This is a genomic window from Halomicroarcula saliterrae (assembly GCF_031624395.1).
Classification (GTDB): domain Archaea; phylum Halobacteriota; class Halobacteria; order Halobacteriales; family Haloarculaceae; genus Haloarcula; species Haloarcula saliterrae.
Genome location: NZ_JAMQON010000004.1, coordinates 290,839 through 345,079, shown reverse-complemented (window position 1 = coordinate 345,079; position 54,241 = coordinate 290,839). Strand labels below are relative to the sequence as shown.

At 66.7% G+C, this 54,241-nt stretch carries 59 protein-coding genes and 1 tRNA gene (2 of these 60 running past the window's edge); 33 read left to right on the top strand and 27 right to left on the bottom strand.

What is annotated here, in order from left to right; translation table 11 throughout:
• Window positions 1-336 carry the 5' portion of a DUF5781 family protein gene (locus NDI56_RS15520; protein ID WP_310920563.1) on the bottom strand. 414 nt of this gene lie to the left of the window's left edge, so 336 of the gene's 750 nt are visible here — the first part of the coding sequence; its start codon is at window positions 334-336; its stop codon lies off the left edge, out of view.
• Window positions 337-410: 74 nt separating this feature from the next.
• Entirely contained in the window at window positions 411-1,358 is a 948-nt protein-coding gene (locus NDI56_RS15515) for a GIDE domain-containing protein (protein ID WP_310920561.1), read from the bottom strand.
• Window positions 1,359-1,598: 240 nt separating this feature from the next.
• Here NDI56_RS15515 and NDI56_RS15510 point away from each other — a divergent pair, with 240 nt between their 5' ends.
• The 9 genes from NDI56_RS15510 (at window position 1,599) to NDI56_RS15470 (ending at window position 8,680) form a co-directional block, all read left to right on the top strand.
• Window positions 1,599-3,785 carry an elongation factor EF-2 gene (locus tag NDI56_RS15510; protein WP_310920559.1) on the top strand — a complete coding sequence of 729 codons (2,187 nt, stop codon included), beginning with the start codon at window positions 1,599-1,601 and terminating at the stop codon, window positions 3,783-3,785.
• Window positions 3,786-4,052: 267 nt separating this feature from the next.
• Window positions 4,053-4,274, top strand: a complete 222-nt coding sequence (locus NDI56_RS15505; RefSeq protein ID WP_310920558.1) for a hypothetical protein — start codon at window positions 4,053-4,055, stop codon at window positions 4,272-4,274.
• A gap of 113 nt (window positions 4,275-4,387) precedes the next feature.
• A complete protein-coding gene (locus tag NDI56_RS15500) occupies window positions 4,388-4,921 on the top strand; it encodes an amino acid-binding protein (protein WP_310920556.1) in 534 nt (177 codons plus the stop codon).
• Complete coding sequence (locus tag NDI56_RS15495) at window positions 4,918-5,865, top strand: homoserine dehydrogenase (RefSeq protein WP_310920555.1); 948 nt, start codon at window positions 4,918-4,920, stop codon at window positions 5,863-5,865. Before NDI56_RS15500 ends, NDI56_RS15495 begins: the two co-directional genes overlap by 4 nt.
• Window positions 5,866-6,011: 146 nt before the next feature.
• Window positions 6,012-7,277 (top strand): translation elongation factor EF-1 subunit alpha, encoded by a 1,266-nt coding sequence (tuf, locus tag NDI56_RS15490; protein WP_310920554.1) that lies wholly within the window; start codon window positions 6,012-6,014, stop codon window positions 7,275-7,277.
• A 3-nt stretch (window positions 7,278-7,280) separates the two neighbouring features.
• Window positions 7,281-7,592, top strand: coding sequence for a 30S ribosomal protein S10 (rpsJ, locus tag NDI56_RS15485; RefSeq protein ID WP_262174971.1), 312 nt, complete (start codon window positions 7,281-7,283; stop codon window positions 7,590-7,592).
• Between the two features lie 195 nt (window positions 7,593-7,787).
• Window positions 7,788-7,859: transfer RNA gene (locus NDI56_RS15480), tRNA-Ala, on the top strand.
• A 247-nt stretch (window positions 7,860-8,106) separates the two neighbouring features.
• Window positions 8,107-8,403, top strand: a complete 297-nt coding sequence (locus NDI56_RS15475; RefSeq protein ID WP_310920553.1) for a ribbon-helix-helix domain-containing protein — start codon at window positions 8,107-8,109, stop codon at window positions 8,401-8,403.
• On the top strand, window positions 8,393-8,680 hold the full coding sequence (locus NDI56_RS15470) for a type II toxin-antitoxin system RelE family toxin (RefSeq protein ID WP_310920552.1): 288 nt from the start codon (window positions 8,393-8,395) through the stop codon (window positions 8,678-8,680). Before NDI56_RS15475 ends, NDI56_RS15470 begins: the two co-directional genes overlap by 11 nt.
• A gap of 418 nt (window positions 8,681-9,098) precedes the next feature.
• On the opposite strand, the gene NDI56_RS15465 is transcribed toward NDI56_RS15470, so the two are convergent.
• The 3 genes from NDI56_RS15465 to NDI56_RS15455 form a co-directional block, all read right to left on the bottom strand.
• Window positions 9,099-9,584 (bottom strand): hypothetical protein, encoded by a 486-nt coding sequence (locus NDI56_RS15465; RefSeq protein WP_310920551.1) that lies wholly within the window; start codon window positions 9,582-9,584, stop codon window positions 9,099-9,101.
• Window positions 9,585-9,868: 284 nt separating this feature from the next.
• Window positions 9,869-10,513 (bottom strand): DUF389 domain-containing protein, encoded by a 645-nt coding sequence (locus tag NDI56_RS15460; RefSeq protein WP_310920550.1) that lies wholly within the window; start codon window positions 10,511-10,513, stop codon window positions 9,869-9,871.
• A gap of 1,257 nt (window positions 10,514-11,770) precedes the next feature.
• Window positions 11,771-12,037 carry a type II toxin-antitoxin system HicB family antitoxin gene (locus NDI56_RS15455; RefSeq protein WP_310920548.1) on the bottom strand — a complete coding sequence of 89 codons (267 nt, stop codon included), beginning with the start codon at window positions 12,035-12,037 and terminating at the stop codon, window positions 11,771-11,773.
• Window positions 12,038-12,623: 586 nt separating this feature from the next.
• Between NDI56_RS15455 and NDI56_RS15450 the strand changes: the two genes are divergently transcribed.
• The gene (locus NDI56_RS15450; RefSeq protein WP_310920547.1) at window positions 12,624-13,808 is read left to right on the top strand and encodes an HNH endonuclease; all 1,185 of its coding nucleotides are present in this window, start codon (window positions 12,624-12,626) and stop codon (window positions 13,806-13,808) included.
• A gap of 3 nt (window positions 13,809-13,811) precedes the next feature.
• Here the strand turns inward: NDI56_RS15450 and NDI56_RS15445 are convergent, their stop codons facing one another.
• Window positions 13,812-14,093 (bottom strand): winged helix-turn-helix domain-containing protein, encoded by a 282-nt coding sequence (locus NDI56_RS15445; RefSeq protein WP_310920546.1) that lies wholly within the window; start codon window positions 14,091-14,093, stop codon window positions 13,812-13,814.
• Window positions 14,094-14,104: 11 nt separating this feature from the next.
• Window positions 14,105-14,422: a helix-turn-helix domain-containing protein gene (locus NDI56_RS15440; protein WP_310920545.1), complete on the bottom strand. Its 318-nt coding sequence runs from the start codon at window positions 14,420-14,422 to the stop codon at window positions 14,105-14,107.
• A 255-nt stretch (window positions 14,423-14,677) separates the two neighbouring features.
• Here NDI56_RS15440 and NDI56_RS15435 point away from each other — a divergent pair, with 255 nt between their 5' ends.
• Together NDI56_RS15435 and NDI56_RS15430 are read left to right on the top strand one after the other, a co-directional pair.
• A complete protein-coding gene (locus tag NDI56_RS15435) occupies window positions 14,678-15,655 on the top strand; it encodes a hydroxyacid dehydrogenase (protein WP_310920543.1) in 978 nt (325 codons plus the stop codon).
• Complete coding sequence (locus NDI56_RS15430; RefSeq protein ID WP_310920542.1) at window positions 15,652-16,437, top strand: HpcH/HpaI aldolase family protein; 786 nt, start codon at window positions 15,652-15,654, stop codon at window positions 16,435-16,437. The genes NDI56_RS15435 and NDI56_RS15430 overlap by 4 nt, the downstream gene beginning before the upstream one ends.
• A gap of 58 nt (window positions 16,438-16,495) precedes the next feature.
• Here the strand turns inward: NDI56_RS15430 and NDI56_RS15425 are convergent, their stop codons facing one another.
• Complete coding sequence (locus NDI56_RS15425) at window positions 16,496-16,633, bottom strand: hypothetical protein (RefSeq protein WP_310920541.1); 138 nt, start codon at window positions 16,631-16,633, stop codon at window positions 16,496-16,498.
• 151 nt (window positions 16,634-16,784) lie between these two features.
• Window positions 16,785-17,072, bottom strand: a complete 288-nt coding sequence (locus NDI56_RS15420; protein ID WP_310920540.1) for a DUF7577 domain-containing protein — start codon at window positions 17,070-17,072, stop codon at window positions 16,785-16,787.
• A 131-nt stretch (window positions 17,073-17,203) separates the two neighbouring features.
• Here NDI56_RS15420 and NDI56_RS15415 point away from each other — a divergent pair, with 131 nt between their 5' ends.
• Both NDI56_RS15415 and nucS read left to right on the top strand, forming a co-directional pair.
• Complete coding sequence (locus NDI56_RS15415; protein WP_310920539.1) at window positions 17,204-17,638, top strand: DUF6735 family protein; 435 nt, start codon at window positions 17,204-17,206, stop codon at window positions 17,636-17,638.
• 9 nt (window positions 17,639-17,647) lie between these two features.
• Window positions 17,648-18,379 (top strand): endonuclease NucS, encoded by a 732-nt coding sequence (gene nucS / locus NDI56_RS15410; RefSeq protein ID WP_310920537.1) that lies wholly within the window; start codon window positions 17,648-17,650, stop codon window positions 18,377-18,379.
• On the opposite strand, the gene NDI56_RS15405 is transcribed toward nucS, so the two are convergent.
• Both NDI56_RS15405 and mutS (NDI56_RS15400) read right to left on the bottom strand, forming a co-directional pair.
• Window positions 18,373-18,630: a HalOD1 output domain-containing protein gene (locus NDI56_RS15405; protein WP_310920536.1), complete on the bottom strand. Its 258-nt coding sequence runs from the start codon at window positions 18,628-18,630 to the stop codon at window positions 18,373-18,375. The genes nucS and NDI56_RS15405 overlap by 7 nt on opposite strands.
• A gap of 64 nt (window positions 18,631-18,694) precedes the next feature.
• Window positions 18,695-21,331 (bottom strand): DNA mismatch repair protein MutS, encoded by a 2,637-nt coding sequence (gene mutS / locus NDI56_RS15400; protein WP_310920535.1) that lies wholly within the window; start codon window positions 21,329-21,331, stop codon window positions 18,695-18,697.
• Window positions 21,332-21,418: 87 nt separating this feature from the next.
• On the opposite strand from mutS (NDI56_RS15400), the gene NDI56_RS15395 reads away from it, so the two are divergent.
• Window positions 21,419-21,745, top strand: coding sequence for a thioredoxin family protein (locus NDI56_RS15395; protein WP_310920533.1), 327 nt, complete (start codon window positions 21,419-21,421; stop codon window positions 21,743-21,745).
• 57 nt (window positions 21,746-21,802) lie between these two features.
• Window positions 21,803-22,576 (top strand): DUF7847 domain-containing protein, encoded by a 774-nt coding sequence (locus NDI56_RS15390; protein ID WP_310920531.1) that lies wholly within the window; start codon window positions 21,803-21,805, stop codon window positions 22,574-22,576.
• On the opposite strand, the gene NDI56_RS15385 is transcribed toward NDI56_RS15390, so the two are convergent.
• Together NDI56_RS15385 and NDI56_RS15380 are read right to left on the bottom strand one after the other, a co-directional pair.
• Window positions 22,577-23,014, bottom strand: coding sequence for a universal stress protein (locus NDI56_RS15385; RefSeq protein WP_310920529.1), 438 nt, complete (start codon window positions 23,012-23,014; stop codon window positions 22,577-22,579).
• Window positions 23,015-23,038: 24 nt separating this feature from the next.
• Window positions 23,039-24,130, bottom strand: coding sequence for a sulfite exporter TauE/SafE family protein (locus NDI56_RS15380; protein WP_310920527.1), 1,092 nt, complete (start codon window positions 24,128-24,130; stop codon window positions 23,039-23,041).
• A 184-nt stretch (window positions 24,131-24,314) separates the two neighbouring features.
• Here NDI56_RS15380 and NDI56_RS15375 point away from each other — a divergent pair, with 184 nt between their 5' ends.
• Window positions 24,315-24,488, top strand: a complete 174-nt coding sequence (locus tag NDI56_RS15375) for a hypothetical protein (RefSeq protein WP_310920526.1) — start codon at window positions 24,315-24,317, stop codon at window positions 24,486-24,488.
• 14 nt (window positions 24,489-24,502) lie between these two features.
• Here NDI56_RS15375 and NDI56_RS15370 read toward each other — a convergent pair whose 3' ends face one another.
• Both NDI56_RS15370 and NDI56_RS15365 read right to left on the bottom strand, forming a co-directional pair.
• Complete coding sequence (locus NDI56_RS15370) at window positions 24,503-25,138, bottom strand: DsbA family oxidoreductase (RefSeq protein ID WP_310920524.1); 636 nt, start codon at window positions 25,136-25,138, stop codon at window positions 24,503-24,505.
• A gap of 72 nt (window positions 25,139-25,210) precedes the next feature.
• The gene (locus NDI56_RS15365) at window positions 25,211-25,960 is read right to left on the bottom strand and encodes a hypothetical protein (RefSeq protein ID WP_310920523.1); all 750 of its coding nucleotides are present in this window, start codon (window positions 25,958-25,960) and stop codon (window positions 25,211-25,213) included.
• Between the two features lie 155 nt (window positions 25,961-26,115).
• On the opposite strand from NDI56_RS15365, the gene NDI56_RS15360 reads away from it, so the two are divergent.
• The 3 genes from NDI56_RS15360 to NDI56_RS15350 all read left to right on the top strand — a co-directional run bounded on the left by NDI56_RS15360 (window position 26,116) and on the right by NDI56_RS15350 (window position 29,015).
• Entirely contained in the window at window positions 26,116-26,571 is a 456-nt protein-coding gene (locus tag NDI56_RS15360) for a ferritin-like domain-containing protein (RefSeq protein WP_310920521.1), read from the top strand.
• Window positions 26,572-26,671: 100 nt separating this feature from the next.
• Window positions 26,672-26,914 carry a PRC-barrel domain containing protein gene (locus NDI56_RS15355; protein WP_310920520.1) on the top strand — a complete coding sequence of 81 codons (243 nt, stop codon included), beginning with the start codon at window positions 26,672-26,674 and terminating at the stop codon, window positions 26,912-26,914.
• Between the two features lie 178 nt (window positions 26,915-27,092).
• Entirely contained in the window at window positions 27,093-29,015 is a 1,923-nt protein-coding gene (locus tag NDI56_RS15350; protein ID WP_310920519.1) for an ABC transporter ATP-binding protein, read from the top strand.
• Here NDI56_RS15350 and NDI56_RS15345 read toward each other — a convergent pair.
• Both NDI56_RS15345 and thiD read right to left on the bottom strand, forming a co-directional pair.
• On the bottom strand, window positions 29,012-29,353 hold the full coding sequence (locus NDI56_RS15345; protein ID WP_310920518.1) for a hypothetical protein: 342 nt from the start codon (window positions 29,351-29,353) through the stop codon (window positions 29,012-29,014). The two genes, NDI56_RS15350 and NDI56_RS15345, sit on opposite strands and share 4 nt — an antisense overlap.
• A gap of 170 nt (window positions 29,354-29,523) precedes the next feature.
• Window positions 29,524-30,861, bottom strand: coding sequence for a bifunctional hydroxymethylpyrimidine kinase/phosphomethylpyrimidine kinase (thiD, locus tag NDI56_RS15340; RefSeq protein ID WP_310920517.1), 1,338 nt, complete (start codon window positions 30,859-30,861; stop codon window positions 29,524-29,526).
• A gap of 179 nt (window positions 30,862-31,040) precedes the next feature.
• On the opposite strand from thiD, the gene NDI56_RS15335 reads away from it, so the two are divergent.
• On the top strand, window positions 31,041-31,205 hold the full coding sequence (locus NDI56_RS15335; protein ID WP_310920515.1) for a DUF7331 family protein: 165 nt from the start codon (window positions 31,041-31,043) through the stop codon (window positions 31,203-31,205).
• 62 nt (window positions 31,206-31,267) lie between these two features.
• Here NDI56_RS15335 and NDI56_RS15330 read toward each other — a convergent pair whose 3' ends face one another.
• Window positions 31,268-32,287: an AIR synthase family protein gene (locus tag NDI56_RS15330; RefSeq protein WP_310920513.1), complete on the bottom strand. Its 1,020-nt coding sequence runs from the start codon at window positions 32,285-32,287 to the stop codon at window positions 31,268-31,270.
• Between the two features lie 96 nt (window positions 32,288-32,383).
• On the opposite strand from NDI56_RS15330, the gene NDI56_RS15325 reads away from it, so the two are divergent.
• Both NDI56_RS15325 and NDI56_RS15320 read left to right on the top strand, forming a co-directional pair.
• The gene (locus NDI56_RS15325) at window positions 32,384-32,833 is read left to right on the top strand and encodes a DUF6789 family protein (protein ID WP_310920511.1); all 450 of its coding nucleotides are present in this window, start codon (window positions 32,384-32,386) and stop codon (window positions 32,831-32,833) included.
• Window positions 32,834-32,852: 19 nt separating this feature from the next.
• Window positions 32,853-33,086: a cupredoxin domain-containing protein gene (locus tag NDI56_RS15320; RefSeq protein ID WP_310920510.1), complete on the top strand. Its 234-nt coding sequence runs from the start codon at window positions 32,853-32,855 to the stop codon at window positions 33,084-33,086.
• Between the two features lie 152 nt (window positions 33,087-33,238).
• Here the strand turns inward: NDI56_RS15320 and NDI56_RS15315 are convergent, their stop codons facing one another.
• The 3 genes from NDI56_RS15315 to NDI56_RS15305 form a co-directional block, all read right to left on the bottom strand.
• Entirely contained in the window at window positions 33,239-35,293 is a 2,055-nt protein-coding gene (locus NDI56_RS15315; protein WP_310920509.1) for a CARDB domain-containing protein, read from the bottom strand.
• A gap of 40 nt (window positions 35,294-35,333) precedes the next feature.
• The gene (locus NDI56_RS15310; protein ID WP_310920508.1) at window positions 35,334-35,762 is read right to left on the bottom strand and encodes an arsenate-mycothiol transferase ArsC; all 429 of its coding nucleotides are present in this window, start codon (window positions 35,760-35,762) and stop codon (window positions 35,334-35,336) included.
• A gap of 193 nt (window positions 35,763-35,955) precedes the next feature.
• Window positions 35,956-37,182: a hypothetical protein gene (locus tag NDI56_RS15305; RefSeq protein WP_310920507.1), complete on the bottom strand. Its 1,227-nt coding sequence runs from the start codon at window positions 37,180-37,182 to the stop codon at window positions 35,956-35,958.
• 97 nt (window positions 37,183-37,279) lie between these two features.
• Between NDI56_RS15305 and mutS (NDI56_RS15300) the strand changes: the two genes are divergently transcribed.
• The 6 genes from mutS (NDI56_RS15300) to NDI56_RS15275 all read left to right on the top strand — a co-directional run bounded on the left by mutS (NDI56_RS15300) (window position 37,280) and on the right by NDI56_RS15275 (window position 46,156).
• Window positions 37,280-39,940: a DNA mismatch repair protein MutS gene (mutS, locus tag NDI56_RS15300; RefSeq protein WP_310920506.1), complete on the top strand. Its 2,661-nt coding sequence runs from the start codon at window positions 37,280-37,282 to the stop codon at window positions 39,938-39,940.
• A 708-nt stretch (window positions 39,941-40,648) separates the two neighbouring features.
• Window positions 40,649-41,926, top strand: coding sequence for an ABC transporter substrate-binding protein (locus tag NDI56_RS15295; protein ID WP_310920504.1), 1,278 nt, complete (start codon window positions 40,649-40,651; stop codon window positions 41,924-41,926).
• 18 nt (window positions 41,927-41,944) lie between these two features.
• Window positions 41,945-42,946 (top strand): carbohydrate ABC transporter permease, encoded by a 1,002-nt coding sequence (locus NDI56_RS15290; protein WP_310920502.1) that lies wholly within the window; start codon window positions 41,945-41,947, stop codon window positions 42,944-42,946.
• On the top strand, window positions 42,943-43,869 hold the full coding sequence (locus NDI56_RS15285; RefSeq protein WP_310920500.1) for a carbohydrate ABC transporter permease: 927 nt from the start codon (window positions 42,943-42,945) through the stop codon (window positions 43,867-43,869). The genes NDI56_RS15290 and NDI56_RS15285 overlap by 4 nt, the downstream gene beginning before the upstream one ends.
• 16 nt (window positions 43,870-43,885) lie before the next feature.
• Window positions 43,886-45,034 (top strand): ABC transporter ATP-binding protein, encoded by a 1,149-nt coding sequence (locus tag NDI56_RS15280; protein ID WP_310920499.1) that lies wholly within the window; start codon window positions 43,886-43,888, stop codon window positions 45,032-45,034.
• A gap of 66 nt (window positions 45,035-45,100) precedes the next feature.
• Entirely contained in the window at window positions 45,101-46,156 is a 1,056-nt protein-coding gene (locus tag NDI56_RS15275) for a TrmB family transcriptional regulator (protein ID WP_310920498.1), read from the top strand.
• 21 nt (window positions 46,157-46,177) lie between these two features.
• On the opposite strand, the gene NDI56_RS15270 is transcribed toward NDI56_RS15275, so the two are convergent.
• Both NDI56_RS15270 and NDI56_RS15265 read right to left on the bottom strand, forming a co-directional pair.
• Window positions 46,178-46,588, bottom strand: a complete 411-nt coding sequence (locus NDI56_RS15270; RefSeq protein ID WP_310920497.1) for a DUF7992 family protein — start codon at window positions 46,586-46,588, stop codon at window positions 46,178-46,180.
• Between the two features lie 39 nt (window positions 46,589-46,627).
• Window positions 46,628-47,224: a class I SAM-dependent methyltransferase gene (locus NDI56_RS15265; RefSeq protein WP_310920495.1), complete on the bottom strand. Its 597-nt coding sequence runs from the start codon at window positions 47,222-47,224 to the stop codon at window positions 46,628-46,630.
• 85 nt (window positions 47,225-47,309) lie between these two features.
• Here NDI56_RS15265 and NDI56_RS15260 point away from each other — a divergent pair, with 85 nt between their 5' ends.
• Window positions 47,310-48,068, top strand: coding sequence for a hypothetical protein (locus NDI56_RS15260; RefSeq protein WP_310920494.1), 759 nt, complete (start codon window positions 47,310-47,312; stop codon window positions 48,066-48,068).
• On the opposite strand, the gene NDI56_RS15255 is transcribed toward NDI56_RS15260, so the two are convergent.
• The gene (locus NDI56_RS15255; RefSeq protein WP_310920493.1) at window positions 48,069-48,575 is read right to left on the bottom strand and encodes a hypothetical protein; all 507 of its coding nucleotides are present in this window, start codon (window positions 48,573-48,575) and stop codon (window positions 48,069-48,071) included.
• Between the two features lie 24 nt (window positions 48,576-48,599).
• Window positions 48,600-49,268 carry a class I SAM-dependent methyltransferase gene (locus NDI56_RS15250; protein ID WP_310920492.1) on the bottom strand — a complete coding sequence of 223 codons (669 nt, stop codon included), beginning with the start codon at window positions 49,266-49,268 and terminating at the stop codon, window positions 48,600-48,602.
• Window positions 49,269-49,332: 64 nt separating this feature from the next.
• Here NDI56_RS15250 and NDI56_RS15245 point away from each other — a divergent pair, with 64 nt between their 5' ends.
• Entirely contained in the window at window positions 49,333-49,917 is a 585-nt protein-coding gene (locus NDI56_RS15245) for a cupin domain-containing protein (protein ID WP_310920491.1), read from the top strand.
• Window positions 49,918-49,944: 27 nt separating this feature from the next.
• On the opposite strand, the gene NDI56_RS15240 is transcribed toward NDI56_RS15245, so the two are convergent.
• Together NDI56_RS15240 and NDI56_RS15235 are read right to left on the bottom strand one after the other, a co-directional pair.
• Window positions 49,945-51,183, bottom strand: a complete 1,239-nt coding sequence (locus tag NDI56_RS15240) for an HAD family hydrolase (RefSeq protein WP_310920490.1) — start codon at window positions 51,181-51,183, stop codon at window positions 49,945-49,947.
• Between the two features lie 57 nt (window positions 51,184-51,240).
• Window positions 51,241-51,399, bottom strand: coding sequence for a hypothetical protein (locus tag NDI56_RS15235; protein ID WP_310920489.1), 159 nt, complete (start codon window positions 51,397-51,399; stop codon window positions 51,241-51,243).
• Between the two features lie 107 nt (window positions 51,400-51,506).
• Here NDI56_RS15235 and mutL point away from each other — a divergent pair, with 107 nt between their 5' ends.
• Window positions 51,507-53,534, top strand: a complete 2,028-nt coding sequence (mutL, locus tag NDI56_RS15230) for a DNA mismatch repair endonuclease MutL (protein ID WP_310920487.1) — start codon at window positions 51,507-51,509, stop codon at window positions 53,532-53,534.
• 197 nt (window positions 53,535-53,731) lie between these two features.
• Window positions 53,732-54,241, top strand: the 5' end (the start) of a protein-coding gene (locus NDI56_RS15225) for a glycosyltransferase family 2 protein (RefSeq protein WP_310920486.1). Its footprint extends 681 nt past the window's final position; only the first 510 of its 1,191 coding nucleotides appear in the window; it begins with the start codon at window positions 53,732-53,734; its stop codon lies off the right edge, out of view.

The following is a 54,241-nucleotide window of genomic DNA, read 5'->3' as shown; positions in this document are numbered from 1 at the left end:
GTAGCAGTGGGTGAGCTTGCGCTGCTCGACGCTGTGGCCGGCCAGCGCGAGGTAGATGGCTTCTTTCGTCGACTGCGTGTGCGAGGGGTGGCCCCGCTCGTTGTGGTGCATGTGGGCGAACTCGTGGAGGGCGAGTTCGCGGGCCATCGCGCTCGTGGCCGCCTGCCGGGAGATGGTCAGCCGGTGGCCCGCCGCGTCGTGGCTGACGCGCGTGCGCTCGTCCGGGTCCGCTCGCACCTGTACCGTCACCGGTCGGTCGAGGTCGTACTCGGTCGAAAAGAGGTTCCGCGCTCCGAGAAACGGTTCGGCCGGTCCGCCCTGTACGTGTACGTTCATTCGGGCGTACAGAGGGGTCGTACGGCTATTATTCTTGCGGGGAGTTACCACGGGACTCGACGACTCCTCGCCGGCTACAGGACGCCGGCGGTCACCAGCGTCCCGGGAACGCCGACGGCGAGGCCGAGGAGACCGAGCGCGGTCCCGAACCGGGCGCGGCCGGCGACGGCCGACCGGACCGCGTCGATATCACCGAGAAACACCACTAGCCGGCGCTCCCCGTCGTCGACGAGGGGGTACCGGACCGTCGGGTCCCGGCTGACGGTTCCCAGGACGGTCACGTCGGTACCGGGGGTGAGTCGACGCTCCGTGTACGTCCGCTCACGGTCCGCGTCGAGGCCGAGCCGGTCACAGACGGCCTCGACGGTCGACGCGTGTGTCTCCTCGGGCGTCTGGACGACTGTCACCGGTGAGTGCGCCTCGTTGGGCCCCCAGAGCCGGACGGCGCCGTCGCTCGGTGCCACCACCACGGTGCCGGTGCCGTCGTCGAGCGCGAACCGGGCGTCGACCCGCTCGTAGTGCCGTTCCGCGGTGACCCGCCGGAGCGGGCTCCCGCGCGGCTCCGTCACCCGCAGGGTCGTGACCAGCGCCGGCTCGTCGGACAGCGCCCCCCGAACCTGCCCCTCGTGGACGGTCGCCTCGCCGGTGAGCACGGTCGGTCCCTCTCCGGCGCTCCCGGCGGCCTCGGTACCGCCTGACAGCTCCCGGTACTCGTCGAGGTACCCCAGCGCCAGCGCCGCGCCGAGGCCGCCCATCAGCAACAGGGCCGCCGAGAGCAGGAACCACGCGCGTCCCGGCTCCCCCTCGACGGGCGGGTCACCGACCACGTAGACGACCACGACAACCCCACAGACCAGCAGTATCGGGCTGGTGTCCCACCATCGGACTCCCATTACTCGGCCGGCGTGGCGCAGACTCCGACTGAGACGGAAGTACCGCAACAGGGCCAGTACGAACGCCAGAGCCGGCAGCAACACGACGGCGAGGGCGCCGTAAACGAGCGCGTCGACCGTGGTAATCACGACCTGATACACACGGCCTTGGAGAGTAAAGCTATCTCTCGCTACCGTGTGATACTGTGACCTGCTGTGTGAGCCGTACTCACAGGTTCCGCCACCGTGTTTCGAACCCTCCTGCCGGCGAAATACCGCCAGTCCGCGCGACAGGGTCGCTCCCCGTCGAGCGTCCCCGTTCGCGTGTCGCTGACACGCTCACGTGGAAACACTACCCTTTTGACCCTCCTGTTGATACGATTCTGTATAATGGGCCGACGCAAAAAGATCGTACAAGAATGTGAGACACTGATGAGCGACCCGGAGCACATCCGGAACATCGCCATCGCGGCTCACGTCGACCACGGTAAGACGACGCTGACGGACAACCTGCTCGCTGGGGCAGGCATGATCTCCGACGACACGGCCGGCGAACAGTTGGCCATGGACACGGAGGAAGACGAGCAGGAACGCGGGATCACCATCGACGCGGCCAACGTCTCGATGACCCACGAGTACGAGGACCAGAACCACCTCATCAACCTCATCGACACCCCCGGCCACGTCGACTTCGGCGGCGACGTGACCCGGGCGATGCGTGCCGTCGACGGCGCGCTCGTTGTGGTCGACGCGGTCGAGGGCGCGATGCCCCAGACCGAGACGGTGCTCCGGCAGGCCCTGCGCGAGGGCGTCAAGCCGACGCTGTTCATCAACAAGGTCGACCGCCTCATCTCCGAGCTTCAGGAAGGCCCCGAAGAGATGCAGAACCGACTCCTCAACGTCATCGACGACGTCAACGAGCTCATCCGCGGGATGACCGAGGAGATGGACGACATCGAGGACTGGACGGTCTCCGTCGAGGAAGGCACCGTCGGCTTCGGCTCCGCGCTGTACAAGTGGGGCGTCTCGATGCCGTCGATGCAGCGCACCGGTATCGACTTCGGCGAGATCATGGAGCTCGAACGCGCCGACAAGCGCCAGGAGCTCCACGAGCGCTCCCCGCTGTCGGACGTCGTGCTGGACATGGTGTGTGAGCACTTCCCGAACCCCGTCGACGCCCAGCCGATGCGCGTTCCGCGCATCTGGCGTGGCGACGCCGAGTCCGACCTCGCGGACGACATGCGGCTGGTCAACGAGGACGGCGAAGTCGTCCTGATGGTCACCGACATCGGTGTCGACCCCCACGCCGGCGAGATCGCCGCCGGGCGTGTCTTCTCCGGGACGCTGGAGAAGGGTCAGGAGCTGTACGTCTCCGGGACTGCGGGCAAGAACCGCATCCAGAGCGTCGGCATCTACATGGGTGGCGAGCGCGAGGAAGTGGACCACGTCCCCGCCGGGAACATCGCCGCCGTCACCGGCCTCAAGGACGCCATCGCCGGTTCCACCGTCTCCTCGGTCGAGATGACTCCCTTCGAGTCCATCGAGCACATCTCGGAGCCCGTCATCACGAAGTCCGTCGAGGCACAGAACATGGACGACCTGCCGAACCTCATCAAGACGCTCCAGCAGGTCGCCAAAGAGGACCCGACCATCCAGATCGAGATCAACGAGGACACCGGCGAACACCTCATCTCCGGGCAGGGTGAGCTCCACCTGGAGGTCATCGGTCAGCGTATCGAGCGCAACCAGGGCATCCCGATCAACACCGGTGAGCCGATCGTCGTCTACCGCGAAGCGGTACAGAGTCAGTCCCGCGAGGTCGAGGGCCGCTCGCCGAACAACCACAACCGGTTCTACATCACCGTCGAACCGCTCAGCGAGGACATCGTCGAGACCATCAAGATGGGCGAAGCGTCCATGGACATGCCCGAACTGGAGCGCCGCGAGGCGCTGCAGGAGGCCGGCATGGACAAGGACGACTCCCAGAACATCGAGCACATCCACGGCACGAACATCCTGCTCGACGAGACGAAGGGTATCCAGCACCTCAACGAGACGATGGAGCTCGTCATCGAGGGGCTCGAAGAGGCCCTCGACGACGGCCCGCTGGCCGCCGAGCCGGTGCAGGGGTCGCTCCTGCGCCTCCACGACGCCCGACTCCACGAGGACGCCATCCACCGCGGTCCGGCACAGGTCATCCCCGCCGTTCGGGAGGCCGTCCACAACGCCCTCATCGACGCCGACATCAAGCTGCTGGAGCCGATTCAGCAGGTCCGTATCGACGTGCCCAACGACCACATGGGCGCGGCGTCCGGCGAGATTCAGGGCCGACGTGGCCGCGTCGACGACATGTACCAGGAGGGTGACCTCATGGTCGTCGAGGGCGTCGCGCCCGTCGACGAGATGATCGGCTTCTCCAGCGACATCCGCAGCGCGACCGAGGGTCGCGCCTCCTGGAACACCGAGAACGCCGGCTTCCAGGTCATGGCCGACAACCTCCAGCCGGAGAAGATCACGGAGATCCGAGAGCGCAAGGGCATGAAGACGGAGCTGCCCGCCGCTATCGACTACTTCTAAGCCACCTTTTTCTCGCCCTTCCTCGCGGCGCTTCGCGCCGTGGTCCGAGAGAGCGAAGCTCTCTCGTCATCACGAAAGGCGCTGTGCGCCTTTCGAACGACTGTGAGAGGACTCCTGGAAAACGTGGGCGAAAAAGCGGACACTCGCTTCGCTCGTGTCCGAAGAAACCGCGCCTCGCTTCGCTCGGCGCGGGATGCTCTCTGCTATCCCTTCTGTTCCTGCCAGCGCCGCCAGTAGGCTTAGGCGGCCCGGCGACAAACGCCCTGTATGTCTAGGCGACTCTACCAGCTCGTGGACCTCCTCGTGGCGGCGCTCATCGCCGGCACGTCGACAGTCATCTGGGGGCTGGTCGTCCCGCCCGCGGTCGCGCTGTGGATAGCCACCCTGTTTGCGGCGGTGTACTACTTCTCCCGGAACCCCTGGGGGTCGCCGAAGGGCGCGGCGTACAACGACTGGATAGACGAGCTCTACGAGCGGTATCTCCCGTAGTCGACGGGGTCGCCGGCCTCTCCGTCGGCCGTCCGAAACGGCGGGATTCTTATAGCTACCCGCTTTGAGTCTCCGGTAATGAAACCGAGGACGCGAACGGAGGTGAGCGGGCGATGAGTGACTCGACCGACGAGGTTCGGTCCTACACAGTTCGGCTCGAACTCGTCGACGAGCCGGGGGCGCTGCTGGACGCGCTCGAACCCATCGCCAGTAACGGCGGGAACCTCCTCTCTATCTTCCACGAACGGGGGAACCTGACCCCGCGGGGCCACATCCCCGTGGAGGTCGACCTAGAGGCGACGCCAGAGCGCTTCGAGGGCATCGTGGAGGCGCTGCGGGAGGCCGGCATCAACGTCATTCAGGCCGGCGCGGAGCGGTACAGTGAGGCCATGACAGTCGTCCTCTCGGGCCATCTCATCAACACCGACCTCTCGGACACCGTCTCGCGCATCCAGCAGGCGACCAACGCCACGGTGACGGACCTCTCTCTGTCCGCCCCCGAAGGAACCGAAGACGCCTCCAGTGCGCGCATCCGTCTGGCGACCGAACGGGACGCCGCCGAGGGCGTGATGGACACCGTCCGCGAGGTCGCAGCCGAAAAGGAGCTGCGGGTCATCGAACCGCTCGGTGCCGGGGGTGACCTATGAGACTCGCCGTGCTGGGCGCCGGTGCCGTGGGGTCGTCGGTCGCGGAACTGGCCGCCGACTACGGCCACACCGTCACCGCCTACGCCGACTCCCGGAGCGCCGCTGTCGACTCCGACGGTATCGACGTCGAGGCGGCGTTCGAGCGCAAGGGGACCGACGGCCTCGTCGGCGACGACGACCCGGTGGACGCCGTGAACGGCCCCTACGACGTGCTCGTCGAGGCGACGCCGACGACCCTCGGTGACGCCCAGCCCGGCTTCGGCCACGTCGAGACGGCGCTCCAGCGGGACCGTCACGTCGTGCTCGCGAACAAGGGGCCGGTCGCCGAACGCTACGCCGACGTGCGCGAACTCGAACGCGGGAGCGACGGCTCGGTGCTGTTCGAGGCGACCGTCGGCGGCGCGATGCCGGTGCTTTCCACCATCGACGATTTCGACCCCGAACACATCACCGCGGTTCGGGGCGTGCTCAACGGCACCGCCAACTTCATCCTCTCGCGGATGGGCGCGGAGGGGCTGGGCTACGAACACGTCCTCGCGGAGGCGCAGGACCTCGGCGTCGCCGAGGCCGACCCGACCTTCGACGTGGACGGCACCGACGCCGCGCTGAAAGGCGTCATCGTCGCGAACGTGCTCGCCGACGACGGGACCGAGTACACGCTCGACGACGCCGAGGTCGAAGGCATTCAGGATATCGAGGGCAGCGCCCTCGAACTGGCCGCCGAGGACGGGCGGACCGTCCGTCTCATCGCCGAGGTCGTCGAGGGCGAGGTCCGCGTCGGCCCGCGTCTCGTCCCCGAACACGCGCCGCTGGCTCCCACTGGTACGCGAAACATCGTCCAGCTGGAGACCGAACACGCCGGACGGCTCAACATCTCCGGCCGCGGTGCGGGCGGCCCGGAGACCGCCAGCGCGGTGCTCGCCGACGTCGGCCGGCTAGAGTAGGCGCCGTCTACCCGTCGGACCCCATGCGCGTCACACTCTCTCAAATCGCCAGACGGCGACGCTATGCGTGGCGAGGACTTTCGAAATCGTTTTATGAACCACCGGCTAAAGACTCCGATACAGCGCCTCTGCGCGTGAGAAACAACATGAGCGACGAACAACACCAGAACCTGGCCATTATCGGCCACGTCGACCACGGTAAGAGCACGCTCGTCGGCCGACTCCTGTACGAGACAGGGTCGGTCCCCGAGCACGTCATCGAACAGCACAAGGAAGAGGCCGAGGAGAAAGGCAAGGGCGGATTCGAGTTCGCCTACGTCATGGACAACCTCGCCGAAGAGCGAGAGCGCGGTGTCACCATCGACATCGCCCACCAGGAGTTCAGCACGGACACCTACGACTTCACCATCGTCGACTGTCCCGGCCACCGCGACTTCGTGAAGAACATGATCACGGGCGCGAGCCAGGCCGACAACGCTGTCCTCGTCGTCGCCGCCGACGACGGTGTCCAGCCACAGACCCAGGAGCACGTCTTCCTGGCCCGCACCCTGGGCATCGGCGAACTCATCGTCGCCGTCAACAAGATGGACCTCGTCGACTACGCCGAGGGCGACTACAAGGAGACCGTCGAAGAGGTCAAGGACCTCCTCAACCAGGTCCGCTTCGACACCGACGACGCCGAGTTCATCCCGATCTCCGCGTTCGAGGGCGACAACATCGCCGAAGAGTCCGACAACACGGGCTGGTACGACGGCGAAATCCTGCTCGAAGCCCTCAACAACCTGCCGGCTCCGGAGCCGCCGACGGACGCGCCGCTCCGACTGCCGATTCAGGACGTCTACACCATCTCCGGCATCGGTACGGTCCCCGTAGGCCGCGTCGAGACGGGTATCCTCAACACCGGCGACAACGTCAGCTTCCAGCCGTCTGACGTCGCCGGCGAGGTCAAGACCGTCGAGATGCACCACGAGGAAGTCCCCAAGGCCGAGCCCGGTGACAACGTCGGGTTCAACGTCCGCGGCGTCGGCAAGGACGACATCCGCCGCGGTGACGTCTGTGGCCCCGCCGACGACCCGCCGTCGGTCGCCGAGACCTTCCAGGCCCAGATCGTCGTGATGCAGCACCCATCCGTCATCACGGAGGGGTACACGCCGGTCTTCCACGCTCACACCGCACAGGTCGCCTGTACGGTCGAGTCGCTGGACAAGAAGATCGACCCGTCCTCCGGCGAGGTCGCCGAGGAGAACCCCGACTTCATCCAGAACGGGGACGCTGCCGTCGTGACGGTCCGACCCCAGAAACCGCTCAGCATCGAGCCGTCCTCCGAGATTCCGGAGCTCGGTTCGTTCGCTATCCGCGACATGGGTCAGACCATCGCCGCTGGCAAAGTCCTCAGCGTCAACGAGCGATAACACATGTCCCAGCAGGCACGCGTTCGGCTCGCGGGCACGAGTCCCGAGGACCTGGACAACATCTGCGCCGACGTGCGGGAGATCGCCGAGAAGACGGGGGTCGAGCTGTCGGGCCCCGTCCCGCTCCCCACCAAGACGCTCGAAGTCCCCACCCGCAAGTCCCCCGACGGTGAGGGGACCGCGACGTGGGAACACTGGGAGATGCGCGTCCACAAGCGCCTCATCGATATCGATGCCGACGAACGGGCCCTGCGCCAGCTGATGCGCATCCAGGTGCCCAACGACGTCTCCATCGAGATCGTCCTCGAGGACTGAGCGAACCCGCCGGTTCGCGACGGCCGGAAGGCCAAGGTCTTTCGGAACTGCACAGCGGGCTGTGACACGGCGGCCGTGTCACCGCTCTGGCCCGCCCAACGTGGCCGGGACACACTCCACACACCGTGTGCATCGCTATCGAAAATCGCCCTCACGCGCAGGGTTTTTATCACCCCGCGTTCGAGAGGCACGTGCGGGCTCGTAGATCAGTGGCAGATCGCTTCCTTCGCAAGGAAGAGGCCCCGGGTTCAAATCCCGGCGAGTCCATGTTCGGCTTCTTCCGCTTCTCGGGTCTTCTAACACCGCCTAGTCGAACCTATGATGAACTCTCCTGGCATTCGTTATGATTCGTGTCGGAGACGCTGCTGGCTCGATTCGTACCCGGTACTCCGTTGCTGTCGGAGATAATCAATCGGACATTTCGTTCGGCAGTCTCAACAGTACAGTGGCCCGTTTGAGTTAGAACCATGGCTGCAGCAAGATTTAGGTATATACGAGAGTAAAGCACTCGTATATGTCCGATGCAGATACGGCCACCGGAGACGACGGCCCGGAGATGGTCCAAATCAACCTCCGGCTCAGCAAAGCGTTCCTCGACGATATCGACAGCACGTGGCGAGAACAGGGCTTCAATTCTCGAAGCGAATTTCTCCGGTATGCGGCGCGAGACGCAGTGAAGCATCCCGAGTTCTCCCGAGAGGGCTGGAAGCAGGTCGCGGCGAGCGAGCACGACCTTCGCTCGGGTGATGCCGAACTCGTGTCGCGTGAAGAAGTCGTCGAGATGATGGGCCGAGACGAGGATGCCGAGTGAGGATGACTGGACGTGGAAATTCACGCCACAGGCCGTGGACCAGTTCGACTCGCTAGATCCACATATCCAAGACCGCATTGTATCCAAACTGGACGAGGTGGTCGAGTCTGAGTGGCGCGACCCGGATGAGTTCTTGGAACCGCTCACTGGCGGGCCGTTCTCGAAACTCCGTGTCGGGCAGTATCGACTCGCCTGCACGCTTGACCGGAGTGGGTCGGTACTAGAAGTTCACCGTATCGAACAGCGAAGCGGGGCCTACACTGCTGACGACGACTGATTAGTTCGGTTTTATAATCACAAGACAGCATCGGGATTCATACGATTCTTTGACGCGGCGTGATTGAACCCCGGCGAGTCCACGTACGGCTCTTTCAACTTCTCAGACAATTTATCGGCATTTCAAGACATTCAGGATGGACTCTGCTGGAGTTCGTCATAATTCGTGTCGGGGTCATCGCTGGCTCGGATTCGCGTTCCCCGACTCGGAGACACACGAGATAATCAATCAGTCATTGCACCGAAATCGCCCGTCTCGTGATGCCGCCGCGCGTATCAGGTCTTACGTGGCTTCGGTAATATAATTAGAATGACGGGTTTTCCAGACGGTGCTGAATATACGGCGCGTACGCAGCACGTCGCATATCAAGAACCCTGCCCATGATAGCAATGGTCCGCGAAGACACCGAGCGTGTCGATTACCACTCCAGATTCCCGCCGAAACCGTACGAGAACTCTTCTGCGGAGGTCGACTCCTCGATTTCGTGAGGGAGAACGTACTCGTTGACTGTGTCACCCGGGACGGAAACCGCCCGTCGTTCCTCGTACGTTGTACCGTCGTTCACTTCGAGGGTTGAGACGAGTGTTGCTGTGCGACGTTCTGGTGCCGAGTTCTGCACCCAATACTCCAGCGCCACGACGTGTTCCTCTGGATCGAGGTCTCCCCCAGAGCGGGTGATGAAAAGCTGTTCGATGTTGGTTTCAGCAGCACTGTCGGATTCGCTGACGGGAACTGACGCCTCCGGTTCGAGTAGCTCCGCATCCTGTTCAGGCTCGGCTGTCTCAGTCTGAGGTTCCGCGTTTCCGTCGTCTCCGAGATCGTCTGACCCGAGACATCCTGCGAACGCAGTTGCAATTGTGAGACCGCCTGTGCCTGCCACGGTGATGAATTTGCGCCTCTCCATGCAGTGACTATCATACCACAACCAGTTCTCAAAAATATTTTTCTGGATTCTGTAGAATTAAATAACTAATCGGCACTAAATCTGCGCTCAACATATTGCACGCGTTTTCTGCCCGGTGATCGATCGGTTGAGTCAGGCCGTGCAAGATGTAGGGTGCGTCTCTCGCAAGGGATGGGCTCTTGCTCGCTACTGAAATCGCTCGGCACAGAGGATGAGTTTCCCAGAAGAGTCCGTTCGATTTGGCATGGATGAGCCAAACAGGCGATAGGTACGTTGCATGCCTATTAGGCTGGGTGTGCTTTACTATCGCCACGAGTGTGGAGCCAGAGTGTTAGCGTCCCAGTTATCACGACCATGCCTGCATTTACGACGAGTAAGAGTAGACCGCCACTGGCTTTAGCAGGCGCTCGTGACAGTAATGTTATTCCCCCAGCAGCTGCGGCCGGGACGAGTGCGAGGGCAGCGACGACGCCGACCAGAGTCTCTGTCCGATCTTCGTCGGTCGCTATCCCCGCCGCGATACCCGCCGCGGCAGCAGCAAGAACGCTGTACCAGCCGGCCGTAATGCGTTCCTCAAGTAGTGGTTTCTCGATGAGGTTCTCCGCAGCTGGGAGAACTCCTGTCATGTTCAGTATCACCGTCGTTACCATCGCCCCAGCAGTCGCAGCCAAAAGACCGCCGACACCGACCAAGGCCCCGAATCCAGCTCGCTTCAACCGGTTGGCAGCGATGCCAGCGGAAACGAGTTCCAATGGCGTCAATGCCGGGGCAATGACCATCGCGCCGATGAGGATTGGAATCGAGTTGGTTAGGAGAGCCACGCCAGCAAGCACACCGGACATCGTCATCAAAACAAGATATGACGTATCGAGCCCGACCTGTTCGTAGAGGTTCTCGCACTTTTCGCTAAGTGAGACTTGGGCACACACATCGAAGAAACAGGGGCGTGTCAGTTGAATCAATTGCGACTATGCGAGAGGGTCTATCGATGGTAGACTCGACGCAACGCGTCAGCAGTTGCCGTCCCCGAGGTACGGATATACTTCTGCGCGGTTGCCAGATCACTCCAGCCCACAGTGCCTGTAGCGGTACGGGGGCGACACCGGTGTACGCGTGATAACTGGCCGCTGTGGCTCGCAGCCAGTGTGGATAGACGTGACCCGAGAGGCCGGCTTCATTTGCTGCAGCTTGCACTCTTCTGTTGACCGTTGACCGTGAGCGGGGGAACCCATCGTACCGAGCAGCGAAGCGTTCGACACACAGCTCCAGACGGAGCGAGAGGGATTCCACCGAAATTGTCAACCGATGGTCGAGTGGAAACGGGTAAAACAGGACCTCCGAGAGGCGGGTATGCCAGTTTTGAGTTCGACAGCGGAAAGACCGCTATACCGGAACTGCGGGGAGAGTTGGTAGTCGGTGAAGTTACCCATGACGAACAATCGAACCATGAGAATCAGTCGCTCTGGCAGCGAATTGTTGGCTCTTTCCCGGGTAGCGGGGCCCTTGCATGTGCTGGCCCGGATGACGTTCCTGAAGACATCCATACTATCGCTGACCGATACGATTTGAACGTCGTCATTGTTGGTGTCTCTTCGGGATACATGCGTGTCGCGCTCTGTGAACCGTCAGAGCACCACTCATCCAGCTGACGTTGCGTTCGACCTTTCGATAGCGGGCTTCGTCAGTGACGACGTGGGGCAAACTGTGCTGGATTGCTGACTCCACCCTCTGTATTCAGCAGCCGATATATGTCACGTTTTGAGGGCTAGCCCGACAGTCCTGGTCCAGCGCTCAAATTTGCTGATTGCTTCGAGGTGTCTGCTTTCGATATTGGTTCCGCACGTCCGACAGCAATGCAACTGATTTTCGGAACACCCTTGCAGTAGTGGTTAATGCGAACTCCAGCAGCGCCAGTGGTCTCATCTTTCCTGACTGGCTGAATAATCACCAGACTGCAGAGGGATTAGTACGATTCTTTCACGCGGCGTGGCGAAACCCCGGCGAGTCCATTTCCCTCGTTCTTCGCTGCGCTCGAACTCGGTCAGCGGACTCGCCGAACATCGCAAACCCGGCGAGACAATGGCGGATTGCTGACGCTTTTCCGTGCTTGCCGTTGTATTTTCGAATCCACCGGTGTTCACCAGCACTTTGACTACCTCCATACCGGAAAACGTTCGCCGCCCCATCTACTGCATGAAGTCCGGGAGCTCTTTCTCGCCAGTCGAGTTGTCCGCTGGGTCGATACCCAACTCACGGAGTTCCTCGTCGGTCGGCTCGTGGCCGATGTCGCCCTTGTGCAGTGCGACGGCCTCGTCAAGCATCTCCAGCGCTTCTTCGCGAGTGTCGCCCTGCGTAGTGACGCCGGTTTCGACGTCGGTGATGACCCATCCGTCGCCCTCACGCCACAGGCGAATCTCGTCCTCGGACTCGCTATCCCGAGTGGAACTCGCCATATACCATCTGCTTTGGCGACAAGGCGAATGAACCTTCGGCAGCGACCCCGGTCGTCACACCACCTCAGTCGCTCCGGCGATTTCCCTATGAACGGTGTCGAGATCCCCTCGGACGTTCGTTCTTGCCGAGTCCATCCCGGCCTATCCTGGGTATCAGGTCTTCTAACGCCGAATAATCGCACCCGTCATGAACTCTCCTGGAGTTCGTGGTGATTCGTGTCGGAGACCGCCCGATTCGTGTTCCGTGACTCGGATACGACGATCAATCGGTCGTTGCCCCGATTTGAATCGTGACGTACCCCATCATATCGGGTGGTTGTGGCTCTGTGAAGCCAGTACCGATGATAGATTTCCTATGCGCTACTGACCGGAGTGCGCGTACTCAGCACGGATGTTTGCGGAACACGAGGTCAGCCGAGCCGCTTAGTACAAGACAACATCGAAGAGGTGTAACCGCGTTCGGTGGAGAGAGCATCGTACTGTTCGGCGGCGACGGCTGACCACGGCCTCCCGCCGACGACCCTTCTATGCAGGCCGGACGGAGGTACGATATCGCGGCTCGGCGTTCTCAATATTTATTATTGCGGTGATATCTATTTCCGTATCGTCGCTGTTTCTGCGCGCACAGGCTTGTGATATAATGCCCTCATATAAAACGCTCTACAAGACTCTCCGAAGTACTGAGTTCGGCTGCATCTCACCAGGATTTCACGAAACGACTGATGTCTATGAACGTGTCCAAGCTGAGTATCCCGACTTATGCGACGATAGTATTCGGTGTGACGAGGTTTGTGGAAACGGCTCAAACCAACCTGAATGGAAACACCGAGTTGACACTGTTCAACAAGACCTTCTCAAGAAGTCCAAATCACGGGTGCAGAAGCTGTCTGACGGGTGGTTTTACGCACCGCATAATACACCAGTCGAGTCTGCCCCGGACACCGCGTCTGGGCTAGAAGTCGGCCGGAAATACAATCGGTGGGAACTGCACGACGATTTCGGTGGACAGCGGTACAGCGGCATTGCGACCCCGGCAGATCACCCACTAGTATTCATATTCACCGGAGACGCCGGTGAAGCCTACGGATACGAAGACGAGTTCTTGCCCGACGACACCTTTCTGTACACTGGTGAAGGTGTTGAGGGCGACATGGCAATGGAGGGGGGTAACGCCGCTATCCGGCACCATCAAAAAGCCAATGAAGAACTTCATGTGTTCGAGAACACGGAATATCCCTGGATTGTGACCTACGTCGGCCAGTTCAGCTATGCCGGGCACCAATCCGATACACTCCCGGATAAGAACGACAACTATCGCGAGGCGATTCGATTTCGGCTAGAGCCCATCGGTGGGACGGAGATCGAAATCGAGGACGGAAGCCCTGGGAGCTTATCGGATGCGGAGCTCTTCGAGAAAGCCAAAGCAAGCTCGCCTACAGATCCCGACCCAGCTTCGACGACTGGCACGGGTAGATCGGGCAGTGGCAGTTCGTACTCACGTTCAGATGTCGTGAAGGAGTTCGCCCTGCGCGATGCTGACGGTGTTTGTCAGGGATGTGGTGAGGCCGCCCCGTTCGAAGATGCACAGGGTGAGCCGTTCCTCGAAGTCCACCATCTGCATCGACGGAGCGACGGCGGGCCGGACGACCCCGAGAACGTGATTGCGGTCTGTCCGAACTGTCACCGTCGCGTTCACTACGGCGCCGCCGGCGATGCGTTCAATCGGGAACTGATTGCGACGGCGAAACACCGGAACGAATCGTTTCGGTAGGTCTCAGGTCGAACGTCCCGCCGGCCACGGCTGCCCGCTCACGTCCAGTTCGCCGGCCAGATACCGCCGCCCGGCGCCGGTAATCTCGTAGTGTAGCAACGCCTGTGACACCGGCGCGACCAGCCCGGCCTCCCCCAGCAGTGCACACCGTTCCCGCACCCGGCCGACGGACGCCCGCAGCGACACCCGGCGAGCAATCGAACGCGGCGTCGCCCGCTCGGTCGCCAGCAGTTCCAGCACCCGCTCGTCGAGGGGCGTCATCCACTCAGCGGGCCGGCGGGCCATCGCCACCTCCGTCAGCCGTCGACGCCGGGACTGTCGGGCTCGCCGGACGCGGTGTCGGTGTCACCATCGCCGATAAACCGGCCTTGTTCGGCATCGTATTTACCGTTGAGGTAGGCCGTCCCCTCGTCGGTCAGCACGTAGACGCCGTTGGCCAGCGGCTGGAGGAGGCCGTGGTCAGCGAGTTTCGTCAGCCGCCGGGAGACCGACGACTTCGAGACGTGTATCTCCGCGCGCGCTGCCAGCTCCGTGGGGGAGCCGCTGCCTTCCTCGCGGATGACCTCCAGAATGCGGTCGTCCCAGATGGTCATCCACGACCCGGACTGTCTCATCGGTCTCGGCTACGGAACACGGTGTTGTGGGTGCTGGTAATGTTCCGCTTAAACCACGCTGTCCCGTAAACAATATTTCGTTGCATTTTTACAACAGCGGTGTGTCGGAACGGGTGCGGGGTGCCACCGATGGCACCCCGTTTGGTCCTATGGGGAGGGCTGTCAGAACACCGCGACACGGGAGTCGTCAGGACACCGCGACACGGGGCTGTCGGAGGCTGCACACTTTTCCCCGTGTCGCGTGAACGCTCGCCTATGCTAGACTCGTGGAACGTTCTTCTACCGAAAGAAATCGACCCGTCGGGCCCCGAATCCATCTCGGACTTCGCCGACTGTACCGGGATGAACGAGTACGAGAGCTACGACGAGGCCCTCGACGATATCGGCCGCTACGACGCCGTCATCGTTCGCGTCGCGCCGCTCGACGCCGGGGTCATAGAGCGGGCGGACAGGCTGGCGGTCATCGCCAAGCACGGCGCGGGGCTCGACAACGTCGACATCGAGGCGGCCTCCGAGCGGGACATCGTCGTCTGCAACACGCCGGGTGCCAACGCCCAGTCCGTCGCGGAACACGCCATCGCGCTGCTCTTTGGCGTCCGTCGGCATCTCCACACGGCCGACAGACACGTCCGGGCCGGCGAGTGGGAGCGGGGGGCGTTCTCGGGGCGCGAACTCACCGACGATACGCTGGGGGTGTACGGGTTCGGGAACATCGCGCGCAGGGCGACGACGCTCGCGCTCGGCATGGGGATGGACGTCGTGGCGTACGACCCTCGAAAGCCCGACGACGCGTTTCCGGAGGGGGTCAGACGCGCGGAATCGTTCAGCCAGCTGTTCGAGTGGTCGGACGCGGTGAGCGTCCACGTCCCGCTGACGGACCACACCCGCCACTCCATCTCGACGGCGGAGCTGTCGGCGCTGGGCGAGCACGGCGTCGTCATCAACACCGCCCGTGGAGCGGTCGTCGACGAGTCGGCGCTGCTCACCGCGCTCGACGACGACAGGGTCGGCGGGGCGGCGCTGGACACCTTCGAGTCGGAGCCCCCGGGCGAGGACCACCCGCTGTACGACCGCGACGACGTGTTGCTGACACCGCACGTCGCCGGCGTGACCAAACAGGCGCTGGCCCGCATGAGCCGGCAGGCGGCGGCGAACGTCCGGACGGTGTACGAGGGCGGGATACCGGAGTCGACGCGGAACCGCGAGGCAATCTCCTGGGAGGGCGACGAATGAGGTCCGAGAACGGTCTCCGGCGGGCGCTGGAAGCCGGGGAGACGGTGTTCGGGGCGAGCGCCGAGACGTTCTCGCCGACGGTCATCGAGACGTTCGGTGCCATCGGCCTGGACTTCGTCTGGCTGGACTTCGAGCACGCCGGCCCGAGCCCCTACGACAGCACCGCGCTCGAAGAGCTGACACGGGCTGCCGAGGCCGGCGACGTCGAACTGCTCGTCCGCCTCCCCAAACCCGAGCCGGCGCTCATCAGGAAGGTACTCGACGCCGGTGTCCGGAGTATCCTGCTCCCGCGCATCGAGACGGCCGAGGAGCTCGAAGCGGCGGTGAAGGCGGCCCACTTCGCGTACGACGGTGACGTGGGCGACCGGGGCGTCGGTGTCGGCCGCTCGGGCAACTGGGCGGGCTACGTCGACAGCTACGTCGGCGGCGAGGACGGCGAGGTGCTCGTCGGGACGATGATAGAGAACGCCACCGCCGTCGAGAACATCGAGGAGATCCTCGCCGTTCCGCAGCTGGGTTTCGCCTTCGTCGGGCCGGCCGACCTCTCGATGTCGCTGTCGGACGGCGACCCGCTGGAGAAGAACGCCGAGGCCGTGTCGGCGGCTATCGACCGAACGCTAGCGGCCTGTCTCGACGCCGGGGTCCCCATCGGCCGCATTCGCAACGACGCGGCCGACGCGGCGGCGGCCGTCGACGCGGGCTACCAGCTCGTCCGTATCGGGGGGGACACGGCCTCGGCGCGCGAGGTACTCGGGGCGCGACTCGACGAGCTACGGGACTGAGTCGGCGAGAGGGCGACTCCTGTCGGGCTGTGCCGACGAAAAAACCGGCTGTGTCAGACTACTGGCGGTCAGATTCCGGATTGTGCTTGCGGCGGTAGGTACCGACCATCTTCCAGATAGTGTCGTCGATTCGCTCACCGTTTGCTTCGTCTTCGAGCTGTCGGTACAGGTTCTCCGAGACTTCGATACGAGGCATCACCAGTGTCTACTGACCGGGAGTAAATAAAATCTATCTGACACGGAATCGAGTAAATGCTTTCAGTCGGGCGGTTAGCGCGGTCCGACCGGGCGCGTGTCGAGACGGCGTCGCCACTCGCGGTATCGGGACCGACGAGTGTGGCGTCCCGTCAGTAACCGTTTGGCCGTTCCTGCGAGGGACGGTGCGGTGTGCCACTCGACATATCTGCGATACACTCCCGACAGAACTGGTACCCCTGCTGATTGCGCGCGCCACAGTGGGCACAGGTGACGGTTCCCGCCTCCTCGTCGCTGGTGACCGGCATCGTCGCCTCGGGGTCGGACTGTGCGGCGCCGCTGGTGGGCTCGCCCTGCCGCCGGTAGGCGTACAGCATGGTCAGGATGTGGACACCGACCAGCAGGGCGATGGCACCGTACAGCCATTCACTCCCGAGCATAGATGACGGTACGGTGACGCGACACTTGAGGGTTGTGCATAGTTGACATGGGTGGGGTTGTGGGTACCCGTTCGCGTTCCCCTCGACCCGTCGCGAGCCTTCAAGTGCGGTGGCGGGACCACCCCTTCGACATGGGGCAGCGTACGCTCGTGGTCGTCCCGCGGCCCGACGGCAAATTCGACTGTCGGTACGCCCACTGGGGGGTGACGGCGGACCCGCTCGCCCAGTCCAGACCCCTCGGTCGAGCGTGGTCGCCAGCGGCCGTTCTGGGCGAACTCGACGCCGGCTACGACCGGCTCCTCCGCTGTGGAGCGGTCCCTCGCTGGTACTGCGTCTGCTGGCTCGACCCGACGCTGTCCGACCCGGGGGACGTGGCGCTGGCGCGGACGGACGACCCCGACGGGCTACGCGCCCGCTGGACAGCGGCGAAGAGTCGCGCCGTCGACGCGGTCGCTGACGGGCTGGCGCCCGCGGCCGCCCGCGCGGGACTCCTGCTCGGGCTGGCCCGGCAGGCCGACGCCCTCTACCGGTCGGACGACGCGTCATTTTTACGCGACGACCGCTAATCGACAGCCGTGACCGCCGACAGCGCCGTCGAGACGCTCTCGTACCCCGAGGCCGACACTGTCAGCGACCTCGTCGCCCGCGCCATCGACCGGGGCGCGATGGTGACGCTGTTCGGTCGCTGTACCGTCGAGTACGACGGCCGCGCGGCGAGCTCGCTCGGCCCCGGCGACCGCCACGTGACGCTGAAACCGGACGGGGCGGCACTGGTCCACACCGACGAGGGCCAGCAGCCGGTCAACTGGCAGCCCCCCGGCTGTGACCACGCGGTCGCCGTCACCGACGGCGCGCTGGAAGTCCACTCCGAACGGTCGAACCCGGCCGAGACGCTCGACGTCACGTTCGAGACGGTGGCCCACGCCGCGGCGTTCGACGTGAGCGACCCCGAGGAGCTGGCCGTCACCGGGACGGAGGCCGACCTCAAGGACCGTATCCTGGCGGAGCCAGACCTCGTCGAAGCCGGGTTCACGCCGCTTGCGACCGAGCGCGAGACGCCCGCCGGCGCGGTCGACATCTACGGCGAGGACGCGACGGGTCGGACCGTCGTCGTCGAGCTCAAGCGCCGCCGCGTCGGTCCGGACGCGGTCGGACAGCTCGACCGCTACGTCGGCGCTCTGGAACGTGACCTACACGCACAGACGGAGGTCCGGGGGATTCTGGTCGCCCCGTCGGTGACCGACCGGGCGCGCCAGCTCCTCGCGAAGAAGGGACTGGAGTTCGTCTCGCTCGAACCGACTCAGTAGACCGCTATCTCCGACTCGGTCACGACCACCTCACAGCCACAGTACCGAAAGGTGACGTGGCGGGCCGACTCGCCGTCCACTATCGCTTCGAGTGCCTCCGGATCGACGACCTTGCCGAGCGGTTTGAGCGCCTGTGGCTCCTCGTTTTCGACGGCTGCCACGGCACGGACAACGGCCATCGTGACCGAGCCGCCTTTCGGTGCCGCCGTCACGACCGGCGTCCCAGTCGTGCTGTCTCCTGTACAGTTCATATCGTAGTTGTATGCATTTTAATATAAAAACTGTGCCCCCTTACTTGTTAGTTGAGGATAACTTCTACTCCACCCGGTCGGCGAGGTCGGCCAGCGCGTTGAGCGCTTCGAGCGGTGTCATCGTCGCCACATCCACGTTACGGAGGCGGGTTTCGATGTCGTCACTCGTGTCGGCGTGGCCGTTCGCCGACGGCGAATCAGCGTCCGCGCGCCGACTGGCGGGCGTTCCGCCCGGCTCGTCGGCCAGTCGCTCGCGGGCGTGGTCGACGACGGTGTCCGGCACACCGGCCATAGCCGCCACCTCGACGCCGTAGGACGCGGCGGCCGGTCCGGCGGCCAGCTCGTGGTCGAAGACGACGGCCCCGTCTTCGCGGCTGGTCTCGAAGTGGCGGTTGGCCACGCCGGCCAGCTCGTCGGCCGCCGCCGTCAGGTCGTGGTGGTGGGTCGCAAACAGCGTGTAGGCCCCGACCTCGTCGTGGAGATACTCGGTGACGGCGCGGGCGATCGCCAGCCCGTCCGCCGTCGAGGTCCCCCGGCCGACCTCGTCGAGCAGGACCAGCGACTCGTCGGTCGCCGCCGTCAGAATCGTCGCCAGCTCGGTCATCTCTATCATGAACGTCGAGCGCCCGCCGGCGATGTCGTCGCTGGCGCCGACGCGGGTGAACACGCGGTCCAGAATCGGCAGGTCGGCCGACGCCGCGGGGACGAAACTGCCGGTCTGGGCGAGCACGCAACAGAGTGCGACCTGACGCATGTACGTCGACTTCCCGCTCATGTTGGGGCCGGTGAGGACGACAAAGCGGTGGTCGTCCCCGCCCAGACGGGTGTCGTTGGGCACGAACGACTCCTCGGCCCGCTCGACGACGGGGTGTCGACCGGCCTCGATATCGATGCCGTCGGCGCCCACGGTCGGCCGGCAGTAGCCGTGCGTCGCGGCGACCTCGCCGAAGGCGACGAGCACGTCCAGGCGCGCCAACCGGTCGGCGAGCGCCTGCACGCGCTCGGCCTCGCTCGCGACGGCGTCGCGCACGCCGCAAAACAGGTCGTACTCCAGCTCGTCGGCCGCCGCCTCGGCCCGGAGTATCCGCTCTTCGCGCTCCTTGAGCTCGGGGGTGTAGTACCGCTCGCTGTTTTTCAGCGTCTGGCGGCGCTGGTAGTCCTCGGGCACCGAATCGAGGTTGGCGTTGGTGACCTCGATGTAGTAGCCGTGTACCGCGGTGTGGCCCACCTTCAGCGAGTCGATGCCGGTGCGTTCGCGCTCGCTCGCTTCGAGGTCGTCTATCCACTGCTTGCCCGACCGCTCCGTCGAGCGCAGGTCGTCTAGCTCCGCGTCGTACCCCTCGCGGATGACCCCGCCCTCGGTTATCTGCTGGGGCGGGTCGGACCGGACGGCGGCCTCGATTTCCTCGCGGGTCTCGGACAGCGGGTCGAGCGTCGACTCTAAGTCCGCGAGCAGTCGCGATTCGGCGTCGGCGAGTTCCGCCCGTATCTCGGGCACTACCGACAGGGTCGCGGCGAGCGAGCGCAGGTCCCGCGCGTCCGCCCGGCCGCGGGAGACCCGCGAGATGAGCCGCTCGATGTCGTACACCTGGCTCAGGAGGTCGTGCAGCCGCTCGCGGGTCCCGGGGCGTCGCTTCAGTTCGCCGACGGCCTCGTGGCGGGCCGCGATGCCGTCCCCGTCCAGCAGCGGTCGCCGGAGCCAGTCGGTCAGCTTCCGACGCCCGAGCGCACACGCCGTCTCGTCCAGCGTGTCCACCACGGTGAGATTCGCGGTCCCGCGGACCGACCGCCGGTCGAACAGTTCGAGGCTCTCGACGGCCACCGCGTCGAGCAGCATGTACTCCCGCGGGTCGTATCGGGTGAGGTGGTTGAGGTAGTCCAGGGTGCCCTCGGGGTCGACGTCGGGGTCGACCGGCTCCCCGTCCGGCCCGACCGCCCCCGCCTTCCCGCGGGTGTACTCGGCGTAGGCGAGCAGGGCGCCACAGGCCCGCAGCTCGGTCTCGCCGGCCAGCAGCCGGTCGGGCGGCCCGAAGTACCGCTCGACGCGCCGCTCGGCCCGCTCACGGCCGAAGGCGTCGGCGTCGTACTCGGTGACGAGACAGCCGCCACCGAACACCCCCTCGTCTACGTCGACCTCGGGTCCGACGATGGCCTCCGCGGGCCCGAAGCGGGAGAGCTCGTCGGCGACGGCCGTCTCGCTTCCCACGCTGGTCGCGTAACACTCGCCGGTCGAGATGTCGACCAGCGCCAGCCCGTACTCCTCGCCGGCCGACAGCGCGGCGACGTAGTTGCTGTCGGCCCCGTCCAGCAGCTCCGCCTCGGTCAGCGTCCCCGGCGTCACCACGCGGGTGACGGCCCGTTCGACGACGCCGCTGACCTCGTCGGGGTCCTCGACCTGGTCGGCGATGGCGACCCGGTAGCCCGCCTCCAGCAGCGTCTCGATGTAGGACTCGGCGTTGTCGATGGGGACGCCCGCCATCGCGTACTCCCCCGTCGAGTCGCTGCGCTGGGTCAGCGTTATCTCACAGAGCCTGGCGACCCGCTCGGCGGCCTCGCAGAAGGCCTCGTAGAAGTCCCCCACCTGAAACAGTACCAGCGCCTCGTCGTACTGCGAACAGAGCTCGAAGTACTGGGCCATCATCGGCGTCAGCTCGTCGTCGAGCTCGGCCATCTTCGCCGGCGGTCCGAGCGCTGCGTCCATACCCGACCTGCCGGGACCGGCGCAAAAATATGCCACGGTCGATGGCACGACCTACAGCGTTTTGCCCGTCTGGACTGTACAGTCGCTATGGCGACATCGGACCGGGTAGTCACGGTGCAGGGCCGCGAGCAACTGGACGCCCTCCTCGCGGACTACGACCGCGTCCTGGTGATGGTCCGGACTGCCGGCTGTACCATCTGTCAGTCCATGGCACCGATTCTCGACACCGTCGCCCGTGCGACGGACGCGGCCGTCGTCGAGTTCAACCCCCGCGAAGACCTCGACGCCGTGGCCGACCTCGGCGTGCGCAGCGTCCCCACGTTCCTGCTGTTCGTCGACGGCGACGAGGTCGACCGCCGGGCCGACGGCTTCGTCCCGACCGCGGAGCTCGTCGCGTTCGTCGACGGCCCCTGAGCCCGTCTCACATAGATGGGCAAACGTTTTGATCGTGTTCGTCGGAGATAACGGTTGATGTCCCTCCAGATTGGTCCCGCTCTCCGTTCGGGTGCCGACAACCTGTTCAGCCGTACCGGCGCGATACTGTTGGCCGCGTACATCGCAGTGACGGCCGCGCTCCTGCCGCTCAGCAACACGATGCTCGCGCGCCTCTACGAAGACGCCGGTCTCACCGCGGCTACCGACGCGATTCCGCTGGTCCTCGACGTCCCGCTCGCGGTCGCCGCCGGCGGCTATCTGGTCGGCGCGCTCGCCGGCGCGTATCTCTCCATCGTCGCCATGCGGACGTTCGTCGCCGGTACCGGCGCTGCCTTCCCCGACGGCGCCCTGAGCCGGAACGTCCCGCTCGCCATGGCCAACGCCGTCGCCGGCGGTATCGTCTACAGCCTGCTCATCTTCCTGGGGTCGGTCGCGCTTGTCGTCCCCGGAATCATCGCCTACGTCGCGTTCCTGTTCATGCTCCCGTACGTCGCCGTCGAGGACCGGAACTTCGTCGACGCGCTCCGGTCGAGCTATCGCCTCAGCAAGGGCAACTGGCTCTCCCTGTTCGTCCTCGTCCTCATCGTCGTCTCCGTCGCCGGATTCCTCGGCGGCGTCGGCGGCCTGTTCTCGGCGCTCCTCCTGCCGCCGGCCGCCGGTCAGCTCGCCCTCGTGGTCGTGACTTCGCCGCTCTCGTTGCTCTCACTCGCCGTCGTCGCTGCGGCGTTCGACCAGCTGCGCGAGGCGGCTGACAGCGACGACCGCTCCGGCTCGACGTCGGCCGCCGAGACGCCTTCGACGCCGGTTTAATCACTCACCGGTCAGTCGGACGGTGACGACCGGCACCGGCGACCGGCGGACGACCTTCTCCGCGACGCTGCCGATGAGATAGTGGTCCAGCCCGGTCCGGCCGTGGGTGCCCATCACGACCATGTCCATCCCCTCCGACTCGACGTAGTCGAGAATCGCCGTCTTGGGGACGCCGTCGACGACTGCCGTCTCGACGGGCAGTGACTGCGACAGCGCCGCGAGCGTCGTCTCGACGGCGTGTTCGGCACGCTCCCTCTCGGCTTCCTTCCAGGCTTCCGCCGAGAGCCCGCTCGTCGGGCTCTCGAATCGGTTGCGCGTGTCGACGACAGAGAGCACGTGGATGGTCGCGTCGAACCGCTCTGCGAGCGCCTCGGCGTGTTTGGCGGCCTGTGTGATACCGTCGCTCCCGTCGGTCGGAAGCAGGATGTCGTCGTACATGGGTGGAGACAGAACGCGAACCGACTAGAAAGCACCGGAGGCCATCAGGAACAGCGCGACGGCGATGACCGCAAAGAGAACGCCCACGCCCTTCTTGATGAGCTCGGTGTCGATGGCCGCGGAGACGTAGGGCGCTATCTGGCCGCCGGTGACCGTCGCCGGCACCGTCCAGACGACCATGTTCCACGGCGTCGAGGCGAGGCTGATGTTGTGTGCCCCCGGGACGAACTGGCCGCCGAAGACGTGGACGAGCGACGCCAGCACCGCGGTGAGCGCGACGACGATGTGGTTGGTACCGATGGCGACCCGCACGGGGACGTTCGTCCGGAGCATCGAGATGATGCCCAGCTCGCCGACGCCGAAGCCGGCCAGTCCCTGGAAGACGCCGCCGATGCTGTAGTTGCCAAAGCGTTCGAGGTAGCCGCCGTGTGAGTAGGTGTAGTCGTTGCCGTCGCGGTCGACCCGCGTGACGGTGCCGTCCTCGGCCCGCTCGACGCCGGCCGGGCCGAGCTTGTCGTCGTCGTCGGGGAGGCCGGCCTCGCCGCCGTCGGCCGAGACCTCGGTCTCCTCGTCGCCGCTGACACCCGGCTCTTCGTGACCCAGATCGGCCTTGAAGAGGAGATACGACGCGACGATGAGCGCGAGGCCAAGCAGTGCGTGAAACAGCGGTGCCGGGATGACAAACGACAGCAGGGCGCCGGCGACGACGAAGGGAACGGCACCCAGCACGAGGCTGAGCGCGAGCTTCCGGTCGACCAGTCCGTACTGGATGAACGCGAGCGCGGAACTGGAGAGACCGAAGGACTCGCTGATGAGGCCGATTTTCACGAGCGTCTGGGAGTCGAGCGTCTCACCGGCGATCAGCGGGAAAACGAAGATGAGGAAGGGGACGAACAGCGCCGAGCCGCTGATACCGACGGTGTTGACGATGGTCGCCCCGACGAGGAACGCGAAGAACAGCCACCAGTACTCAAGCCAGTAGCTCGACCCGGAGCCGTTCGTGGGCGCGCCGTAGTACACGCCAAGCACGAACAGCAGCGGTGCGAGGAACACGAACACGTGCTGGTACTTGAGAAAGGTCTTCTGGATGCTGTCGGACGATGACGACGTGGTCATTGAAAGGTGAATCCACTGTTGGGAATTGCGCTATAAAACCGTTGTTCTCTCCGCTATCTATTGCGATGATTTGTGTAGAATTCCGTCGCTTCGGCCCCGACGCCGCCGGTTGGGCCGGGGGCGCGAGTGCGCGAGGGAATAATCCCTAATGTTTATTGTTGCACGTATGCTACTCCTTACTGTAATGAGCTTTCCCGAAGGGCCAATCGAGGCGGAGCAGTCACACGAGGAGACGGCCGCAGTCGACTCGGCCCCGACGGACGGCTTTCTGACCCCGCTCCGGCGACATATGTCGACCTGGGCCCGACGTTACGTCGAGATGCGCGTCGACGCGCGGACCGGCCGTCGCGGGCTGTAACGGGACCGACTTTTTCAGACGCCGTCGACCAGTCGCTCCAGCTGTGCCGGTGGCACCGCCCCGCGAGCGGCGTAGCCGTCGTATGCGAACGTCGGCACGCCGGTGACGCCCTGCTGGCGGGCCTGTCGGAACTGTTCGCGGACGGCGCTCCGGGCCCCGTCGTCTGCGAGTATCTCCTCGACCGTCTCCGGGTCGACCCCGGCGTCGGCGGCGATGTCGGCGAGCACGTCGGCGTCCCCGATATCGCGCCCGTCCCGCCACAGCGCCTCGAAGACGGCCTCGTCGAAGGCCAGCCACGTCTCGTAGTTCTCCCGTTCCTTGAGCGCGTAGGAGACGACCTGTGCCGGCAGCGAGTCGATGTCGGTCGCGATTTCGAGGTCCATCTCCACGTCGTACTTCTCCTGGAGGCGGCGCACGCCCTGTTTGGCCTCCTCGAAGTACGCCTCGTCTTTGCCGGTGTCGACGCTGTGGTCGATGGTGCCGTCTTCGCGGCGCTGCTGGCTCCGGAGGTCGAAGGGTCGCCAGTCGATTTCGAGGGGCGCGTCACGGCCCGCCCGGTACTGGTCCAGCGACGCCCGGCCGAGATAACAGAACGGACAGACGTAGTCCGAGTAGACGACTATCCGCTCGTTGGCCTGCTGGTCACTCATACGTCCCATCGCCGCTCGACCGGCATTAGCGGGCGTCGATTGTGCGCCCCCTGTACACGACCGGCCCCGGGCTCACTCGCCGTCCCGGAGGTGGCCGGCAATCTCACCGAGGTGGGCCCTCCCGACGACGGCGACCACGTCGCCGGTCCGCCCCAGCGTCGCCAGCCGGTCGGCCATGTAGCGTTCGCGGGCCGTCCGCTTGATGGCGGCCGCGGGCGGCGGGGTGAAGACCCGCAGCATGGACTCGGCCGTCTCGATTCGTCGCCGCTCCTCCGCGGCCTGTCGCTCCGGGTCGTCCCTCCGGCCGGTGTCGTACGCCGTCGGGCCGTCGACGGCGACCTGCAGCGTCGTCAGCGCCGCGACCGCGGCCGCGGCCCGTCGGGTGACGGCCGTCGACGTGACCGACCGGAGGGCCGCGGCCGTCCTGCGGACGGTGGCCAGCGACGCCCGCTCGGCGTAGAGTTCGGCGGCGAGATAGCCCAGAAACCCGATAGAAGGGCCGTCGATACCGACGACGCGCTCCGTGTCGGCCGCCTGAATCGCGGCGCTCATCTCCCCACCCAGCGCCGGCGGCGTCAGGTCGTCGGCGGCGTGGTGGGCGGCCAGCGGGACCGCGAGCGGCGGGAGTTCGAGCGCGAGCACGTCGGGGGCCACCGCGTCGAGCACTGTCCGGACCCGGTACGTGCTCGCGGGGTGGTCGTGGAGGACGCCGACGAGGACGACTGTGCCCGCCTCACCGTCGACGCGCTCGATACTCGCTCCGCTGAGCCGTGGGTCGGTCACCACCCGGTCGTGCCACGGGTCGGGAGTAATACCGGACACACAGCGGAACGACGACATTACTCTTCCGGATGCTCTCCCCTGCCCGACACTACTGGCGGTCACCGACCGGGTAACTGGAAGCCGGAACGCGGTACGAGCTCCTTACGCGCTGTCGTGACCCGTACACGTTTACGTGTAGGACAACAAACACTTCTATGACGAGTGACCGCGTCATCGAACTGCTGCGAAAGGCCTACAGCGACGAGATAGAGACGGTGATGAACTACCAGACGAACGCCATCGTCTTGGACGGCGTTCGCGCCGAGGAGATAAAGGAGAGCCTCCAGACAGACATTCAGGAGGAGTTGAACCACGCCGAGATGCTCGGCCAGCGCCTCAAACAGCTAGAGGCTCAGCCGCCGGGGTCGGCGGAGTTCGTGGCCCGGCAGGACTCGCTGCAACCGCCCGAGGACTCGACGAACGTCATCTCGGTCATCGAGGGCGTCCTCGACGCCGAGGACGACGCCATCGCCACCTACCGCGACCTCATCGACGCCGCCGAGGAGAGCGACGACCCCGTCACCGAGGACATCGCCGTGACTATCCTGGCCGACGAAGAGGCCCACCGAACGGAGTTCCGGGGCTTTCGCAAGGAGTACCGCAGCGACTGACGTTGCCGCGGTGTGACGTCCGCTGGGAGCCTCGGTAAGCTTTCCCGTCAGTCGCTTGCACGCCCATAACAAACACGCTGTCGGGCGAACCGCCGTTGCGATGGCACACACTCTCACCGAAGAAGACGAGGGAAAGAAGGTAGTTAACCACGACGGCGACACCATCGGCGTCATCTCGGGCTTTCGCGGCGGGCAGGCCTACGTCGACCCGGACCCCGGTATCACCGAGAACGTCATGTCGACACTCGGCTGGTCCGACGTAGACGAGGACGACTACGCGCTCAACTCCGATCAGGTCGAACACGTCACCGACGACGAGGTCCGACTCACGTCGGAGCTGTAGCGCGCGACACCTCTCTCTTCGCGCCACCGGTACCGTCATCCTATCTGCCCCCGTACGGGCGTCATGCGACCGACTTTCGCGTCGGATACTCCACGCCCGGCGGCGTGCCGGCCCGCGCGGACGCCGCCCCGACGGCGAGGTACCGAATGAGACGGCGAGTCGCCGGAGCGGCGCCCCGATGAGCGCCGAGGAACCGACGGCCCTCGAACCGAGCGAGGGCGGCTCGATGTGGCGTCTCTACGCCGCTTACGGGCGCGAGAACACGGGCAGTGCCGTCCTCGGTACCGTGATGGCGCTCGTGGCCCGCGGGACCGGACTGGTCCCCGCGCTCCTGCTCGGGCTGGCCATCGACGCCGTGTTGCTGGACACCCGCCCGTTCTCGCTGCCGCTGGTTCCCGACGCGTGGATGCCCCCCGCGGCCGCCGGCCAGCTCCGGGTCACTGTCGCCGTCATCGTCGGCGCGACGCTTCTCGGCGCCGTGGCCTCGTATCTCGGGAGCTACGGCTGGAACCGCTTCGCCCAGACCGTTCAACACGACCTCCGCACCGACGCCTACGAACACCTGCAGGCCCAGGACCGGGCGTTCTTCGATTCGTCGCGGACCGGCGAGCTACTCGCCGTGCTGAACAACGACGTGAACCAGCTGGAGTCGTTTCTCACCGACGGCGTCAACTCCGGGCTGCGCATCGTCGCGCTGGTCGTCGGCGTCGGGCTGGTCATGCTCGCGCTGAACCCGTGGCTCGCGCTGGTGTCGTTGACCGCCGTGCCGGTGCTCGTGCTCTTTACCGCCGCCTTCGTCCGGAACATCCAGCCCAAGTACGCCGCGATGCGGGAGAGCGTCGGTGACCTGAACGCCAGACTGGAGAACAACGTCGGGGGCATCGAGGTCATCAAGACCGAAGGCGCCGAGACGTACGAGACCGAGCGGGTACGCGCGGCCTCCCAGTCGTACTACGACACCAACTGGGACGCCATCCGCACGCGAATCACTTTCTTCCCCGCGCTGTCGCTCATCTCCGGGTTGAGCTTCGCGCTCACCTTCGCAGTCGGCGCGTTCTGGGTGCTCAACGGGCCGCCGACGCCCTTCTCCGGGACCGTCACCGCGGGCGCGTTCGTCACGTTCATGCTGTACACCCAGCAGTTCATCTGGCCGCTGGCCCAGTTCGGCCAGATCGTCAACAGCTACCAGCGCGCCCGCGCCTCCAGCGACCGCGTCTACGCCGTGCTGGAGGCCGAACCCGGCGTCCGCGAGGCCGACGAGCCGGTCGCGCTCCCGTCGGTCGCCGGCCGCGTCGAGTACGACGACGTCACCTTCAGCTACGACCCCGAGGACGCGGAGACGCCGCCGGTGCTCCGGGGTGTCTCTTTCGAGGTGTCGCCCGGCGACACCGTCGGCATCGTCGGGCCCACGGGCAGTGGGAAGTCCACGCTGGTGAAGCTGCTCGTCCGGCTGTACGACCCCGAGGGCGGCGCGGTCCGCATCGACGGGCACGACGTGCGGGACGTGTCGATAGCGGACCTCAGACGCGCCGTGGGCTACGTCGCCCAGGAGCCGTTCCTGTTCTACGGCACCGTCCGCGAGAACATCGCCTACGGCACGTTCGACGCCGACGACGACGCTATCGAGACCGCCGCCCACCGCGCGGCGGCCCACGAGTTCGTCGAGAACCTCCCCGAGGGGTACGAGACGATGGTCGGCGAGCGCGGGGTGAAGCTCTCGGGCGGCCAGCGCCAGCGCGTCGCGCTCGCCCGGACCTTCCTCAAGGAGCCCGAGATTCTGGTGCTGGACGAGGCGACCAGCCACGTCGACACCGAGACCGAGGCCATCATCCAGCGCAGCCTGCGGGACCTGGCGACCGACCGGACGACCGTCGCCATCGCGCATCGGCTCTCGACCGTCAAAGACGCCGACACCGTCATGGTGCTCGAAGGCGGCCGGGTCGTCGAGCAGGGGACCCATCGGGAGCTGCTGGCCGAGAACGGTCTCTACGCCAACCTCTGGCGGGTCCAGGCCGGCGACTTCGAGGACCTTCCCGACAGCTTCTTCGAGGCTGCCATCGCCCGCCGGGCGGCCATCGAGGGCGGCGGCGAGTCGGACTAGGTTTGGAGATGGAGACGAGTGTTGTGGACGAATGCGTACAGTCCCAAGATAGCTACCACTCCGGGAATAATCAGCGCTGTTTTCACTCCGGCATACACCGACGGCAAGTAGCTATACATCCCGAGCAGGTACTCGGCGACGAGATACGATAGTCCGAGTACGCCTAGGCCGGCTACTTTTGCGAGGCCAAACGGCAACGGTCCGGGGTGCTCGCCGAAGTGGTTTACGACGTATGGGTTTCTTTCCGGCAACTCCTCGTCGGGCCACACTGTTGTAGCCCAATCCAGCATCCATCCAACTGCCGCGAAACCCCACACCCATATTTCCAGATCACTCATCTCAGCCGGTAACCTACGTTCCAGTCGGCATCTACAAACATAGATATTCCGGCAGCTGTGTAGGCAGTATTTAGGTCAGGCGCGGGTGATGCCGAGAGCCAGCCGGGGCTTTCTGGCTGTATGCCGTTCAGGCCCCCACGCAAGTTATCGCTGAAACCCGATGTGCTGCCCTACTGCTCGGTGTGTTCCAAGATTGTCTCGACCCGCTCTGTCACCGTGGCCGCGCCGTCGGCCAGCACCAGCAGCCGGCCCTCGACGCCGACCGCGCCGGGGTCGACGACGGCGACTGGCGACCCCTCGAACCCCTCGAACGCCGTCTCGACCCGCGCTTCGGGCGTGGCGTCCGCCTCGCGCTCGCTGTCGGCCACCGACGCGACGGCGCCGTCGAGCGCGTCGAGGGCGGTGTCGTCGGGCAGCCGGCAGGTGACCGCGAACCGGCGCGACGGGTCGCGTTCTCGCACCGCCAGCAGGCTGCGGGCCAGCTCCGGCTCGGCGCCGAACCGGACGCCGTGGTTCGGTCGCGGGCCGGCCATCGTCAGCGTGACGCGCCCGTCGACCGCGGCGACCTCGTCGGGCCGTTCGGCGTAGGGGGTCGCGGCCGCGACGGCCATCCCCGACTCGGGGACCAGCGGGGCCAGTTCGTTTCCGGTCAGGGCCGCGACGACGCTCTCGACGGCCTCGCTCGTCTCCTCGCGAGCGGCCGCGTCGCGGAGTTCGACGGTGTGGTGGACCGCGCCGGGTCCGTCGCCCACGTCGAGGTTGTAGCGGACCGCCCGCGAGAGCAGGTCGATGCCGCTGGCGACGGCGCTCCGAAGGTCGTCGCCGTGGGCCAGTCGCGTGGCGATGGCCGCCGAAAGCGTACAGCCCGACCCGTGGGTGGCGTCGGTGTCGACGCGGTCGTGGCGGTAGGTCGTCGTCGTTTCGGCCGTCACCAGCACGTCCACGACCGCGTCGCCGGGGACGTGGCCGCCCTTGACGAGCGCGGCGTCGGCGCCCATCTCGACGAGGTCACGGCCCGCGGCGGCCGCGTCGTCGGGGTCGTCGATGTCTCGCCCGGTCAGCACCGCGGCCTCGTCGGCGTTGGGCGTGACGACGGCCGATTCGGCGACGAGTTCCTCGTAGGCGTCCTCGGCCTCGCGGGCGAGCAGTCGGTCGCCCGAGGTGGCGACCATCACCGGGTCGACGACGAGGCCGGGGAGGTCGCCGGCCCGCTCGACGACGAGGTCGACGACGTCGCCGGTGGCGAGCATCCCCGTCTTCACCGCGGCCACGTCGAAGTCGTCCAGCACGGCGCGTATCTGCGCCGCGATGTCCTCGGTCGGCAGGAGGTGGCTCCCCTGTACCCCCGCGGTGTTCTGTGCGGTGACGCTCGTGACGGCGCTGGTCCCGAACGCTCCGCCGGCCTCGATGGTCTTCAGGTCGGCCTGGATACCGGCCCCGCCTCCCGAGTCGCTCCCCGCGATGGTGAGCACGACCGGCGGCGTCACCGGTGACTCCGTTCGTTGCATAGCCGGGGCGTCGGCCGGCGGCCCCAAAGCAGTGCCGACTGGTCGACAACGCGCTGGCCAGCCGGAACGGACCCCGTAACAAACCGGCAATATGCGTACCATCCTAGTATGCTAATAATACTTCATACGACACCCGAGAAACACTTATACGGTAGAGCCTCCCAAACACCATCTGCACAATGGCATCGGCCCCCAGCAACACCAGTAAGGCGGACGAGCAGTACGGCGCTTTTACGACGGGCGACGGCGACGTCGTCGTCTACGACACGGACAACCCCGAGGCGTGGCTCCAGTCCGACTACGCCGTCGAAGTAGGTCCCTCCTCCGAGCGGACAAGCGTCTAGTTCTCTCCGACTCGAACCGATCTACACGACCGCGTGCCGTCGGGTCGCGCGTTCGTGCCTTCCTACTCCAGCTTCCCCAGATACTCCTCGAAGGTCCCCCAGAACGGGTCCACGCCGGGGTGTGCCGTCGGCTCGCCGTCGACGACCAGCCCGGAGCCGTCGGTCACCTCGCCGGCGTCGGCAGCGGGAATCCCCTCCGACTCCAGCGCGTCGAGCACGTCGTCGACGCCGCCCGGCTCGACCGCCGCCAGTAGGGTCCCCTCGCTGATCGACACCCACGGGTCGATATCGAAGAACTCGCAGGCCTCGGCCACGCCGGGCTGGACGGGCACGCGGTCCGTCTCCAGTTCGACGCCGACGCCGGCCGCGCGGGCCATCTCGTAGAGCCCGCCGTAGATACCGCACTCGGTCGCGTCGTGCATCGCTGTCACCGGTCCGGCGGCCGCCGCGGTTAACGCGTCCCTGACGGGGCTCATGTCGTAGAAGCGGTCGGTGGCGTCGTCGATCGTCGCGGCGTCGAGTTCGTCGGCCATGAGCGACTCGAACTGGATGGAAAGCAGGCCGGTCGCCTCGATAGCCGGCCCTTTCGTGACGACGATGCGGTCGCCGACGCCGGCGCCGTCGGGGCGGACGAGGTCGTCGAAGTCGCCGACCGATACCGCCGTCGCACCCCCGACCATCGGGTAGTTACAGCCGGCGTACCGACCGGTGTGGCCGGTGACGACGGAGACGCCCAGCTCGCGGGCCTCCGCGTCGAAGGTCTCCCACACCGTCCGGAACTCCTCGTTCGTGATTTCGGGCGGGAGGTTGAAGTCGACGGAGAGATGCGTCGGTGCCAATCCCGAGACCGCCACGTCGCTCATGAGGATGTGGAACGCGAACCAGGCGGCGCGCTCGAAGCCGAGCGACGGCATCACGAACACCGGGTCGCTGGCCATCGCGACGGCCCGTTCGCCCACGTCGACCACACCGAAGTCGACGCCGTGTCGGGGCCCCAGCCGGACGTCGTCGCGGTCCGCGCCCAGGTTCGGATAGATGTACTCGTCGAAGAAATCGCGGTCGACCTTGCCGAGTTCTGACATACCTCGTGGTATTCGGGCGCGGTACAAAGCCGTGACTGTGGGGGCGCTCTCGCTCCGGCCGTAGGCTTTTGCCGCCCATCCACGAACTGTCAATGCATGAACAAAACACTCAGCGCCGTCCTCGGCGGCTTCGTCGGAACGTCGGCGATGTCGGTCATCCTCGCCATCGCCGAGGTCGAGGCCCGCTACGCGCTCGGAGTGTTCGACGCCATCGCCCGGTTCGTCCGCGTGCCCGGCAACCCGGTGCTGGGGTTCGTCATCTACGCGCTCGTCGGGACCGCCGTCTGGCCGCTGCTCTTCTTGAGCCTCGAACGGTACGTCCCGCTGGAGCTGGACCCCGCCGTGGCCGGCATGTTCATGGGCGTCGTCCTGTGGCTCGCCTTCGCCGTCGTCGGCCGAGGAGACAGCAGCGGCGTGGCGCTCGTTATCTACGTCGTCTTCACGCTCGCGGCCCACCTCGTCTACGGCTTCTCGATGGGCGCGGTGTACGGCCAGCTGTCGAACCACGTGTCGCTGCGGGACGACGCGGTGAGCGACCTCCCCTGACCCGCCGGCCGTCGCGCCGGTGACCGAGCCCGGCAGCTATCAGCTCTACTGTGCCGAGTTCTGTGGCACCGACTACCCGCGGATGCGCGCGACCGTCCCGGTCGTCCCGCCCGACGAGTGCCGCGAGCGTCTGGCAGCGATAGACGACGGTGCCGCGGCGCCGTCCGAACCGCGCGACACGACGGCAGACCAGAGCGCACAGCCGGCGGGGCGCGCCCGCACACGTTCACGCAAGCTAACACTTTTTCAGTGACGACGCGCTAGCGCGCCCGGAGGACTTCCATGCCAGCGAACCACGACTTCCCCGAGCGAGACGACGAGCGCGAGCGAGCGCCCGTCCCCGAACGAATCATCGACAAGATAATCAACGGCCACCTCGCGCGGTGAGCCCCCCTCACCGGGCGTTCACTTTTTGTGCGCCCTGTTCCGACGAGCCAGCACGGCGAGAGCGACCGCCAGCACAGCCGCCGGGACGGTAAAGCCCGCGCCGCTCCCGCCGGTCGTCCCCGGCTCGGTCCCCGCGGTCGGCGCGGCGACTGTCACCGTCACCGGGTCGGCCGCGCCCGCGCCAAGTCGGGTCTCGCCGACCGTCGGGAGCGGGACCGCGACCGACAGCTGCGTGCTGGCCCCGGGCGCCAGCGTCACCGGCTGTCGCGCGACCGGTTCGCCGTCTCGGGTGAACGCGACCGTGCCGTTTGCCGGGACCGCCGCGTCGTTGCGCACCGTCGCCGTGACGACCACACTCTCGCCCCGCTGGACCCGCTGACTGTCCACGCTGACCCCGCTGACGGTCGGCTCCGCCGGGGGTTCGACGACGACAGTGACGCGCTCCCCGCCCGCGCCCAGCGTGTACTCGCCGGCTCGCTCGAAGGTGTGGGCCAGCCGGACCGTCCGCTCGCTCTCGGCGGCTATCTCGCCGGTCGCCGACGTGACGGCGGTCCCGTCGACGGTCAGCGTTGCGTTGTAGGTCCCCGCCTTCCCGCCCGTGTTGCTGACGACGGTGTCGACGGTCAGCGTCTCCCCGGTCGCCAGCCGAACGGGGGTCGCCGAGACCGTCTCGTTGCGGTAGGGCCCGCTCGCCCGGTAGCCGTCGGTGGCGTTCGGGAGCGCGTAGCCGACCTGTGCCGGCACCACCCCGAACAGCCGCGAGTGTGTAGACTGGTCCCACATCGAGAGCGAGTCCGACGTTTCCGTGGCGGCCACCGCCGTCGCCCGCGAGTCCGCTCCGCCGGCGCGCTCGACGGCACGGAGGAACCGTGTCTGTGTCACCCGGCTGTCGAGTCCGTTGAGCTCCCTGACTGTCTCTTCGAGCGTCGCCGACCGGTTCGTCGACGCCCGGAGCGCGAGGTCGATGCGCCCCGCCGCTAGCGCCCCTTTGAAGTAGTTCGCGTTGCGCGTCCACGTCGCGGGCTCGGCCAGCACGACGTCGTCGTAGGCGGAGCGTTCGGCGGTCGAGAGCTGCCGGCGGAAGTCGTCGAACGTGATACGCTCCTGTTCGAGCGTCAACACGGCCGCGTAGTACTGTGCTGTCGCCTCGACGAGCCAGCGCGTCTCCCGGGTCGTCGAGAACGCCTGTCGCGTGTGGACGTACTCGTGGAGCCAGACGTTGCTCGCCTCGTCGAGGCGCTCGAAGTCCCGGACCCAGAAATCCGAGCCCAGCGTCGCCCCCCGCACGGCCCACTCGACCTGTGTGGTCGGGGCCGCGACGACGACCACGTCCTCGTCACGGTCACCGACGCGGAACGACCCCGAGGCGTTCGTCAGCGAGTCCAGTATCGAGTCCGGCGACTCGGCCAGTTCGGCCCGCTCGGGGACCGCCAGCCGGAACGTCTGGCCGTTCTCGGTCCGCTCGACGGTCGTGACCGACCCGAGGTAGACGAGGTTGTCACCCGCTACCCCCGGGCCCGCGGTTCGCGTCCGCCGCTCGAACGTGACCGGGTCCGACGACGAGCCGGAGTAACTCCACGCGCTCCTGACCCCCAGCTGTCTGAACAGCGCCCACTCGCCGGCGTCGACGTCGAGATACCGTCCGCTGGCCGCCTCGGGTCCGGTTCGCCGGGTCGTCTCGTTGGGGTTGTAGCGGAGTTCGATGGACGCCGACGTCGCCCCGTCGTCCAGTTCGTACACCGTCTCGTTGACGCGGCTGAACCCGTCCGTCCCGGTCACCGTCGTCTCCGCCGGCAGGGTCGCTTCGAGCGATTGCACCCGGTCGGGGACGTCGTAGCTGAGGCGCACTCGCACCTGTCCCGGTCGGTCCGGCGTCAGCGCGTAGCGTTCGGTCTGGACGATGGTGTCGTCCGTCTGGGTCGCGGTGGCGGCTGGCGCGACCGACGACTGGCCCCCACCCGCTGGGTCGGGCTGGTCGATTGCCACCGGCACGGCGACGGCCGTGCCGGCCATCGAGACGACGAGAAACACTGCGACTGACACGGCCACCCAGCCGTGGTGCGGTCCACGCATTACACGCCGGTTACGACTCGCCGGTGATATACTTGACCGCTCAGGCGGTCTCCAGTCGCGCTTCGATGTCGTCGAACACCGCGGCGACGCGCTCGCCGATGTCGTCGCGAATCTCGCGCACGGCGTCGAGGTCCTGCCCGTCGGGGTCGGTCAGCGCCCAGTCCCGGACCTCGACGTCGGCGTCGAGGTCGAGCGTCGAACAGCCCATCGTGACCACGAGGTCACACGTCTCCAGCTCCGCGGTGGAGACCGCCCGCGGGGTCCGGTCCGAGAGGTCGACGTCGAGCTCCCGCATGATCTCGACGACTTCGGCGTGGACGTGGTCGGCGGGGTCCGTGCCGCCGGTGACGACCTCGACGCGGTCTGTCAGGTCCCGCTCGGCGATTTCCCGCTCGGCGAAGGCGGTCGACATCTGGGAGCGGCCTGCGTTCTGAACACAGACGAAGGCGACGCGGAGTGGTTCGGTCATTCGAGTGTATCTCCCGGCCACCGCAAATGGTGTTTTCGGTACGCTCCCGTCTCTATACCGCTATGTAGTGCTATTGCCGGACTGTCGGGAGCGCTGAACGCCTGGGCGGTGTCGGACCGCCTGTGGTGGTTCGACGGAGTCCGCGTGTCTTTCACTGTCTCTGACACGTCGGCCGCGAGTGAGCCTCTGGAGTTCACGGGCCCCGCACGGCGACGGACTGGTTCAGTTCGACGGTCGCGTTCCGGGCAAACGCCGCCGGTCCGACGACGACCACCGTCGTCCGTGCGTCTCCCTGCCGAACGCGATACGCCGTGTCCCCGTCGCGCCAGCCCGTCGCCGTCCGTCTCGCCTGCCGGTCCAGCGCAGTTCCGAGCGCAGTCCGGAACTCGCTCTCGTTCGCCGTGTCGTCCCACCGCGCAATCCAGACGTACCCCTTCGCGGAGCCGTTCTGAAACGTGACGAGGGCGTCGTTACCCCATCCAGCGGCCCCGGCTGAGGACTGTGACTCGTTCAGACTGGCCGACAGGGCGATCCGCGTCCCGAGTTCGCCGACGCGGCCGCGCCTCCGCTGTTCCCACTGGTCGGCCGTGACGTCGACCGTGAGATTCGCCGGCGGTTCGGCCCCGGGCTCGTAGCGGTGTATAATCGCTTCCGTGCTCTGTGGCGGCTGGGCGTAAATCGCCTCGACGGTCTCGTTGCCCGCCAGCCGGTCGGCGACGTATCTGTACCCGAACCGATACGGTGCCACGAAGTATCGACCGCCAGCGGTGTCCTGTCGCTGGTAGAGCCGCTCGTATCGGATTCCCTGGGGGAGCGTATCGGTGTTCGCTCGCTGATACCTGTCGGCGGCGTACGTCGCCGCGCCCTCGCGGACCGTGAGAATCAGGAGCGGTCGCTCGACGCCGAACGGCGGAATCGCGTCCATCCGCCCGGACTCGAACATCGTCCCGGTCGCGCCGCGCTGGTTCTGAATCACGTGCGTGTACTCGTGTACCAGCACGCCCTCGATTCGCGGGTCCGTCGCCACGCTTCGATTGATGCGAACCAGGTCGTGTCCGATGGTTTGCCCGGCGAGTCCGAGCCCGCTATCCGGAGCGTGCACGCCGAGCAGCTGCAGGAACTCCGGGGGCTCCGCCGTCGATTCCGCCTCCGCGGGGTCGATTACCTGAATCCGTTCCGGAGGGCGAACGTCTACGCCGCGGCGCTGTGCGATTCGCTGGAAGAGTCGCCCCTGGTCGGCGGCGATGGGACCGCCCTCGACACGGATCTGTGACCCGTTCGCCGTCACGTCGGTCGCCGGTGTGACGGGGGTACTCGCCGTCGTCGGCGGTTCGTCGGTGTCGGCCTGTGTCGTCCACGGCGTGGTGCAGCCGGCGGTCGACACGGCGAGGAGTAACAGGAGGACAATTCGGGCAGACATCAGCGGACGTTCATATCCCGACGGGACAAAAGTATCCCTCGGGTGAACCCACCTCGCACCCGCAATCCTTACCCCGGGGAGACGCACACAGACGGATATGACTGAGGCGACGGGTATCGTCGGTGAGTTCCTCTCGCTCAAGGAGGGGACCGACGCCGACATACTGGCGATGCAGTGCGGTGATTTCTACGAGTTCTTCGCCGACGACGCCGAGCTGGTGGCCGCGGAACTGGACCTGAAGGTGAGCCAGAAGTCCTCCCACGGTTCGAACTATCCGATGGCCGGCGTGCCGGTCGACGACCTGACGCCGTACGTCTCCGCGCTGGTCGAACGGGGCTACCGGGTCGCGGTAGCCGACCAGCACGAGACGGCCGACGGCCACGCCCGCGAGATAACGCGCGTGGTGACGCCCGGGACGCATCTGGCGACCGGCGACGCCAGTGCGCAACATCTCGCCGCCGTGGTCAGACACGACGGCGACACCTACGGGCTGGCCGTCGCGGACGTGACGACGGGTCGGTTCCGGGTGACGCAGCTGGACGACGCCGACGCCGCCGCGGTGTTGACGGAGCTGTACACGTTCTCGCCGGCCGAGGTGTTGCCGGGGCCGGAACTCAGGAACGACGACGACTTCCTGGCCCAGCTGGACGAGCGCTCGGATGCGGCCGTCTCCCTGCACGCCACCGAGTCGTTCGCGCCCGGGCGGGCGCGCCACCGCGTTCGGGAACAGTTCGGAGCCGAGACGCTGGCGAGCGTGGGTATCGACGGCGACGACGCGGCCATCGCGGCCGCCGGTGCGGTGCTGTCCTACGTGGAGGAGACCGGCGTCGGGACGCTGGCCGCGGTGACGCGACTGCAGGCCTACGGCGCCCGCGACCACGTCGCGCTGGACGCGACCACGCAGCGCAACCTCGAACTCACCGAGACGATGCAGGGGGAGTCGGCCGGGTCGCTGTTCGAAACTGTCGACCACACCGTCACCGCTGCCGGCGGGCGCCGCCTGAAACAGTGGCTCCAGCGCCCGCGCCGCGAGCGGGGCGAACTGGTCCGGCGCCAGACCGCCGTGGCGGCGCTCACCCGGGAAGCGATGGCCCGGGAGGCGATCCGGGAGACGCTTTCCGACGCCTACGACCTCGAACGGCTGGCCGCGCGGGCCACCTCCGGCAGCGCCGACGCCCGGGACCTGCGGGCCGTCCACGACACGCTCGAACTTCTGGGCGAGGTCGCCGACGCCGTCGCCGAGACCGAGCGGCTGGCCGACTCGCCACTCGCGGACGTGCTGGCGAGCGCCGACCGCGAGGCCGCCGCGGACCTCGCCGCGGAGCTGGACGACGCCCTCGTGGCGGACCCGCCGGGGACCGTCACGCAGGGCGGGCTCTTCCGCACGGGGTACGACGACGAGCTCGACGCACTTATCGAGGAACACGAGGCGTCCCTGGAGTGGCTGGAGAGCCTGCCCGACCGCGAGAAGGGGAAGACCGGTATCACTCACCTCTCCGTCGACCGCAACAAGACGGACGGCTACTACATCCAGGTGGGGAAAAGCGAGACGGACCGGGTCCCCGACGAGTACGAGGAGATAAAGACGCTCAAGAACTCCAAGCGCTACACCATCCCCGAACTGGACGAGACGGAACGGGACGTGCTCCGGCTGGAGGAGCGGCGCCACGAGATGGAGTACGAGCTGTTCGAGCGGGTCCGCGAGCGGGTCGCCGAGCGCGCGCCCCTCTTACAGGACGTGGGCCGGGCGCTGGCGTCGGTCGACACGTTCGGGTCGCTGGCCGTCCACGCCGTCGAGAACGACTGGACCCGGCCCGAGCTGACCGACGACGGCGACCTCGCTATCGAGGCCGGCCGCCACCCCGTCGTCGAACAGACCACGGAGTTCGTTCCCAACGACCTCCGAATGCGCCCCGGCGACCGCGACTTCCTCATCGTCACCGGCCCGAACATGAGCGGGAAGTCGACGTACATGCGCCAGACCGCGCTCATCACGCTGCTGGCCCAGACCGGGAGCTTCGTCCCGGCTCGGTCGGCCACAGTCGGGCTGGTCGACGGCATCTACACCCGCGTGGGCGCGCTGGACGAACTCGCCCAGGGGCGCTCTACGTTCATGGTCGAGATGCAGGAGCTGTCCAACATCCTCCACTCGGCGACCGAGGACTCGCTCGTGATTCTGGACGAGGTCGGCCGCGGGACCGCGACGTTCGACGGCATCTCGATCGCCTGGGCCGCGACGGAGTACATCGCGAGCAACATACGGGCCAAGACCCTGTTCGCGACGCACTACCACGAACTCACGTCGCTGGGCGAGTCCCTGGAGACGGTTCACAACGTCCACGTCGCCGCCGAGGAGAGCGACGGCGACGTCACGTTCATGCGGACGATACGGGACGGCCCGACCGACCGTTCCTACGGAGTCCACGTCGCCGACCTAGCCGGCGTTCCCGAGCCGGTCGTCGACCGGTCGCGGGAGGTGCTTGACCGACTGCGCGAGGACGAGGCCATCGAGGTCCGCGGGAGCGAGGGCGGCGGGGAGACCACGCAGGCCGTCTTCGACCTCTCCGCCGGACAGTTCGACACCGGGGGCGGCCAGCGGACCGAGGCCGACCCCGCCGAGGAGCCCGGCGGTTCGGCGCTGGACGCCGAGACCGAATCGGTGCTCGACGAGCTACAGAACCTCGACGTCAACGAGACGCCGCCTGTCGAACTGATGGGGACAGTCAAGCAGTGGCAAGAAGAGCTGGACGGAACGTGACGCCGGGCGGAGTCACCGGGACCGGGTAGGGCGGGGCGACCATCGCGCTGTCGACGCGGCGAACGCGTGATATCGCGCGCTCCACGACGCCTCCGGGGACCGGTATCCGGACCGCGACGCTCGATTTCACCTTCTCACGCCCTCGGACGGCGTCGCAGTCGAACGGACAGGTCGGGAGCTACCCGTCTCGGCTGGGCGGAGCCGACCCCGTCAGTGTTCGTCGTCGACGACGACCTGTCGTGTTCTCGTATCACAACTCCGCGCGAGCGGCGACGAACACGTCCCGCTGTCACGGCTGTAACAGTTCTTCGAGCGACAGTCCGGGACAGCGCGGCGTTTTCTCCGTTCCGGGGGAGCGACCTGCCAGTTCGCGCTCTGCGCATCGGCCGAAAAGAATTATACTGATATCACAAAACTATAGCCAACGAAATGGCAGTTCACTGACGCGAAACGCCCCATCCTACACGATTAATTCGACTTAATTAGGGGTGTTGTGAACAGAAATAATGTGCTATCGTCGCTATTTGGTGGGCAAACGGACGTTCGAACCACGCTCTGACCGTTGCAAACCGTTTAGCAATTAGAGTATCCCAATTTTTAATGCACATGTTCGCAATGGTGTGGGTGTATGCCAAACAGTCGCAAATATAGCCGCTCGACCGAGACCGCAGCTGCGAACGCTACGCTGACACGTCCGGAGGCAGGACGATGACGGCCGGAGACGGTGATTCCGGTCTCTCCCGCCGTCGCGTGCTCCAGTCGGCCGGTGTCGCTGCGGCCGCCGGACTGGCCGGCTGTGGCGGCGGCGGCGGTGACTCGGGTGCCAACAGCATCGAACTGCTCCACGCGTGGTCAGACGGCGACGGGAACGCGGCCATCGAGGCGCTCATCGGCGGGTTTCAGGAGGCCCACCCCGACGTCGAGTTCGCCGAGGAACCGGTCAACGGGGCCGCGCGCTCGAACCTCGACCAAGTCGTCCAGAACCGACTGCAGGCCAACGACCCCCCGAGCACGTTCCAGACCTGGCCGGGCGAGACGCTGAACAAGTTCGGTGACGCCTACGCGGACATCGAGGGCGACGTCTGGAACGACGACCTCAAGAACAACTATCTGGAGGGGCCACAGGCACAGGCCCAGCTCGACGGCACCTACGTCACGGTGCCGCTGAACATCCACCGCATCAACAACCTGTTTTACAACCAGAACGTGCTGGACGACGCGGGCGTCGACCCGAGTTCGCTGTCCAGTCCCAGCGACGTCGTCGACGCCTGTGCGACAATCTCCCAAGAGACCGACGCGGTCCCCTTCGCCCACCAGACCAGCGGCACCTGGTCGACGACCCAGCTCTGGGAGACCATCCTGCTCGCCGAGGGCGGTATCGACGGCTACGAGGCCTTTACCAACGGTAACGGCAACCGCTCCGACGTCAAGGCGGCGCTCGACTCCGTCGTCGCACTGTCGGAGTACTACCCCAGCGACGCCTCCTCGCTGAGCTTCACCGAGGCCAACACGCTGGTGATGGATGGCAACGCCGCGTTCATCCACCAGGGCGACTGGGCCGCCGGCGCCTACGGCAACGCCGACGGCTTCAATTACGGCGAGCAGTGGGGCCAGATAACCTATCCCGGGACGAGCGGGAGCTACCTGCTGAACATGGACTCGTTCCCGTTCCTCGCGAACAACCCGTCGCCGGAAGCGACCAAGACGTTCCTCAGCTACTGTGGCAGCGCCGAGGGACAGGTACTGTTCAACGCCGAGAAGGGGTCGATTCCGCCCCGCAGCGACGCCGACGTCTCCCAGCTCAACCAGTTCCAGCAGGACCAGTACGAGGACTTCAACAACGCCGACAACCAGCCGCCGTCCGTCGAGCACGGGCTGGCGGTCTCGCCGGGTATCAAGACGAACATCAGTTCGGCGTTCAGCGGCTTCCTGGAGAGCTACGACGCCGACGCGACTGCCGACGCGCTCCTCGAATCGTTCAACTAACCGGGCACTCCCCAATTTATGCGTAACCCACTGACAATACTTCGACGCCGCCTGCCCGGGGGGCGGGATGTCCGCACAGACGGCGGGACAGCGAGCGCCGCCGACGATGGCAACTCGCTGCTCGACCGCGACTCGGTCCGCTCGGCCCCGTTCTGGCTCCCGCCGGCGCTGCTGGTGGGCGTGTTCGTCTACGGCGCCATCGGCTGGAACGTCCTGCTGTCACTGACGGACTTCAGCGGGCTCGGCACTCCCGATTACGGCTCGCTGGACTTCGAGAACTACGTCGTCGCCTTCCAGGGCGGGACGCCGTCCTGGTCGGAGCTCTCGGTCGACCCTATCTGGAACTCCCTCCAGAACACGGTCCTGCTAATCGTCGGCTTCGCGGTGGTCTGTCTGGTGCTCGGACTCCTGCTCGCCATCCTGGTCGACCAGGAGATCCGCTTCGAGAACACCTTCCGGACCATCTACCTGCTGCCGATGAGCCTCTCTTTCGTCGTGACGGCGAAGTTCTGGCTGTACATGTACAACCCCCAGACCGGGCTCATCAACATCGCGCTGGGCGCTGTCGGCATCGGCCCCGTCGAGATCGTCCAGAACCCCGACCTGAAGCTGGCCGCGGTCGCGTTCGCGCTGGTCTGGCAGTTCAGCGGCTACGCGATGGTGGTGTATCTCGCCGGACTGCGGGCTATCCCGGACAGCCACTTCGAGGCCGCCCGCGTCGACGGCGCGAGCACCGTTCGGATGTACTGGCGGGTCATCATCCCCCAGCTCCGGACGGCGACGGTCAGCGCGCTCGTCGTGTTGACCGTGTTCGCGCTGAAAGCGTTCGACTTCCTCTACTCGATGTACGGCTACCAGCCGGGCCCGTCCGCCGACATCCTGGCGACCCGGATGGTCCGTGAGGCCTACAGCAACGGCAACTGGGCGTACGGCTCGGCCATCGCCGTCGTCCTCTTCGTCATGGCCCTCGCCATCGTCTCGCCGTACATCTACTCGCAGTACAAGCGAGGTGCGCTATGAGCTTCGGCACGTCCACCGACGAGGAGGCCGGAACGGACACCGGCTACCCCCTGCGCCGCGTCGGGCTGTACGTCTTCCTGGCCGCGATGGCGGTGTTCTACCTCATCCCCATCGAGACCGGCGTCGTGACGGCCTTTACCGACCCGGCGACGTACTCCGGGCAGTTCCCGTATCTGCCGCCGCTGGAGCCGCTCGTCTCCGGGACCGGCGAGTTCTCCGTCCAGCCGTGGACCAACGCCTTCGACCTGCTGGGCCAGGGGCTCGTCAACAGCCTCATCCTCGTCGTCCCGGCGACCATCCTCTCGGGGCTGCTTGGCAGCATGGCCGCCTACGGGCTGACGACCATCAGCTGGCGCGGCCAGATAGCTATCTACATCCTCTTCGTCGCGGGCATCTTCATCCCGTACCAGGCCGTGCTCGTGCCACTGACGCAGTTCTGGTACAACGTCGTCCCGCTGCGGACGGCGTTCCAGCCACTCACCGTGTTGCCGTTCGTCCAGGAGTACCACTGGAAGCTGGTGGCGCTCATCGTCACCCACACGGCCTACGGCCTGCCAATCTGTACGCTGCTGTTCCGGGCCCACTACAAGAAGCTCTCCGACGAGATGGTCGAGGCCGCCCGGCTCGACGGGGCCTCGATATACCGCATCTACCGCCGTATCATCCTCCCGCTGTCGATACCGATGTTCGCGGTGGTGTTCATCTACCAGTTCACCCAGATATGGAACGACCTGCTCTTTGCGCTCACCATCGTCCAGTTCGGCGACGCGTCGGTGGTGACTCAGGAGCTGGTCGGTATCGGCGTCTCCCAGTCGGGGACGAACTTCCCGCTCCGGATGGCCGGAGCACTCGTCGCCGCGCTCCCGACGCTGCTCGTGTACGTGCTGTTCGGCGAGAAGTTCGCGAAGGGAGTGGCGGCATGATTCCAACACGACAACAATGGCAGAACTAACACTCGACAACGTAACGAAGGTCTTCACCGAGGACGACGGTAACGAAATCGTCGCCGTCGACGAGGTGAACGTCGACATCGACGACGGCGAGTTCCTCGTCCTCGTCGGCCCGTCGGGCTGTGGCAAGTCCACGACCCTGCGGATGATAGCCGGGCTCGAAACCGTCACGCGCGGCGAAATCGCCCTCGACGGCGAGCGAATCAACGAGAAACAGCCCGCGGACCGCGACATCGCGATGGTGTTCCAGTCCTACGCGCTGTACCCGCACATGACCGTGCGGGAGAACATGAGCTTCGGGCTGGAGGAGTCGACCGACATGACCGACGACGCCATCGCCTCGACCGTCGAGGAGACGGCCGGGATGATGGGTATCGGCGACCTGCTCGACCGCAAGCCCGCCGACCTCTCGGGCGGCCAGCAACAGCGGGTCGCGCTGGGGCGGGCCATCGTGCGGGACCCCGAGGCCTTCCTGATGGACGAACCGCTCAGCAACTTGGACGCGAAGCTCCGGGCGACGATGCGCACCGAACTCCAGCGGCTGCAGGCCGAACTCGGCGTCACCACCGTCTACGTCACCCACGACCAGACCGAGGCGATGACGATGGGCGACCGCATCGCAATCCTCGACGACGGGGTCCTCCAGCAGGTCGGGACGCCGCTGGAGTGTTACCACACCCCGAACAACCAGTTCGTCGCGGGGTTCATCGGCGAGCCGTCGATGAACTTCTTCGAGATGGACGTCCGGGACGGCTCGCTACGCGGCGACCGCTTCGACTACGAACTCACGCCCGACCAGCGCGAGGCCGTCGGTGACGCCGACCGCGTCACGCTCGGTATCCGCCCGGAGGACATCGAGGTCAGCTTCGAGGGCAGCGACCGCCACCAGTACGACGTGTTCGTCGACGTGGTCGAACCCCGCGGCGACGAGAACACCGTCCACCTGACCTTCGACCAGGGCGTCGAGGAGCCCGAGACGTTCACCGCGACCATCAGCGGGCTGCGCCACATCCAGTCGGGCGAACCCGTCGTCGCGACGCTCCCGCCGGACTCGATACACCTGTTCGACGCGACGACCGGGGCGGCGCTGCACAACCGCTCGCTGGAGACGACCGAGGTCACCGAACAGCTCACCTGAGCCACGGCGGCCGCGGTGTCGTCGGGAACAGTGCATACTAACGAACTCAGCCGAAAGCCACCATCAATGACACGGGAACGCCTTCGTGACAACCTCCGATTGCTCGGGCTCTCGTCGAAGGAGGTCGAGGTCTACCTGACCATCCTCGACCACGGGACCGTCACGGTCAGTCAGGTCGTCGACGAGTCCGACGTGTCCCAGCGACACGTCTACCAGATGTGCGAACAGCTCGACGAGCGGGGGCTCGTCGTCCTCAACGACCACGTCAGGCCGTCGGTCGTCCGGGCCCAGCGGGCCGACAGCGCCGTCGGCAGTATCGGCGGCCGCCTCGACGAACTCGAGGCCGACATCGCCAGCGAACTCGCGGACGAGGACGTCTCGGACCTGGAAGTCGAGCTCATCAAGTCCGGCCAGACGCTGGTCAAACGCTGGCAGCGCGATATCGAGTCGGCCACCGGGGAGGTGTTTCTCTGCCTGCCCGCCGCGGTGTTCGCCCAGTTCAGCGACGGGCTGGCCGACGCTATCGACCGCGGGGTCGCCGTCTACGTGCTGGTGACCGACCCGGGACTGGACGCGTTCGACCCGGGCGACGTCGACGGCCACGCGACGCTCGCGCGGACGTGGCGACACGAACCCCGCCCGCTGCTCACGGTCGACAGGGAGCGCATGGTGCTCGACGACCCGAAGCTGCTCGTCGACGCGAGCGGCGGCAGCGCGATATCGCTCACCCGGTCGGCCGTCGCCGGGAACCTCTTTAGCACGTATCTCAGCAACTTCTGGCAGATCGCCACGGAGGCGTACTGCTGTGAGCGGGACCAGCTGCCACAGTCGTACGCGACGCTTCGACAGGCCATCGTTCAGGCGACGCTGCACCAGCGGGACGGCGCCGAACTGACGGCGACGATTACGGCCGAGTCGACGACGTCGGGGGAGATAGTCGAGATGGCAGCGGTCCCGGTCGTCGAGATTCGCCAGGGCCTGCTCGACCCCTTCACCAACGAGTTCCCCATGGAGAACAGCATCTGCGTCGAGTACGAGGGCGACGTGGTCTCGGTGGGCGGGGTGAAGTCGGTCATCGAGGCGTACGAGGCACTGGATATCAGGCTCGAACGGGCCGACTGAGCCGGCGGAGAAGCCGACCGGCTACTCGTCCCGGAGGAGGTAGTCGTTCTCCAGCGTCTCCGAGACCACCCGGCACAGCGACTCCAGTTCGGACTCGACTTCGGCGGCGTCGCTGGCCAGCGCCTCGCGCGCGTCGTCGGAGAGGTCCGGCACGCGGTAGCCGACCGCCCGGTCCGCGGGGTGCCAGTAGAAGTCCAGCTGGTCGAACAGGCCGTGGCGCACGAGCACCTCGAACTCGCTCTCTGTCAGCCCCGTCCCCGTCGTCCACTCCTCGAACCCGTCGGCCCACGCCCCGTCGGCCAGCATCGCTTCGAGTTCGTCTCGGCGGTAGTCGTCACCCGCGTCCTCGTCGACGTCGATAGCTTCGTAGCGCTCGCGGGACTGCGGGTCGGTCAGCGACGGCGGGTCGGGCGGTGAAACGTCGAGTGCCATGCGGTATCTTGTCCGCCCACTAACAAATTTGCTGGGGCGTCAGCCCAGCCGGGCGAAGGCGAACTCGGTCGAACTGCCCAGCGGGTCGTCGGCCGTCGCGGTCCACACGTCGTCGAAGCCGGCGTCGGTGAGCTGGTCCAGCGTCGCCCGCCGGCCGGGCGCCGAGAAGAACATCGAGCCGCCCATCCACCCGCGTCGGACGGTCTCGAAGGCCCCGCTCGGGAGCGTCGTGAGAACCACCCCGCCGGGACGCAACGCGCGAGCGAACTCACGGTACACCTCGGGGTGGCGCTCCCGCGGGACGTGAAAGACCGCGTGATAGGCGGTGACGCCGTCCACGCTGTCGTCGGCCACGGGCAGCGCGGCCATATCGCCCTGGACCAGCCGCGCCTCCGGGACGGTGTCGCGGGCGAGTTCCAGCCCCCGCCGGGAGAAATCCAGCCCGACGGCGCCGGCGGGGAGGTTCGCAAGCGTCCGTGCCCCGTCGCCACAGCCCACGTCGAGGACGGTCGGATTCGGCGGTAGCTCCGCGAGCAGGTCGTCGACGAGCGCCGCGTCCGAGCCGTCGGGGTCCCGCCGCTGTGCGTACGTCTCGGCCACCTCGTCCCAGGCGCGGCGTACCTCGTTGGGGTCCATACGCGGGCTAGGGGCGCTCGCGGTATCAGTCGTTGGGCGCTCGCCGGGACGGAACGCTTGTGTCGCTACACTCCCGGGACCCGGTATGGACAGCGACCACCGGGCCGTCGCGGTCGGGGCACTGGCCGAGCGCGAGTACGAGCGGGCCGGCGACGAGTACAGCCGGGCGGGGTGGGACCGACTGGCCGAGCCACGCGAGGGCCGCTCGCCGTTCGACCCCGACGAGAAGGGGTGGGTCGGACGGGCGCTGCAGCGACTGGTCCTCGCCGGCGTCTGCTACCGCGTCGCCGGGCTGGACGACCGCGCGAGCGCCCGGGCGCGGGAGGGTGTCGCGGTGGCTCGGGACCTCCGGAACGCGCTCGTGGAGCCCGCCCAGCGGGCCTGTCTGCTGGAGTTCGCCGCCGACTTCCGGGTCGCCGGCGGGCTGGAGGGCGTCGGCGAGGCGTACGACGACGCCCGGGTGGCCTACGAGGACGCCGCCGACACCGTCGAGTCGGTCGACGCGCTGACGACGACGCCGCTGTTTCAGGGCGCCGCGGGGGCGCTCCGGCAGGTCGCCCGCGGGCTGGAAAACGGCGAGGTCGCGGTGTCGTGGCACGACCTCCACGGCCCGGACCCCGCCGATGTCGGGCGCTTTCTCGCCCACCGCGTGCGGTTCAAACGGCAGCGGTTCCCGAGTCTGCTCGACCGCGCCGTCGAGGCGGGCTATCTGGCCGCCCCGCGCGGGACGACCGAGTACGACAACGCGAGCTTCCGCTGTCCGGACTGCGGGTCGACCGACGTGAACTGGGTCACCGACCACACGCTCTGTCTGCGCTGCTCGACGCCGATGGCCGAACGGTAGCTACTCCATGACCGACCGCGGTCGCTTCAGGTAGAAATCCTGCTCCATCACGCGCTCGTACACCTCGTACAGCGTCCGGACGGCGGCCTCGTCGGGCGAAAAGTCGATGTACGGGGCGACGTGGTAGGCCTTGGCGCTGGTCAGGAAGAAGTAGAGGGTGCGGAGGTGGGCCGGCGTCGCGTCGACGACGCCCAGCGACCGGCCGCCGAGGTCGTCCGAGAAGTCGTTGAGCATGGCCGCGATGTCGTCGTTGAGCCGCTCGTCCGGGCGTTCGAGCGTCGTCCCGAACGTCTGTTCCAGCAGCTCGCTGGTCGCTCGCACGAACGGGTTCGAGCCGACGCCGGTCGGGTCGACGGCGGCGAACCGCTCGTAGAGGGACAGCAGCGCGGCCAGTTCGGCCTCGGTCACGGCGACCGGGCGAACCGGGTCGCCCTGTGGCAGTGCGTAGTCGGGAAAAGAATAGGAACTCGGGTCCGGCACCTTCCCGAACACCGTATCGAGACTCATAGCCGCAGTACGGGCCCGGGCCAGCTAACTGTTGGGGCGGCGCTCCGCCGCCGTCGGTGCCACCGGCACGGCGCGACCGCGGGCGAACTCCCGAATCGGGTAGTGGCCCGCCGTGTGGGTCTCCGCCTCGATACGTTCCAGGGCGGGGTGGTCGGCCATCCGCGGCAGGAACTCCCGGTTGAGGTGGCAGTTCCCGCCGGCACGGGCCCACAGCGGCGTCAGGAGGTCCTGTGACCGGCCGACGAGGCCCGACGAGCGGACGTGCTCGAAGAAGCGAAACTCCCCGTCCGGCTTCAGGACGCGCGCAATCTCCGCGAGCGCCCCGTCGATGTCGGGAATCGAACAGAACACGCAGCTGGCGACGACGGTGTCGACGCTGTCGTCGACAAAGGGGAGCCGTTCGGCACGCGCCGCGACCACGTCGCCGTCGAAGGACACGTCGGTCAGCCGCCGGGCCAGCCGCCTGTGCATCCCGGGGTCCGGCTCGACCGCGCAGTACGTCTCCAGCGCCGCCGCCTCCCGGTCGAGATACGGCAGCATGGTCCCCGTTCCGGCCCCGATTTCGACGACCGTCCCGGCACAGCCACTCGCCAGGTACTCCCGGTGTCTCGGCGCCTGCCGGTGTTCGAAGTAGACGTTGATGTAGTCGTACAGCCGCGCAATCCACGGGTGGAACCGGACGGTGTCTCCCATTCGGTCTGGTCGTAGTCAGCTACCGGTGCCAGCTACTAAATACTGCGCGGCTGATTGCCGAAATATGGCATCCTGGTCCGCGGTGGCCCGGTCCGGAGAGACTATCGCGTGCCCCCCGACGGGACAGACGATTCGGTTCCTGCAGACCGGCGCGGAGACCGACGGCGAGTACGCCCGGGTCGCGATTACTATCGCGGCCGACGCGACGAGACGCAACTCCGTCACGCACGTCCACCCGCACCAGACCGAGACCATCGCCGTCCAGTCGGGGGTGCTGGGCGTCGCAAAGAACGGCAACCGGGGGACGCTGTACCCCGGCGAGTCCGTGACGTTCGAACCGGGGGACGCCCACGCGTTCTGGAACGCCGGCGACGGGGAACTCGCCGTCGAGACCGAACTGCGTCCCGCGATGCAGGCCGAGCTGTTCATCCGGTTCACCTACGGCCTCTCCCAGGTCGGGCGCGTGTCGCCGTCGGGCATCCCGCTGAACCCGCTTCGGCTCGGCCTCCTGATGGACGAGTTCGAGGGGCACGTCTATCTCGCGGGGCTGCCGATTCCGATACAGAAGTTCGGTGCGCGGGTTCTGGGGCCGCTGGCCCGGGCCGCCGGCTACTCCCTCGACCTCGACGAGGGGTACGAGCGGGCCTGATGCGTCGCGTGTGTCACCGGGGTCGGCCTACTCCTCGACGCCCGCCAGCAGCTCCATCCCGTAGGCGATGTGGAGGACGGTGCTCGCCTCGCCCGCCTCGTACACCAGTTCGTCCCGGGCGTTGACGTGGTCGAGTACGGCCTGTGAGGCGTGGGACGGGGCGGCGGCGATACCGCAGTCGGCGTCGGCGAGCCACTCCATCACCCGCAGGTCGCTCTTGGAGTCGCCCATCGCCAGCGCGAAGGGGTCGCCGATGTCGAGCACGTCGAGTGCCTCCCTCACGCCGGTCGGTTTGTCCAGTTCCAGACTGACAAGCTCGGCGGCGTCGCCCTCGTAGTAGCCCACGTCGAGGCGCCGGAGGGCGTCCAGAAACTCCGACGGCGCCGAATCGAGGTCGCCGTCGTGGGCCACGCCGCCGGCCTCGAACACCGCCGCGATCTCGGGGTCCGTAGCGAAGTAGGTCCGGGCGAACAACGCGGGGTCGGCCACGTCGACGTCGACGGCCGCGGCGAGTGACTCGCCGATGAGCCCACAGAAGTACCGGATGGCCTCGTCGATGACCGCCACCGCGGCGTCGCTACCGACTTCCGCGTTGGGTTTGATGGTGACGTTGAACTCGTTGCCCTGCAGGTGACAGCCGTGGCGGACGCTGTCCGGGGCCGCCGAGAGCACCCGCCCGCGCACGTCGTCGAACGTCTCGACGATGACCGGGTCCAGTCGCTCGTAGAGCAGCCGCTTGGTGTCGGCCCCGTGGTTCGGCGTGAACACCGCGTTGCCGGTCTCGTAGACGATGCTCATCGAGCCCGAAGAGACCACCTCGTTGCCCAGCCCCTGTATCATGAACCCCTTGACGTTCTCCAGCGTCTGGCCGGTACAGACGACGATGGGGACGCCCCGCTCGTGGAACTCCGTCAGGAGATACAGCGTGTGGCGGGGAATCTCGTTGTCGGTGTCGCCGGCCGACCGGAGCGTCTCGTCGACGTCGAGCACCAGCACGTTCACCGTCCGTCCGTACTTCGAGTACAGGTCCAGCGCGGTGAAGGCCTCCTCGCGGGTCAGGCGCGCGGCGAGTTCGGCGTAGGGCTCGGGGAACCGCTCGACGACGGCCGCCTTCCGCTCGTCCAGTTCCGTCTTCGCGCGCTCCCACTGGTCCAGCGCGACGGTCGAACTGAGCGGCGGAAAGAGGTCGACGACTTCCTGATAGGCCCGCAACGTCTCCGTATCCACCGTCTCGTACAGCCGGTAGAGTCGGTCGTACTGCTCCATTACCGGTAGGTCCGCGGGCCGATACTTCAGTGTACGGTCGAAAAAATGGGCTGTCAGTCAGTGTTCGTCGCCCCCGTCCGTCAGGACGGACAGGTCGTCGCCCGCCTCGTTGAGGAACTCCGGGAGCTCCTCGTCCTCCGCTTCGTCCGCTGTGTCCGTTCGCTCGGTCGTCCAGTCGGAAATCTCACCGGGGATGTCGCCTCTGTGGTGACACATGCACGTTCACCGGTCCACCCTACGGCCCCGAGTGTGTTAACTCTTGACACTACCGTCGCCGACTGGGACAGTCTCAAGTCGGCACGCCCGCTACCGGGGACAAGAGCATGGGGGAGACGCCAGGAGACATCCAGCAACTCGACGAGCGGACCGTCGAGCGCATCGCCGCCGGCGAGGTCGTCGAGCGACCGGCCTCGGTGGTGAAGGAACTGGTCGAGAACGCCATCGACGCCGACGCCGACCGGGTGACGGTCGCCGTCGAGGACGGCGGCCGGGGGGGTATCCGGGTCACCGACGACGGCATCGGGATGGACCGGGCGGCGGTCCAGCGCGCCGTCGAGCAACACACCACCTCGAAGATCCGGGACATCGAGGACCTGGAGGGCGGCGTCGCCACCCTGGGGTTCCGGGGCGAGGCGCTGCACGCCATCGGCGCGGTGTCCAGACTGACTGTCACCACGCGCCCGCGAGGGGGAGATACGGGGACCGAACTCGTCGTCGAGGGCGGCGAGGTCACGTCGGTCGGCCCCGCCGGCTGTCCCGAGGGGACGACCATCGAAATCGAGGACCTCTTCTACAACGTCCCCGCCCGCCGGAAGTATCTCAAGCAGGCCTCGACCGAGTTCGCCCACGTCAACAGTATCGTCACCAGCTACGCGCTGGCCAACCCCGACGTGGCCGTCTCGCTTTCCCACGACGGTCGGGAGACGTTCGCCACGACGGGTCAGGGCGACCTGCGGGAGACCGTGATGTCCGTCTACGGGCGGGAGGTGGCCGAATCGATGATCGCGGTCGAGGGTGCGAACCTCCCCGACGGCCCGCTCGACGGCGTTACGGGGCTGGTCTCACATCCCGAGACCACTCGCGCGGGCCGTGAGTACCTCTCGACGTACGTCAACGGCCGCTACGTCCGGGCCAAAACGGCCCACGATGCCGTCGTCGACGCCTACGGCACCCAGATTGCGCCGGACCGCTACCCCTTCGCCGTCCTCTTTCTCGACGTGCCCGCCGGCGACGTGGACGTGAACGTCCACCCGCGCAAGATGGAAGTGCGGTTCGTCGACGACGACGGGGTCCACGAGCAGGTCCGGACCGCCGTCGAAGACGCCCTGCTGGAAGACGGGCTGCTCCGCTCGTCGGCCCCGCGGGGGCGCTCACAGCCCGAGCAGACCGAAATCACGCCCGGGCGGTCGGCGGAGGGAGCCGACGGGGCGACCGAGCGCGACGAGTCGGCGGATGCCGAGCGGACCGGCGCGGACCGACCGGGGGCGGCAGACACCACCGCGTCGACGGCGACCGACGACACCACCGCTTCGGGTCGAACGACCGAGGAGCGCTCGGGGAGTTCCACGCCGTCGACAGCCCGCGACACCGCCGACCCGGCGGACCCGCCCGACGACTCGAACTCGGGGGCGGCGTCGTCGGCCCGGACGACGGAGTCGACCCCGTCCGACCCCGAGCGGAAGTTCTCCGGCGACCACGACCAGACCCACCTCGGCGACGCGCCCGAGACCCGCCACGACACGCTGCCGTCGATGCGGATTCTCGGCCAGCTGCAGGACACCTACGTCGTCGCCGAGACCGACGACGGGCTGGTCCTGGTCGACCAGCACGCCGCCGACGAGCGGGTCAACTACGAGCGCCTGCAGGCGGCCTTCGCCGGCGAGACGACGACGCAGACGCTCGCCGAACCGGTCGCGCTCGAACTCACCGCCAGGGAAGCCGCGGTGTTCGAGGACCGCAGCGACGCGCTCGCCAGTCTGGGCTTTCACACCGCCCGCACCGGCGAGCGCACCGTCGAAGTACGGACGCTGCCGGGTGTCATCGCCGACGCCGCCGGCCCCGACATCGTCCGCGACGTGCTGGGTGCCTTCGTCGACGGGGAGAGCGAGGCCGCCACGACGGTCGAAGCGGCCGCCGACGAACTGCTCGGCGACCTCGCCTGCTACCCCTCCGTCACCGGCAACACGTCGCTGACGGAGGGGTCGGTCCGCGATTTGCTGGCGGCGCTCGACGACTGTGAGAACCCCTACGCGTGCCCGCACGGGCGACCGACTGTCATCGAGGTAGAGTTCGCGGAGCTGGAAGACCGATTCGAGCGGGACTACCCCGGCCACTCGGGGCGGCGGGACTGAGAAGTCGACGCGTCGCGCGAGGCGATGTCGCGTCGGCCGTGGATTCCGTGTCGTCCGGGCTGGGGCAACTGGCGTCGGCTGTGTCCCGTTTATTCTCGTTTATCCGTTTCGGTTGGCGTTAACTCGGTCCAAAACGGGCCGAAGACGGGCTTAGCGTCGACCCGCATGAAGTGGGTGGATGGTACGTATCTGGTACGATGAAGATAGAACGTATCACCCTGACCGGGGTCGGCGCGGTGTTCCTCGTCGCCGCCCTCGCGACGCTGCTCCCGTCGCTGGCTCCCGGCGGCGTCGACTGGCACCAGCTGTTCAACTACCTGCTGTGGGGGACCACGGTGCTGTTCACCGGGACCGCGCTCGTCTGGATCGTCCTGACCTACGTCGTCGGGCGTGGCTACGAGGAACCCGACCCCGTCCACGGCGGCGACGACATTCAGGTCCGCATTCTGACCGTCGACGCCGCGGCCGTGGTCCAGCAAACCGTCGACTCGCTGCCCGAAGAACTCGACGACGTCCGCGTCGTCGCCGAAGCGGACATCGACGTCGCGGGCGCGACAGTCCACGTCGTCCCCGACGCGTTCGACTGCGACGCGGTCCGGAAGGGCCGGGCCATCGAGTGGGCCCGGCGGACGCTCGACTGCGAGCGCGAGTTCGTCTGCTATCTGGACGAGGACAGCGTCGTCGACTCGTTCGACGGGCTCCCGGCC

What these genes read in the sequence shown, in the direction of transcription:
- NDI56_RS15510 (WP_310920559.1), top strand. Translation starts at nt 1,599, where the DNA reads ATGGGCCGACGCAAAAAGATCGTACAAGAATGTGAGACACTGATGAGC.
- NDI56_RS15505 (WP_310920558.1), top strand. Translation starts at nt 4,053, where the DNA reads ATGTCTAGGCGACTCTACCAGCTCGTGGACCTCCTCGTGGCGGCGCTC.
- NDI56_RS15500 (WP_310920556.1), top strand. Translation starts at nt 4,388, where the DNA reads ATGAGTGACTCGACCGACGAGGTTCGGTCCTACACAGTTCGGCTCGAA.
- NDI56_RS15495 (WP_310920555.1), top strand. Translation starts at nt 4,918, where the DNA reads ATGAGACTCGCCGTGCTGGGCGCCGGTGCCGTGGGGTCGTCGGTCGCG.
- tuf (WP_310920554.1), top strand. Translation starts at nt 6,012, where the DNA reads ATGAGCGACGAACAACACCAGAACCTGGCCATTATCGGCCACGTCGAC.
- rpsJ (WP_262174971.1), top strand. Translation starts at nt 7,281, where the DNA reads ATGTCCCAGCAGGCACGCGTTCGGCTCGCGGGCACGAGTCCCGAGGAC.
- NDI56_RS15475 (WP_310920553.1), top strand. Translation starts at nt 8,107, where the DNA reads ATGTCCGATGCAGATACGGCCACCGGAGACGACGGCCCGGAGATGGTC.
- NDI56_RS15470 (WP_310920552.1), top strand. Translation starts at nt 8,393, where the DNA reads ATGCCGAGTGAGGATGACTGGACGTGGAAATTCACGCCACAGGCCGTG.
- NDI56_RS15465 (WP_310920551.1), bottom strand. Translation starts at nt 9,584, where the DNA reads ATGGAGAGGCGCAAATTCATCACCGTGGCAGGCACAGGCGGTCTCACA.
- NDI56_RS15455 (WP_310920548.1), bottom strand. Translation starts at nt 12,037, where the DNA reads ATGGCGAGTTCCACTCGGGATAGCGAGTCCGAGGACGAGATTCGCCTG.
- NDI56_RS15445 (WP_310920546.1), bottom strand. Translation starts at nt 14,093, where the DNA reads ATGGCCCGCCGGCCCGCTGAGTGGATGACGCCCCTCGACGAGCGGGTG.
- NDI56_RS15440 (WP_310920545.1), bottom strand. Translation starts at nt 14,422, where the DNA reads ATGAGACAGTCCGGGTCGTGGATGACCATCTGGGACGACCGCATTCTG.
- NDI56_RS15435 (WP_310920543.1), top strand. Translation starts at nt 14,678, where the DNA reads ATGCTAGACTCGTGGAACGTTCTTCTACCGAAAGAAATCGACCCGTCG.
- NDI56_RS15430 (WP_310920542.1), top strand. Translation starts at nt 15,652, where the DNA reads ATGAGGTCCGAGAACGGTCTCCGGCGGGCGCTGGAAGCCGGGGAGACG.
- NDI56_RS15425 (WP_310920541.1), bottom strand. Translation starts at nt 16,633, where the DNA reads ATGCCTCGTATCGAAGTCTCGGAGAACCTGTACCGACAGCTCGAAGAC.
- NDI56_RS15420 (WP_310920540.1), bottom strand. Translation starts at nt 17,072, where the DNA reads ATGCTCGGGAGTGAATGGCTGTACGGTGCCATCGCCCTGCTGGTCGGT.
- NDI56_RS15415 (WP_310920539.1), top strand. Translation starts at nt 17,204, where the DNA reads ATGGGGCAGCGTACGCTCGTGGTCGTCCCGCGGCCCGACGGCAAATTC.
- NDI56_RS15405 (WP_310920536.1), bottom strand. Translation starts at nt 18,630, where the DNA reads ATGAACTGTACAGGAGACAGCACGACTGGGACGCCGGTCGTGACGGCG.
- mutS (WP_310920535.1), bottom strand. Translation starts at nt 21,331, where the DNA reads ATGGACGCAGCGCTCGGACCGCCGGCGAAGATGGCCGAGCTCGACGAC.
- NDI56_RS15395 (WP_310920533.1), top strand. Translation starts at nt 21,419, where the DNA reads ATGGCGACATCGGACCGGGTAGTCACGGTGCAGGGCCGCGAGCAACTG.
- NDI56_RS15390 (WP_310920531.1), top strand. Translation starts at nt 21,803, where the DNA reads ATGTCCCTCCAGATTGGTCCCGCTCTCCGTTCGGGTGCCGACAACCTG.
- NDI56_RS15385 (WP_310920529.1), bottom strand. Translation starts at nt 23,014, where the DNA reads ATGTACGACGACATCCTGCTTCCGACCGACGGGAGCGACGGTATCACA.
- NDI56_RS15380 (WP_310920527.1), bottom strand. Translation starts at nt 24,130, where the DNA reads ATGACCACGTCGTCATCGTCCGACAGCATCCAGAAGACCTTTCTCAAG.
- NDI56_RS15375 (WP_310920526.1), top strand. Translation starts at nt 24,315, where the DNA reads ATGAGCTTTCCCGAAGGGCCAATCGAGGCGGAGCAGTCACACGAGGAG.
- NDI56_RS15370 (WP_310920524.1), bottom strand. Translation starts at nt 25,138, where the DNA reads ATGAGTGACCAGCAGGCCAACGAGCGGATAGTCGTCTACTCGGACTAC.
- NDI56_RS15360 (WP_310920521.1), top strand. Translation starts at nt 26,116, where the DNA reads ATGACGAGTGACCGCGTCATCGAACTGCTGCGAAAGGCCTACAGCGAC.
- NDI56_RS15355 (WP_310920520.1), top strand. Translation starts at nt 26,672, where the DNA reads ATGGCACACACTCTCACCGAAGAAGACGAGGGAAAGAAGGTAGTTAAC.
- NDI56_RS15350 (WP_310920519.1), top strand. Translation starts at nt 27,093, where the DNA reads ATGAGCGCCGAGGAACCGACGGCCCTCGAACCGAGCGAGGGCGGCTCG.
- NDI56_RS15345 (WP_310920518.1), bottom strand. Translation starts at nt 29,353, where the DNA reads ATGAGTGATCTGGAAATATGGGTGTGGGGTTTCGCGGCAGTTGGATGG.
- thiD (WP_310920517.1), bottom strand. Translation starts at nt 30,861, where the DNA reads ATGCAACGAACGGAGTCACCGGTGACGCCGCCGGTCGTGCTCACCATC.
- NDI56_RS15335 (WP_310920515.1), top strand. Translation starts at nt 31,041, where the DNA reads ATGGCATCGGCCCCCAGCAACACCAGTAAGGCGGACGAGCAGTACGGC.
- NDI56_RS15330 (WP_310920513.1), bottom strand. Translation starts at nt 32,287, where the DNA reads ATGTCAGAACTCGGCAAGGTCGACCGCGATTTCTTCGACGAGTACATC.
- NDI56_RS15325 (WP_310920511.1), top strand. Translation starts at nt 32,384, where the DNA reads ATGAACAAAACACTCAGCGCCGTCCTCGGCGGCTTCGTCGGAACGTCG.
- NDI56_RS15315 (WP_310920509.1), bottom strand. Translation starts at nt 35,293, where the DNA reads ATGCGTGGACCGCACCACGGCTGGGTGGCCGTGTCAGTCGCAGTGTTT.
- NDI56_RS15310 (WP_310920508.1), bottom strand. Translation starts at nt 35,762, where the DNA reads ATGACCGAACCACTCCGCGTCGCCTTCGTCTGTGTTCAGAACGCAGGC.
- NDI56_RS15305 (WP_310920507.1), bottom strand. Translation starts at nt 37,182, where the DNA reads ATGTCTGCCCGAATTGTCCTCCTGTTACTCCTCGCCGTGTCGACCGCC.
- mutS (WP_310920506.1), top strand. Translation starts at nt 37,280, where the DNA reads ATGACTGAGGCGACGGGTATCGTCGGTGAGTTCCTCTCGCTCAAGGAG.
- NDI56_RS15295 (WP_310920504.1), top strand. Translation starts at nt 40,649, where the DNA reads ATGACGGCCGGAGACGGTGATTCCGGTCTCTCCCGCCGTCGCGTGCTC.
- NDI56_RS15290 (WP_310920502.1), top strand. Translation starts at nt 41,945, where the DNA reads ATGCGTAACCCACTGACAATACTTCGACGCCGCCTGCCCGGGGGGCGG.
- NDI56_RS15285 (WP_310920500.1), top strand. Translation starts at nt 42,943, where the DNA reads ATGAGCTTCGGCACGTCCACCGACGAGGAGGCCGGAACGGACACCGGC.
- NDI56_RS15280 (WP_310920499.1), top strand. Translation starts at nt 43,886, where the DNA reads ATGGCAGAACTAACACTCGACAACGTAACGAAGGTCTTCACCGAGGAC.
- NDI56_RS15275 (WP_310920498.1), top strand. Translation starts at nt 45,101, where the DNA reads ATGACACGGGAACGCCTTCGTGACAACCTCCGATTGCTCGGGCTCTCG.
- NDI56_RS15270 (WP_310920497.1), bottom strand. Translation starts at nt 46,588, where the DNA reads ATGGCACTCGACGTTTCACCGCCCGACCCGCCGTCGCTGACCGACCCG.
- NDI56_RS15265 (WP_310920495.1), bottom strand. Translation starts at nt 47,224, where the DNA reads ATGGACCCCAACGAGGTACGCCGCGCCTGGGACGAGGTGGCCGAGACG.
- NDI56_RS15260 (WP_310920494.1), top strand. Translation starts at nt 47,310, where the DNA reads ATGGACAGCGACCACCGGGCCGTCGCGGTCGGGGCACTGGCCGAGCGC.
- NDI56_RS15255 (WP_310920493.1), bottom strand. Translation starts at nt 48,575, where the DNA reads ATGAGTCTCGATACGGTGTTCGGGAAGGTGCCGGACCCGAGTTCCTAT.
- NDI56_RS15250 (WP_310920492.1), bottom strand. Translation starts at nt 49,268, where the DNA reads ATGGGAGACACCGTCCGGTTCCACCCGTGGATTGCGCGGCTGTACGAC.
- NDI56_RS15245 (WP_310920491.1), top strand. Translation starts at nt 49,333, where the DNA reads ATGGCATCCTGGTCCGCGGTGGCCCGGTCCGGAGAGACTATCGCGTGC.
- NDI56_RS15240 (WP_310920490.1), bottom strand. Translation starts at nt 51,183, where the DNA reads ATGGAGCAGTACGACCGACTCTACCGGCTGTACGAGACGGTGGATACG.
- NDI56_RS15235 (WP_310920489.1), bottom strand. Translation starts at nt 51,399, where the DNA reads ATGTGTCACCACAGAGGCGACATCCCCGGTGAGATTTCCGACTGGACG.
- mutL (WP_310920487.1), top strand. Translation starts at nt 51,507, where the DNA reads ATGGGGGAGACGCCAGGAGACATCCAGCAACTCGACGAGCGGACCGTC.